The following is a 56,818-nucleotide window of genomic DNA, read 5'->3' as shown; positions in this document are numbered from 1 at the left end:
ACCTCGTCATCGGGCCGGGCCTCGCCGTGCCGGACCTCGCGACCTCGGGCATCGGCCCGAACGCCACGGCGATCAGGGCGCTGCTCCACGGCGTCGTCGAGGCGTGGCGCGACTCCCTGACCGCACCCGTGCCGCTCGGCAGGAGCGGCGCCCTGCTCGTCGTACCGCTCGTCTCGGCGATGGTGGCGGGGGTGCTCGCCGCGGTCCTGCTGTGGCGCTCGCGCTGGCCCGCTGCCGCCGGCCTGGCACTGGCGGCGCTCTTCGTCACCGCGGCCGCCTTCGGCGACGTCAACACGCACCACGCGATCGTGCGAGGGCTGGCCCTGGGCGTCGCGCTGGTGGTGTGGTTCCGCCTGCGTGCGCTGCGGCACGTCCAGGCGCGCTGGGTCCGCCGCGCGCTGATGACATCGGTCGTCGTCGCGATCGCGGGCGGGGTGGCGTTGGCCGCCGCGCCGGCGATGACCTCGCACGCCGAGCGACGGGTGCTCCGCGACTACGTCGAGCCGCCGTTCAACCCGCAGGACTACCCGAGCCCGCTGTCGAAGTACCGCAAGTACGTGAACTCGGACGCGGCCAAGGCCAAGCCGATGTTCTCCGTCGAGGGTCTCGGCAAGGGCGCGCTGGTCCGGCTCGCGACGATGGACTACTACGACGGCATCGTGTGGAACGTCGCCGGTGGTCCCGACGCCGCCTCCGACTCCGGGACGTTCCGCCGGCTGCGCGCCGACGCACGAGCCCACCGCGGGTCGCAGAAGGTGAGCGTCACCGTGCTCGACCCCGACTACCACGACCCGTGGGTGCCGACGGTGGGGCAGACCGACACCATCGAGATCGCCGGCCAGCCGAGCGCCGCCGAGGGCGGCCTGGTCTACAACCGGGAGACCGGCACGATGGCGAGCACCACGATGGTGCGGCCGGAGACGACCTTCGTCATGCACTCCCAGATCACTCCGCAACCCTCCCGCGAGGCGATCACCGGGAGCGACGCCGACCACTCCGTCGGGCTGCCCGCGCCGAAGCTGGTGCCCGACGAGCTCGTCGCCCGCGTCAAGGAGTGGCAGGGCAACGACGAGTTCACCGGAGGCGCCGAGGGCGCGTGGCTGCTGTTCCTGGCCGACGCCTTCAAGAACAAGGGCTTCTTCAGCGACGGGGACGGCAACGTCCCGGCCGGGCACGGCTTCAGCCGGCTGCAGCTCCTGACCAAGACGGGGACCCAGCCGATCGGCGACGACGAGCAGTACGCCGCCGCGATGGCCCTGGCGGCTCAGGCCATGCGCAACCTGCCGGCCCGCGTCGTGATCGGCTTCCGCACGCCCGCCGACAGCACCGCCGCGGCGGTGACCGTCGCCGGCCGCGACATGGCCGCGTGGGTGGAGGTCAAGCTGGCCGATCAGGGCTGGGTGGCCTTCGACCCGACCCCGCCGGACAAGCAGATCCTGCAGCGGCCGAAGGAGGACCCCAACGACGACCCGCAGCCGCAGGTGCTCCAGCCGCCGCAGACGCCCGGCGAACCGAAGGAGGCCGGCGCCAACCTGCAGCAGGGCGACGGCAAGAAGTCGAAGTTCGACCTGTGGGGCCTGGTCGGCAGCATCGCGGCGGTCGCGCTCACCGTCGGCAAGGTCGCGCTGCTCACCTCCCCGCTGTGGGGCATCCTCCTCATCAAGCTCATCCGGCGGCGCCGGCGTCGCCGGGCGACCGACCTGACGACGCGGTTGAGCGGCGCGTGGAAGGAGGTCGCCGACCGGGCACGCGACCTCGGGGTGAAGCTGCCCTACAGCAACACCCGGCAGGAGAACGGCGCGCTGCTCGACTCCCGGCTCGCCGGCGGAGGCTCGGTCGCGCTCGCGTCCCGGGCGGACGCGCACGTCTTCGGTCCCGACGAGCCGGATGAGGCCGAGGTGTCGGCCTACTGGGCCGACGTACGCACGGCGGTGAAGCGGATGCGGAGGTCGCAACCGCTGTGGCGGCGACCCCTGGCATGGTTCTCCCCGGCGTCCATCCCGTGGTCGCAGGTCAGGCGGCGCGCCCTGGGCCGCCTGCGCGCCGTCGCCTCGATGCCGTCCCACGTCGCCGGACGCCTGTTCCGGAGGAGGAAGAAGTCATGACGACCCCCAGCCCGCACCCCCAGCCCAGCGGCACCACCTCGCCGTACGCGTCGGTGGGCGCGCGGATCGGCGGCTACCTCCTCGACGGCGTGACCGTCGCCCTCGTCGTGCTCTTCCTCGGCGTCGCGCCCGCCATGCTGGCGCAGAACACCGCCCTCATCGGCATCGGGTCGGCCGGCTCGCTCGTGCTCGGCATCGTGCAGTGGTGGCTGATGGGCAAGCGCGGCTACACCGTCGGCAAGTACCTCACCGGCACGCGGGTGGTCGACGCGCAGACGGGTGCCCCCCTCGGGATGGGTCGCGCGCTGCTGCGCTACGTCGTCCTCACGCTGCTCGGCTCCTGCCTGGTCCCGCTCCTCGTCGCGCTCGTGGTGCTCATCCGCGATCCCCGACGACAGGGCTGGCACGACAAGGCCGCCCGGTCGGTCGAGGTCGTCGCCGGCCGCGAGGGCGAGATCGCCGCCGCGTCCGCCCCGCCCCAGATCCGTACGCCGCTCCCTCCACCGCCCGGACCGTCCCTGGCCACGACGGCCCCGCCGCCGCCGCCTCCGCCGGCGCCGGCTGCCGGCTCGCCCGTGGCCCCGCCGCCGGGCTCCGTCGCTCCGATCGCGCCGGCGGTCGCCGCGCCGCTCGGACAGGGTGACCTGGTCGCGCCTCCGCCCGGCCTGATCGTCGCTCCGGTGACCGCCCCGGTGACCGCCCCGCCGGTGGTGCAGCCCACCCCGACCCCACCGCCCGCCGCGCCGGCCGCCCGGGGCTGGGTGCTGCGCCCCGCCGTCGGCGTCGAGCAGCGCATCACAGGACCGGTCCTGGTCGGCCGCGACCCCGACGTGGCGCTGCGGCCGGAGGCGCAGGTCTGGCGCGTGGACGACCCGGCCCTCACCGTCTCGAAGACCCATGCGCTGCTCATGCTCGAGGGCGCCACGGTGACCGTCGAGGACCTCGACTCCACCCACGGCGTGCTGATCCGGCGCAAGGGCGACGAGGCCAGGATCGACAGTCGGCGGCCGACCAAGCTGCTCGCTGGTGACGTGATCGTCCTGGGTGCCTTCGAGGTCGCCGTGGAGGAGCTCGGGTGAAGCTCAAGGTCACCTACCGGCGCGCCTCGGGCGCCGATTCCGAGATCGTCGTCGTCGCCGACGCGAGCGCCTCGGTCGGCGACGTCGCGCGGCAGCTCCTCGACGCCGATCCGGTGTCGTCGGAGAAGCTGCACTTCTCCGACAAGGTCACCCTCGCGGTCGCCCTTCCGGGTGCCCAGCCGGTGCCGCTTCCGCCGGACCGGGCGATCGGCGAGGCACAGCTCGCCTCGGGGTTCGACGTACGCGTGGTGGACGCGGTCGAGAGCGCGGCCGACGGCGCCGCGGCGGCGTTGCTGCGGATCGAGTCCGGACCCGGGCAGGGTCAGGAGTTCGTGCTCCGGGCCGGCTCGACCTCGATCGGTCGCGAGCCCGGCTCCGATGTCGTCATCCACGACCAGTTCATGTCCAAGCGGCATGCGCGCATCGAGGTGACGCCCTCGGCCGGGGGAACGATCATCGAGGTCGTCGACCTCAACTCCGCCAACGGCATCGTCCTCGACGGCGCCGTCATCAGCCGAGTCCGGGCGCTGCCCGGACAGGTCTTCGAGATGGGCAGCACCAAGCTGACCGTCAGCCCGCTGCAGCAGGGCCCCGGCACGGGCCGAGCGCTCGACATCCACGTCGGGTCGATCGGCTTCACCCGGTCGCCGCGGGTCGAGGAGCGCTACCCGGCGGTGGAGCACCCGCGCCCGCGGGTTCCGAGCAAGGCCGACCGGCGACCGTTCCCGTGGATCATGCTGTTCGCGCCGATCCTGATGGGCTCGATGATGTACACCATCACGCGCAGCCCCACCTCTCTCGTCATCGTCGCGATGGCGCCGATCATGCTGATCGGCAACTTCGTCATGTCGAGGGGCTCGGAGAAGCAGAAGCTGGCCGACGAGATCGGGCGCTTCGACACCCAGCTGGACCGGCTCCAGGACGCGCTCGCGACCGAGATCCCCCGGGAGAGGGAGCTGCGGCAGCGCGAGGTCCCTCCTGTCGCCGACATCTTCCAGGCCGGCCTGCAGCACGGGCCGTTGCTGTGGACCCGCCGTCCCGAGCACTGGAACTTCCTGCACGTGCGCTTCGGGTCCGGCTCGTTGCCCTCGCGCAACACGATCGCCAAGGCCGACAGCACCGACGACGGCCTCCCCGAGTACGCCGACAAGCTCGACTTCGTCGCCGACGCCCATCGGACGGTCGAGGGGGTCCCCGTGCTGGAGGACCTGCTGGCCGCCGGGGCGGTGGGCGTCGTCGGCGACCACGAGCGTGCCTCGGACGCGGCCCGCGGTCTGCTGCTGCAGCTGACCGGCCTGCACTCACCGGCCGAGCTCGTCGTGACGGCGATGGCGAGCCCGCAGGAGGTCTCCGACCACGCCTGGCTCGCCTGGATGCCCCACACCTCCTCGCCGCAGAGCCCGATCGTGGGGCCGCACCTGGCCGACAGCGCCGCGACCACGGGCCCGCTGCTCAACCAGCTCGAAGAGCTTGTCGCGACCCGTCTCGCCGACAAGGACGCGGACTTCCGCGGTCCTCTGGCGTCCGAGCTCAAGGCATCGGGCGCGGGCGGCCGTCTGGACACGCCGGAGAACGACGGACGCGGCGACCGGGGGGCCGACGTCCTCCCCGTGGTCGTCGCACTCATCACCGAGGGCGCACCCGCGGACCGGGCCCGGCTCGTCCAGCTCTCCGAGCGGGCCGTGGACGCGGGCGTCATCCCGCTGTGGGTCTCCTCCAGCGCCGACCGGCTGCCGGCCGTCTGCCGCACCTTCATCGACGTGAGCGCCGGGCTCGAGCAGTCCAGCGTGCACTTCGTCCGGCACGGACAGGTGGTGACGCCGGTCCACGTAGAGGGCGTCAGCATCGGCAATGCGACCCGGTTCGCGCTCTCCCTCGCGGCGCTGGTCGACGAGGGCGCCGTGGCCGAGGACTCCTCCGACCTGCCCCGCTCGGTCCCGCTCGTCACCCTGCTCGGCGACAACTTCGCCGACTCGCCGGAGTCCGTGGTCGACCGTTGGCAGCAGAACCTCTCGATCCACGACCGCCGGACCAAGGGCGGGACGCCGCGGCCCCGTGCGGGCAACCTCCGTGCGCTGGTCGGCCACGGCGGTGTCGACGCCATGCACCTCGACCTGCGCCTTCAGGGTCCGCACGCCCTCGTCGGAGGGACGACGGGCTCGGGCAAGTCGGAGTTCCTGCAGGCCTGGGTGCTCGGCATGGCCGCCGAGTTCAGCCCCGACCGGGTCACCTTCCTCTTCGTCGACTACAAGGGCGGTGCGGCGTTCGCGGACTGCGTCCACCTGCCTCACTGCGTCGGCCTGGTGACCGACCTCAGCCCCCACCTGGTGCGCCGCGCACTGACGAGCCTGCGGGCCGAGCTGCACCACCGCGAGCACCTGCTCAACGCGAAGAAGGCCAAGGACCTGCTCGAGCTCGAGAAGCGCGGCGATCCGGAGTGCCCGCCCGCACTCGTCCTGGTCATCGACGAGTTCGCTGCGCTGGCCAGCGAGGTCCCCGAATTCGTCGACGGTGTGGTCGACATCGCCCAGCGCGGTCGCTCGCTGGGGATCCACCTGATCATGGCGACCCAGCGTCCGGCGGGCGTCATCAAGGACAACCTGCGCGCCAACACCAACCTCCGGGTGGCGCTCCGGATGGCCGACGAGTCCGACTCCACCGACGTCATCGGCACCAAGGAGGCGGCGGCCTTCGACCCGTCGATACCTGGTCGCGGCGTGGCGAAGACCGGGCCGGGCCGGCTGCAGCCGTTCCAGTCGGCGTACGCCGGCGGGCGCACGTCAGCGACGCCACCCCGGCCGACGATCGACGTGCACCAGCTCGGGTTCGGTGCCGAGAAGCTGTGGGAGCGGCCCGCCACCGACAAGGTCGACCACCTCGAGCCGAGCGGGCCGACCGACCAGCAGCGACTGGTCAGGTCGATCTCGCGCGCCGCGATGGTCGCCGAGATCCCGCCGGCCCGACGCCCGTGGCTCGACGAGCTGAGCAAGGCCTACGACCTGGTCCTGCTCGGGCCCCGGACCGACAGCGAGCTGCTGCTCGGCGTCGCGGACCTGCCGCACGCCCAGGCGCAGGAGGTCATCCCGTTCCGTCCCGACGTCGACGGCAACCTGGCGATCTACGGCACCGGAGGCAGCGGCAAGTCGGTCGTCCTGCGCACGCTGGCCGCAGGCGCGGGTGTGACCCCCCGCGGCGGCCCGGTGCACGTCTACGGCCTGGACTTCGCGGCCGGTGGCCTGCGGATGCTCGAGCGGCTGCCGCACGTCGGCGCGATCATCGGCGCGGACGACACCGAGCGGGTCGCGCGGCTCTTCCGCACCCTGCGGGCGGTCGCCGACGAGCGAGCCCGGGTCTTCCCCGAGGTCGGCGCCGGCTCGATCGTCGACTACCGCCGGATCGCCCAGAAGCCCGACGAACCGCGCATCCTGCTGCTCGTCGACGGCTTCCCGGCGTTCCGCGACCAGTGGGAGGTCGGAACGGGCCGGGCGCAGTGGTACAGCATCTTCCAGCAGCTGCTCTCGGAGGGCCGCGCGCTGGGCATCCACGTCGTCTTCACCGCCGACCGCCCTGGCAGCGTGCCCGGTGCGGTGGCGTCCTCGGTGCCGCGCCGCGTGGTGCTGCGGCTCTCGGACGAGGGGATGTACCACATGCTCGACGCCGACCCGGACGTGCTCTCGGCGACCTCGCCGCCGGGTCGTGCGGTCGTCGACGGGCTGGAGACCCAGATCGCCATCCTCGGCGGCAAGGGCAACGTGGCCGACCAGTCCGAGGCATTCGCCAAGCTGGCCGCCGCGATCGAGCGCCAAGGCGGGGCGCACCCGGTGCTGATCGAGTCGCTGGGCACCGAGATCCCGCAGTCCTCGATGCCCGACCGCGTCGGTGCCCTGCCCGTGCTCGGCGTCGGCGACGAGACGATGCAGCCGATCGGCTTCGAGCCGAGCGGCGCGATGCTGATCGGCGGCGGGCCGCAGAGCGGCCGCAGCAATGCGCTCAAGGTGCTGGCCCGGTCCGTTCGGCGCTGGGACCCCGACGTGTTCGCGGTCTACTTCGGCAACCGCCGTTCGGTGCTCCCGCAGGCGATCGAGTGGGACAAGGCGCTGACCGACCCGACCGAGATCGCCGACTACGCCCGCGAGCTGGCCAAGATCGTGGCGACCAGCACGAGCGACCGCTACCTGGTCGTCGTCGAGTCGCTCCCCGACTTCGCCTCCCCGCCGACCGACATGGCCCTGGTGGAGCTGATCAAGGCGATCAAGCGGTCCGACCACCTCCTCATCGCCGAGGCGGAGACCAGCTCGTGGAGCTCGGCCTTCCCGATCTTCACCGAGATCAAGAACGCGCGCCGCGGCCTCCTGCTCCAGCCCGACCCCGCCGAGGGCGACGTCATCATGCGGACGACGTTCCCGCGGGCGCTGCGCTCGGAGTTCCCGCCCGGCCGTGGCAACTGGGTCGCAGGCGGCAAGGTGCACCGCGTCCAGCTCCCGCTGGCGGACTCGTGAGCGTCCGCGTAACGCGGCAAAGGGTGGGGAGTTGTCCCCATCGACAGTAAAGGGAGCCCCCTCTAGGTTCTTCCTGCAGGCTTGACCTTCACCATCCATGAAATCCCCGTGGGGGATCCGAGAAAGGGAACCATCATGGCCAATGTCAACGTCACCTACGACGAGCTGCACAGCGTCGCCGGTCAGATCGACCAGGGCAAGGAGACCCTCGCCCAGACGCTCGCCCACCTGCAGTCGGTGGTGCAGGGTCTGGTCTCGGCGGGCTTCGTCACCGACCAGGCGTCGGGTGCCTACGACTCACAGTTCGGCACCTACGTCACCTCGACCCACCAGGCGATCGAGGCGCTGACCGGCTTCTCCGGCTTCCTGCGCACCGCCGCCCAGACCCTCTCCGACGCGGACTCCAGCCTGGCCGCGCAGATGCAGGGCTGACCGCACGCCAGACGTGTGATGGCCCGGGCCGAGCCGGCCCGGGCCGTCCCTTCCCCTGAGCCGCCCCTCCACGAGAGGAAAGGACCGCCGACATGGCTGACGCCTTCTTGACCTACAGCAGCCTCGACGCTGCCGCCGCGGACATCATGACCGTCAAGGACGACCTCCTCACGCTTCTGGGCGAGGTGCAGACCGCGGTCGACGGCCTCGGCTCCGACTTCCACACGCAGGTCGCCAGCAACACCTACGAGCACACCGTGACGGAGTTCGTCACCTCGACGACCAAGGCGCTGAACGGGCTCCACGGCGTGGCACAGATCCTCACCGCGACGGTCGACACGTTCGGCCAGGCCGACGCTGCCCTCGCCAAGGGCATCAGCGGCTGACGACCGCGTACCGAAAGGACTTCCCGCTCATGACCACCGTCTCGCTCGACTACGCGTCGATGAAGCAGGTCGCCGGCGTGCTCGACGCCAAGGAACAGGCCATGTCGGTCCTGCTCGCCCGGATCAAGACGATCGTCGACGGGCTCGTGGCCGCCGACTTCAAGACCGTGAAGGCCTCGCCCGCGTTCGACGCCCTCGTCATCGACATCGTCCTCGACATGGGCAAGTCGATCGCGGCGATCACCAACTTCGCCGACTTCCTCCGCGGTGCCGCTGACGCCTACAAGCAGGCGGACCAGAGCATGGCCGAGAAGCTCGGCGGCGGCGGAGCGACCAGCACGCTCAAGGTCGACATGGGCGAGATCCTGTCGCTGAAGAGCAACCTCAAGGCGACGCACTCGGCCTTCGACGGTGTCGGCAAGGCCGCGGACTCGCTCGACGCCGGCGTGCTCGGTCACCACCACCTGGCCGACGCGGTGCAGGACTTCGCCGACGGGTGGGACCACCGCCGCAAGCAGATCACCGAGAACGTCGACGACATCTACGACGCGATCAGCACGATCGCCAAGACGTTCACGGACGTCGACACGGACCTCAACAAGAGCCTGCAGGGCTGAGAAGGAGACAGCGACCATGTCGTGGAAGCAGCTCGAGGGCGACCCGCCGACGATCCGCAGCCGCGCGCAGAAGCTCACCGAGGCCGCTCAGGCCATGGGCGATGCGGCGAAGCAGCTCGACAACGTGAAGAACTACTCCGGCTACGTCAGCGGAGCGGTCAAGGGCGTCAGCGAGAAGGTCGACGACCTGGCCGACATGGTCCGCAAGGCCCAGACGCGGTACGACGGCGCCGGCAGCGCGCTGACGACGTACGCCGACGAGCTCGCCGACGCCCAGGCCGCGGCCGCCGCGGCGATCTCCCACCACGATGCGGCCACGGGCGCACTCTCGAGCGCCGTGCAGCACGAGAACGACACTCGGCTGAACCCTTTCGATCTCACCACCACACCGCAGGACGTCACCGACCACGACCAGGCCGTGAAGGCCGTGAAGCACCTCCAGGACCAGGCGGACGCCGCGAGCGCTGCCTACCACGCCGCCGTGGACCAGCGGGACAAGGCGGCCAACACGGCGACCAACGCGATCCACGACGCCAATGACGCCAGCGACCTCAACGACCACTGGTGGCAGCACCTGCAGTTCTGGGACCACCTGGACTGGAAGAACCTCCTGGCGACCCTGAAGACGATCGCCGACGTCGTCGCCATCATCTCGACGATCGTCGGCGTGATCCTGCTGTTCACCCCGTTCGCCCCGCTGGCCGCCGTGGCGTTCGCGATCAGCAGGGTCGCCTCGCTCGTGTCGCTCGGCATCCAGCTCGTCCAGCTCGCCCGCGGCGAGACGACCCTGTGGGCCGTGGGCCTCAGCGTCCTCTTCCTGTGCACCGGTGGTCTGTCCAAGCTCGGCAAGGGTCTCTTCGGCGGTCTGCGCGGTACGAAGCTGCTCCCGGCCGTCGCCGGGAAGCTCCGGTCGGCGCTACCGGCGGCGGGCAAGAACCTCGGCAAGATCAAGGGCGACCTGCAGGTCGGGACCAACTACAGGAACCTGAAGTCGTTGCTCGACGACGGCAAGAAGCTCCGGAACTTCGAGAACATGGGGAAGGAGTTCCAGCAGCGGCACGAGCTGCTCGGCCTCAAGCGCCAGATGATCGCCAGCGCGGCCGAGAAGCAGCTGCGGGACAAGATCAACTCGAAGGTGACCGATCTGGCCGTCAACAAGCCCCTCGACAACTGGGCCAAGAGCCTGGGCGACGGCAAGCCGGGCGCGAACGTGCAGTTCGGGCCCAAGGTGGACATCGGCGTGAGCAGCGACGGCACCTACCTCAACCTGCCCAACATCGGCGGACTCGACGACGTGCAGATCAGCCAGTTCGGACAGCGCTGATGCAGAAGCAGCTCGAGTGGTCAGCGCCGCGCGGCTTCCTGGCCTTCGACACCAGTGACGTCAGTGCGGAGTGGTGCGCACGGACAGCCGAGGAGATTGCTCCGGGGAACGAGCTGTTCGCCGCCGATCTCGCCGGTGCTGTCACGCGCTGTCTCGAGCGAGACGCCGATCCTCAGTCGTGGCTCGTCGTCATCGCCGAGCATCCCGACCAGCCGCCACGCATCGTCGCCACGGGCGATCTCGAGGTCGGGCCTGCGCTGGACGTGGCCGAGATGGTCCGTTCGTGGACCGATCAGCTCGCTGAGCTGGGCCCTCGTGCGGGGGAGGCGACCCTCGTCCCGTCCCGACGCGCGCCGGCTGCTGTGCTGCGGATGGTCGAGCTGGTCACCGACGACGACGGCGGTGAGCACTACGTCGAGACCGGCAAGATCCTCAAGACCTTTCCGCGCCTCGGCGTGACTGGGGCGATCAGCGTGAGCGCACGCAGCCTGGTGACCTTCGGCGACCTGACGGAGCTGCTCAAAGAGGCGTCGACCGACTTCGAGATCACGGAGGCTGCTCATGGCTGATCCCGACGGTCTCGCGTTCGCGCTGCCGGGTGAGTGGTGGCGGATCCCTCTGCGCGAGGGCGCCGACGTGACGACGTCCTCGATCAGGGCGTTCGTGCAGCGCTCCATGGGCAGGGACGACGCGCGCGCCCAGACACGTGCAGACCTGCGCGCACATCTCGCGCGAGCGGCATCGGAGGCCGTCGAGGGCGGCGGGGTGGAGATGTACTTCGCGCTCGAGCTCGCTCCAGGTGTCCCCATCCCGATCACACTGACGACCTACCGGCCTCAGCTACCCGCCCGGCTGTCCTTCGAGTCCGGGCTCGCCGCAGCCGCCGACTCGTTCGCCAGCACCCTCTCGAACATGTCGCCGACGTCGGTGGTGACCAACTGGCACGACGACGGTGCCGCGGTGATTCGCGACGTGCGCTTGCGCTACGTCACGTCCGAGACCGGTGAGCAGATCGAGGACCTGCGGGTCGACTACTGGCTGATGAAGGCGGGCTCGGAGGAGCAGTTCCTGATGGCCTTCTCGACCCCGCTCATCTGGGAGGAGGAGCTCCAGCCCATGAGCGAGATGTTGGACGCGATCGTCCGGACGGTGTCCTGGGAGGATGCTGCCTCCGGGACCGCCGCCCACGCAACGACCTGAAAGACTTCGGTCCGTGACTCTGCAGATCGCCATCGGGAACCCGCTCGACAAGTCCTCCGATCGGATGGTGGCCGACCTGTCGGTGCAGCGGCACCTGACTGTGCTCGGCCGGCCTGACGACGTGCGCGACGGGCTGCTCCAGGCCATCGTCTTCCAGTTCCTGATGGCCGACGGTGCGGCGTGGACGGTCGCGCCGAAGAACGGGAGCGACATGTCACTCGTGGCCCGTCACTTCCAGCGTGCTGCCAGGGGGGCGCATGCCAGTGAGCGTGCGATCGAGAAGCTCCATGGCGTCGTCGGCAAGCGTGAGAAGGCCGCCTCCGGAGGCGGCTGGTGGAAGCGCCTGTCGGGTGAGGCCAAGCCGTTGGCCGTGATCGTCCACGACGAGGGGTGGGAGGACGACGAGCTCAGTGAGAGCCGAGCCCTCCTGGCGGAGGTCGTCGCCCGCGGGCCGCAGGTCGGTGTCCACCTCGTCGTCGACGCGGCGGAGCCGTCGCTCCTGACGGACTCGATCGGCGGCGGTGCCGGGTCGATCGTCCTGCGCGGGAAGTTCCAGCAGCCCCGCGAGTGGCATCCTCTCGGGGGCGCGATGGCCGAGTTCGAGTTCTCCGGATACGAGGTGGCCGAGCTCAGCGAGGTGTTGCGCAAGCGGTTCCCCGACGAGTCCCACCTCGGAAACTGACGTCCGCCGACGATGCGCTTCACCGGATCGTTCTTCGCTGCCCTGACCGTCGCCAGCCAGGTCGGGTGGTGGGCCGCCTCGCGCGGACACGACGAGGCGATCGTCGGGCGGGCGCGCCTCGACCCGCTCTTCGGGGTCCTGTTCCTCGCGTTGCTCATGACGACGCTGATCTGGGCCGGGCTCGTCCTCTTCAGCGGCGGACCCCGGGCCTTCTACGAGTCCAGTCGCGAGTGGCGGCGGGAGCCGGCCGAGCCGCTGCCGCCGACAGTCCCTGCTGAGCCGGTGCGGACCGACCGCGTGCTGCGCGTGTACCGGCCGGACTCGACGAGATATGCGGTCTACGCCAAGGGGATGGCGCCGCTGGCCGTCACGCTGGCGGCTCCGATCCTGGCCTATGCGATCTTCTCGCTGTGGGTCGACGGGTTCCTCGCAGCCGGGGTCGGTCTGGCGCTCGCGATCGGGGCACTGCTCGCCCTGGTCATGGGCGTCTACCTGCTCTGCCTGTTCCGGCGCTCACGTGTCGAGATCCACCCCAACGGGGTGACAGTGGTCGGCGCCTTCCGCAAGGTGGTGCTCAGCAACACCGTGAACACCTTGGTGATCGCGGGCGACGCGCGCACCGGTCTGCACGACTTCGGGCCGTCGTACGTCGACCGGCTCAGCGGGAAGCGGTGCGCGGTGTGGGAGACGGTGTTCGACGCACCCAACAGCGTCGATGCGATGGTGATGGGCACGGTGCCGCACGCGGTGCGGCGCACCACCCCCCGCCGTGACCTGGCGAAGTACGTCTCCATCATGGAGCGCGAGCGCTACCTCCCCGTCGCGCTCGGCCTGTTCGGGATCGTGCTGATCGCGTCGCTGGCGGTCGGGATCTCGCAGTCCGACGGTCTCGGCGGCTTCTTCGACGACCTCACCGCCGGCAGCGCTTCGTCGTGACCTAGCGGTGCGACCTGGCGACGACGGAGCGGTGGGGGATCAGGATCGTACGCCGCGAGCGCCGGGCATTGATCCGCGCTCGCGGAGCACCGATGCGCGGCCCATCGGCGCTCGCTGCAAGAATGGCCCCATGCCTGGCGTGGTGATCATCGGTGGCGGCCCCGGCGGCTACGAGGCGGCCCTGGTGGCCAACCAGCTCGGTGCCGACGTCACCGTCGTCGACCGCGACGGCCTGGGTGGCAGTGCTGTCCTCACCGACTGCGTGCCGAGCAAGACCCTGATCGCCACCGCCGAGGTGATGACCGACATGGGGTCCGCGGCCGAGCTCGGCATCAACTTCCACGACTCCGAGGGCGACGCGGCGACGTCGATCCGGGTCGATCTCGGCAAGGTCAACGCCCGCGTGAAGGCGCTCGCCGCCGCGCAGAGCGCCGACATCGAGGACCGGCTCACCCGCCGCGGCATCCGGATCGTCAGGGGTCTCGGTCGACTGGGCGCCGGCTCGGGCCGGAGCGGCGGCGACGTCGTCGCCACGCGGCCCGACGGCACCGAGGAGAGCATCCACGCGGACGCCGTGCTCGTGGCGACCGGCGCGCGCCCACGCGTGCTGCCCACGGCCCAGCCGGACGGCGAGCGGATCCTCACCTGGGAGCAGGTCTACGACCTCACCGAGGCACCCACCCACATGATCGTCGTCGGCTCGGGCGTCACCGGCGCCGAGTTCGCCAGCGCCTACCTCGCCCTGGGCATCGCGGTCACCCTCGTCAGCTCCCGCGACAGGGTGCTGCCCGGCGAGGACGCCGACGCCGCCACGGTCCTGGAGGACGTGCTCAGCCGTCGCGGCATGAACATCCTCAACCGCTCCCGCATGCAGTCCGTGACCCGCTCCGGTGACGAGGTCACGGTGACGCTGACCGACGGCCGCACCGTCACCGGGTCGCACTGCATCCTCGCCCTCGGGTCGGTCCCGAACACCGCCGACCTCGGCCTGGAGGAGGCCGGTGCCCAGCTGGATGACGGCGGCTTCGTCCGCGTCGACAAGGTCAGCCGTACGACGGCTCCGGGGGTCTACGCCGCCGGCGACTGCACCGGCGGCTTCATGCTCGCCTCGACCGCGGCGATGGCGGGCCGGATCGCGATGCGTCACTTCCTCGGCGACGCCGTCCAGCCGATGGACCTCAAGCAGATCGCGTCCAACGTCTTCACGTCCCCGGAGATCGCCACCGTGGGGTGGTCGCAGGCCGCCGTCGAGAGCGGCGAGATCCAGGCCGACGTCGTGAAGCTCGAGCTGGGCGGGAACCCGCGCGCGAAGATGCAGGGCATCCACGACGGCTTCGTGAAGCTCATCGCCAGGCCGGGCACCGGCGTCCTCATCGGCGGGGTGGTCGTCGGTCCGCGGGCCAGCGAGCTGATCCACCCGATCTCGCTGGCCGTCGCGGCGAACCTCACGGTGGACCAGGTCGCGAACACCTTCACCGTCTACCCGTCGCTGAGCGGGTCGGTCGCCGAGGCCGCGCGCAGGCTCCACCAGGTGTGAGCCCGCGCCGGGTGCGTATTATCGACCCGAAGGGCCTGCGCGACCGGCGCGACACGCCATAGGATCCCAGAGGTCTCATCTTCCTCTGGAGTCACACATGTCACCGACGCCCCTGGCGCTGCTGGTCGCCATCGCCCTGCTCGTGCCCGTCGCAGGCTCGGCCGGCGCCGCCGAGCCCGCCGTCGGCGTACCCGCCGGCGGCTCGCTGCGCCTGACCGGGCACGGGTACGGGCACGGCCGGGGGATGTCGCAGTACGGCGCCGAGGGCGCGGCCCGCGCGGGCCTGACCGCCGCGCAGATCCTCGACTTCTACTACCCGGGAACCGCTGCGGCCGCCTCTTCCGGGCGGATCCGGGTCCGGATCGGCGCCGACACGACGCCGGACACGGTCGTCGCGGCGAGCCCGGCCCTGCGCGTGCGTGTCGTCGGCAAGCGCTCCCAGAGGTGGTCGCTCGCGGCCGTGCAGCCGGGCGCCGCCCAGTGGCGGCTCAAGCGTCGGGCGGCGAGGACGGCGCTGTCCTACCGGCTGCCGGGCCGCGGCTGGACGCGCGCGAAGGTGCTGCGCGGAACGGCGGAGTTCTCCGCAGGCGGCGCGCCCATCACGCTCGTGCTGCCGAGCGGTACCGCCGACTACCGGGGGGCGCTGCGCAACGCGCCCGTGGACGGCCGGGACCGGGACACCGTCAACGTGGTCGGCCTGGAGGGCTACCTGCGCGGCGTGGTCGCCCGCGAGATGCCGTCGAGCTGGAGCGCCGCGGCGCTGCAGGCGCAGGCGGTCGCGGCGCGCACGTACGCCGCCTATGAGCGCGCCCATGCCGCGGCGGGCCGCGCCTACCAGACCTGCGACAGCACCTCCTGCCAGGTCTACGGCGGCGTGGCGGCGGAGACGCCCGCCACCGACGCCGCAGTGGCGGCGACGCGCCGCCAGGTCCGGACCTACGCGGGCAGACCCGCGTTCACCCAGTTCAGCTCCTCCAGCGGCGGCTGGACGGTGGGTGGCTCGGTGGCCTACCAGGCCGCGAGGGTCGACCCGTACGACGCCTGGTCCGGCAACCACGTGCACGACTGGACCACCACCGTCTCGGCGGCCCGGCTCCAGGCCGCCTGGCCCGCGCTCGGCACCTCGACCGGCGTCCAGGTCGTCGGCCGGGACGGCCACGGCGACTGGGGTGGCCGGGTCCTCGCGCTGCGGCTCACCGGCACCGGTGGTGCCGTCACCGTCAGCGGCGACGACTTCCGCAGCCGCCTCGGTCTGCGGTCGACCTGGTTCGCGATCGGCTGACGTCCGGCTCCGGGCCGGGCACCGGCCTCAGCGGAGGACGACCACCAGGTCCCCGCCCTCGACCGCCTGCGGCGAGTTGAGGGCCAGCCGCTCGACGGTGCCTCCGACGGGTGCCGTGATGGCCGCCTCCATCTTCATCGCCTCGATCGTGGCCACGGTGTCGCCCGCCTTCACCTTGTCGCCGACCGCGACATTGAGGGTGACCACGCCCTGGAACGGCGCGGCGATCTGGCCGGCCACCGACGGGTCGGCCTTCTCAGCGGCCGCTGCCTCGGCCTCGACGGAGCGGTCGCGCACGGGGACGGGCCGCATCTGGCCGTTGATCGTGCACATGACGGTGCGGTAGCCGCGCTCGTCGGGCTCGCTGATCGCCTCGACCCCGAGGTAGAGCTGCTTGCCCTCCTCGAGCTCGACGACGTGCTCGTCGCCGAAGCGCAGGCCGTAGAGGTAGTCGAGCGTCGGCAGCACCGACACGTCGCCCCACTTCGACCGCGCCTCGGTGAAGTCACGCGTGGGGCCGGGGAAGAGCAGCCGGTTCAGCGTGGCCCGGCGGTCGCTCTCCAGGCCGGCGGCGTCCTCGGTCGAGAGCTCCTCGGCGGGTGCGACCCATCGGCGGCCCTCGATCGCCTTGGTGCGGAACGGCTCCGGCCAGCCGCCCGGCGGGTCGCCGAGCTCGCCGTGGAGGAAGCCGATCACCGAGCCCGGGATGTCATAGGACGTCGGGTCGGCGGCGAAGGCGTCGGGGTCCGCGCCGGCGGCGACGAGGGCCAGCGCGAGGTCGCCGATCACCTTCGAGGACGGCGTGACCTTCGGGACGCGGCCGAGGATGTCGTTCGCCGCGGCGTACATGTCCTCGATCTGCTCGAACTTCTCCCCGAGCCCAAGCGCGATCGCCTGCTGGCGCAGGTTGGACAGCTGGCCGCCGGGGATCTCGTGCCGGTAGACCCGACCGGTCGGCGCGGGCAGGCCCGACTCGAAGGGCGCGTAGACCCGGCGAGTGGCCTCCCAGTAGGGCTCGAGCGCGTTGACGTCGGCCAGCGACAGCCCGGTCTCACGCGCGGAGTGGTCGGTGGCCGCGACCAGCGATGAGAGCGGCGGCTGGGACGTCGTGCCCGCCATCGCGGCGCAGGCCGCGTCGACCGCGTCCACGCCCGCCTCGATCGCCGCGGTCAGCGTGGCCAGCTGGCCGCCCGGGGTGTCGTGGGTGTGCAGGTGCACGGGCAGGTCGAAGCGCTCGCGCAGCGCCGTGACCAGCGTCCGCGCGGCCGGGGCGCGGAGCAGGCCGGCCATGTCCTTGATCGCGAGGACGTGGGCGCCCGCGTCGACGATCTGCTCGGCCAGGCGCAGGTAGTAGTCGAGCGTGTAGAGCCGCTCGTCGGGGGAGGAGAGGTCACCGGTGTAGCAGAGCGCCACCTCGGCGACGGCCGTCCCGGTCTCGCGCACGGCCGCGATCGCGGGCCGCATCTGCTCGACGTCGTTGAGCGCGTCGAAGATGCGGAAGACGTCGATGCCGGTCGCCGCCGCCTCCTCCACGAACGCCCTGGTGACGCTGGTCGGGTAGGGGGTGTAGCCGACGGTGTTGCGGCCGCGCAGGAGCATCTGCAGGCAGATGTTGGGGACGGCCTCGCGCAGCGCCTCGAGCCGCTCCCACGGGTCCTCGGAGAGGAAGCGGAGCGCTACGTCGTACGTCGCCCCGCCCCATGCCTCGAGGGACCACAGCTGCGGCGTCAGCCGCGCGACGTGGCCGGCCACCTGGAGCAGGTCACGGGTGCGGACCCGGGTGGCCAGGAGGGACTGGTGGGCATCGCGGAAGGTGGTGTCGGTGACCGCGACCTTCTTCTGGGCGCGCAGCTCGGCGGCGAACGCCTCCGGACCGACGGCGAGGAGTCGCTGGCGGGTGCCGTCCGGGATCGGCGCGGACGCGTCGAGCGACGGCAGCTTGGCGGCCGGGTCGATCGAGACCGGGGCGGTGCCGTGGGGCTGGTTGACGGTGACGTCGGCGAGGTAGGTCAGCAGCTTGGTGCCGCGGTCGCCGCTGGCGCGGGCGGTCAGCAGCTGCGGGTGGGTCTCGATGAAGCTGGTGGTGATCCGCCCGGACTCGAAGTCGGGGTCGTCGAGCAGCGCCTGCAGGAAGGCGATGTTGGTGGCCACGCCGCGGATCCGGAACTCGGCGACAGCCCGGCGGGACCGGCGTACGGCGTCGGCGAAGGTGCGGCCGCGACAGGTGAGCTTGGCCAGCATCGAGTCGAAGTGTGCGTTGATCTCGGCGCCCGAGTAGGTGGTGCCGCCGTCGACGCGGATGCCGGCTCCGCCGGGGGAGCGGTAGGTCGTGATGACGCCGGTGTCGGGGCGGAAGTTGTTGGCCGGGTCCTCGGTGGTGATGCGGCACTGCAGCGCCGCACCGCGCAGGTGGACCGTCTCCTGGGAGAGCCCGAGGTTGGCGAGCGTCTCGCCGGAGGCGATGCGCATCTGCGACTGGACGAGGTCGACGTCGGTGACCTCCTCGGTCACCGTGTGCTCGACCTGGATGCGCGGGTTCATCTCGATGAAGACGTACGGCGGCGGGACGTCCTCGCCCCACCCGCCCTCGTGCGCGGCGACGGCCCGCGTGTCGAGCAGGAACTCGACGGTGCCCGCGCACGAGTAGCCGATCGCCCGGGCGAACTTCACCGCGTCGGCGCACATCCGCTCGCGCAGCTGCGGGTCGAGGTTGGGTGCCGGCGCGATCTCGACGACCTTCTGGTGGCGCCGCTGCACGGAGCAGTCACGCTCGAAGAGGTGCATGACGTTGCCCTCGGCGTCGGCCAGGATCTGCACCTCGATGTGGCGCGGCTCGACGACGGCCTGCTCGATGAAGACGGTCGGGTCGCCGAACGCGCCCTCGGCCTCGCGCATGCAGGTCTCCACGGCGTCGCGGAGGTTCTGGGCGTCGGGGCCCGGCTCGTCGACGCGACGCATGCCGCGACCGCCGCCGCCGGCGACCGCCTTGACGAACAGCGGGTAGGGCAGGCGCTGGGCGGCCTCGACCAGCTGGTCGACGTCGGTCGACGGGTCGATGCTCGCCAGCGTCGGCACCCCTGCGGCCTTGGCAGCGGCGATCGCGCGGGCCTTGTTGCCGGTCAGCTCGAGCACCTCGGCGCTCGGACCGACGAAGGTGATCCCGGCGTTGACGCAGGCCTCGGCGAGCGCCGGGTTCTCCGACAGGAAGCCGTAGCCCGGGTAGACCGCGTCGGCCCCGGCCTGCAGTGCCGCCTCGACGATCGCTTCCGGGTCGAGGTAGGCGCGCACCGGGTGGCCGCGCTCGCCGATCTCGTAGGCCTCGTCGGCCTTCAGCCGGTGCTCTGAACCCCGGTCCTCGTAGGGATAGACCGCGACTGTCTTCGCGCCGAGCTCGTAGGCCGCGCGGAAGGCTCGGATCGCGATCTCTCCACGGTTGGCCACCAGGACCTTGTTGAACATGGGCGCAACGCTAGCGGCGGCACAAGCTACTGGGGAGTCACGTGTCTCACGAGACGATGCGCTTGGGCGCGGAGGTCAGCGGGCGACCCGCGCCACGCACACCTCTCCGCTGCGGACGTCGACCGCCCGGAACCGGTACGAGTCCGAGCCCGGCGCGTTGGAGACGTGCCGCTCGACCTCGAAGGAGCCGCTGCGGCCGGCGGTCACGGAGTGCCCGCGGGCAGCGACCCGGCCGTCGTGCCGGAGCACCCAGCGCCAGGTCTGACCGCGGTGGTTGCTGTCGATCTCCGCCTCGACCTCGATCCGGCCGTCGTCGGCCTTGGCCTTGATCTTCCAGTCGGTCGATCCCGAGCACGTGCCGCTGCGGCGGACGCCGTCGTCGCCACCCTTGGCCTGGGCGGGGGCGCCGGTCAGCACGGGAAGGCTGACGACGATGACGGCGGCGAGCCCGGTGATGGTCCTGTGCAGCAGCATGCTGATCTCCTCTGTTTCGAGTGACGTTCTCTGCCATGGACACGCTGCCGGGCTCACCAGGGTTCACCGGGTGGTTCGCCGGGTGGTTCGCCGGGCGGTTCACCGGGTGGTTCACCGGGCGGCGGCGATCGTCTGCGCGACGCCCTTCTCGAGCGGCGTCGGGGCCAGGCCCAGGCGCTGCTCGGTGGCGGAGGAGTCGACGACGAACGGCGCGGTGAACTGATAGCTCATCTCGGCGATCTCGCGGGTGTCGCGGTGGACCAGTCCGACGGCGCGCAACGCCCAGCCCGGCGTGCCGACGACCTTCGGCGCTCGCACGCCGGCCGCCTCGGCGTACGCCGCCACCATCTCGCGCTGGGTGCGCGGAGGTGCGGTCGGCGCCATGAGGAAGGAGTTCCACTGGGTCTGGTCGTCGGCGGCGGCGATCATGGCGGCGGCCAGGTCGGGGACGAACGTCCACGAGTGCGGTGCGTCGGGGCTGCCGACGACGTGGAGCGTGCGGCCCTCGAGCACCGCCGAGATCATCCGGTCGCCAGCGTGGGCGGTGCGGGCCAGCGGGCCGTAGAAGTCGGAGGCGGCGACGCTGACCGTCGGCGTGCTCGACGCCTCGCGAGCAGCGAGCAGGCCGACGCGGACCGCCGGCTTGCCGGTGGTGGCGCGCCGCGGTGTCACCTCGGTCATCGGCGCGTCCACGTGTCCGAAGGCGTAGAGGCTCTCCGGGAAGACGGCCACGGCGCCGACCCGGCCGGCGGCCTCGAGGACCGCCCGCTCGGCGGGCGGGAGCGCCGCGCGCCAGACGTCGGCGCGGTAGGCACTGGCGTGCATGCAGTCGAAGACCGCGCTCGCGCCGACGAACTGCTCGGCAAGGGCGGCCGAGTCGCTGGCGTCCGCGCGTCGGCGCTGGATCAGCGGGTGCTCCGGGCCGCTGCCCGACCGGGTCAGCAGCCGGACCGCGCGGCCCTGCTCCGCCAGCTGCAGAGCGACGGTCGCGCCGACCGGGCCGGCGCCGATGACGATGTGGTGGGTGCTCATGGGGTTCTCCTCGTTGGTTCGGATTAAGGAGAGAGCGGTGCTCTCGGAAGCGAGGATGCTCGCGTTCGGACGGAATTGCAAGAGCGGTGCTCACAATAGTTGACGGTGCTCACTCCGCACGGGCAGCATGGGGCCATGCCCGGAACTCCTCGCGACCGCGCCCGCGCCCGGACGATGGCCGACATCGTCCGGATCGGGCGTCACCACCTCGCCATCGACGGCGCTGCCGCCCTTTCGCTGCGCGCCGTCGCCCGCGACCTCGGGGTCGTCTCCTCGGCGGTCTACCGCTACGTGAAGAGTCGCGACGAGCTGCTGACCCTCCTCGTGGTCGACGGGTACGACGAGCTCGGCGACGCCGTCGACGCGGCGCTCGCCGAGGTGCCCGGCGACGACTTCGTCGGCCGGCAGGCGGCCATCGGCCGAGCGGTCCGGGCCTGGGCGCTCGCCGAGCCGGCGACGTACGCGCTGCTCTTCGGCAGCCCGGTGCCCGGGTACGAGGCGCCGGCCGAGCGCACGTTGGGGCCGGGCACGCGGGTGCTGCGGGCGCTGGTCACCCTGTGGACCGAGGCGTACGCCGCCGGCCGGCTGTCTCCGCCGGAGGTCGAGGTCTCGTCGACCCGGCTCGCCGCGGGTTTCAACGCTGCGCGGGACGAGCTGGGCCTCGACGTCCCCGACAGTGTCGTCGCGGCCTGCGTCTTCGGGTGGGCGGCGCTGTTCGGCTGTCTGGGCTGGGAGGTCTTCGGGCAGTACGGGCGCGACGGCCTCGGCGACCCCGAGGCGCTCTTCGAGCTGCACCTGGGAATGCTGGCCGGCGCGGTCGGCCTCAGCTGAGAGCGCGGTAGCCGTACTCCTCGCCGAGACTGACCGCGTGCGTACCGCGCGCATCGACGAGGCGGGTGAGGCAGTGGGGCGTCCGCCAGGTCCAGCGGTCCGGGCCGAGTGGTGTGACGACGTAACCGAGGTGCGTCTTCGCCCGATGATGTCGACGCCGGAGCGGGAGCGCGTTGTGGTCCCCGGTCTGACCCGGCGGACCGTCCGCGTCGAAGGGCTGCGGATGGTCGAGGTCGACGTTTCGTCCCGAGCCGGCCGAATGGGGGAAGCGGTCGCCGCCGGTGCGCAGAAGGCACCGCTCTCGGACGTCCGCCGGGTGGGTGTAGCCCGTGACGGAGCGGCCTTCGTGAAGATCGATGACCGGGCGCAGCGTGATCCGGGTGTGACCGAGGAGCTCGGCCAGCCGCTCGACGAGGAGGGGGCCGAGCTGTTCCACGTCGGCGACCGGACCGTCGCCCACGTGGACATAGACCGTGGCGTCGGGGCGCGGGAGCGCTGCCAACGCTGTCGCCGCCTCATCCGCGTCCCCTGTGCTGTCGGCGATGAGCCCGGCCAGCTCTTGAGGCCGGGCCAACCAGCCGAACGCCTCGGCACGCAGCTCGTCGCGCGTCAGGTCGGCGAGGTGGGGAAGTCGATCTGTCAGGGAGGCGAGCAGGTCGGCGATCTGGTCGACGGTCGCGTCGAACCAGATCGCGTCCGCCGTCGTCACGCGTGCGATCACGGTGCGCAGGCCGGCGAGCTGCTCGTCGTCCTCCTCGCCCGGGCGGGGGCGCGAGACCCAGACGCCGCGGCTGCGACGGGCCCTGTCGAGCCGCTCGCGCTCGGCCTCGGCGTCGACCTGCATGATCGCGGTCTCGACGAGCCGGAGGAGCTTGGCCGGGGACTCCGCTGCGGCATCGGTCAGCAGGGCGTCGACAGAGGCGGCCTGCCCGTGAGGGAGCCGCCGCGTCATCCTGGCGATCCGTCGGGCGACCCACGTCTCGATGTCGAGCTTGCGGACCACGTCCCACAACAGGGGCAGGCGATGACGCAGGTCCAGCCCCGCGGCCACCGTGCTGCGGACCTTGGCCTCGGAGCACCGGAACGCGACCGCCAGCTCGAGCAGGCAGAGCTCGCGCACCGCGGGCGTTCCTTCGCCGCCGAGATGGACCAGGCGGTCGCCGCCGTACCTGACCGGGATCGCCTCCGGCTCCGCCTGCGGGTCGGAGGAGTGCAGGTCCGCCCAGCGCAGAGCGATCTCGAGCTCTTCAACCTCCGCCACGCGCCGGCGGCGCAGGTTGCCGTCGGCCGCCGCCAAGGTGGCGGTCGCATCGAGGTCGGAGAGGCTCATGCGTCAAGCGAACACCACCCCACCGACATTCTTCGTGGCACAGGTTCCGGCCTGTGGAGGGAGGGCTGTCACCCCCGACCGCCGGGCCGGTCAGGACCTCCAGCGCGACGAGACCGCCGGACGGTCCAGGGCGGGGTCGAACTCCGGCTTCCCGGCCCTCCTGACCTGCTTCACCGCTGGGTCGGTGGCGCTGAGCCCGGCCCACCCGAGGATCTGCGCGGTGACCTCGTCTCGCTCCGCGGCCGGGAGCTGCGCGATGGTCGAGCCGTGGGTGCCGCCCGCAACCACGTGCACGGAGCACTGGCGGCGCACCACCCGCGCCTTCCCGCAGTCGAAGCGCTCGGCGCCCCAGGGGTCGTTGCCGCCGTACACGTAGAGCATGTGGGTGGCGCGGGTGCGGACCCAGTGGTCGACGTCGCGCATCGCCCGCTTGTCGAATCGGATCGGTCGCAGGTCCTCGGGGACGAAGTTCGGCGCGGCGAAGGAGCCGGGGTAACGGAGCACGCCGCGCAGCGGACGCTCGTACGGCTCGTACCAGCCGAGCTGGTAGGCCGCCTGGTAGTAGTACGGCAGGTAGCTCAGCAGGTCCTGGTCCATGTAGCCGGTCAGCGGCACCACGCCCTGGGTCCAGTCCCAGACCTGCTCGTCCGTCGCGTCCGGGCCCGGCACGTTCGCGCACTCCGACTCCGGGCTGTACTGCCAGAACGTGAAGTAGGTGTCGACGACGGCGACCTCCATGGCGCGGTCCGCGCTGCCCAGGATGTCCCAGGTGATGCCGTTCGCGGCTGCGTCCTGTCGCGTGCGCTCGAGGAACCACGCGCGGTCGGGTCCGAGGATGCGGCGCTGAACGGCCGTCAGAGCGGCCCGACAGGCCGGGTCGCCGACCTTGGCCAGGAAGTCGTTGTAGGCGTCCTTGTCGTTGACCACGTCGTTCGGCGCGACGTAGGGCACGGTGCCGTCGACGTCACCGGGGAAGAAGCGACGGTGGTACGTCGCGGTCATGCCGCCCTTCGAGCCGCCGGTCGTCAACCAGTGGGCCCGGTAGAGGCGCTTGAACGACTGGATGACGCGGTGCTGGTCTGACGCGGCCTGCCAGATCGTGAGCTCCCGCGGCCAGTCCGGGTCGCTTGGCCGGGACGGGTCGAAGAAGCGGTACTCCATGCTCAGCTGGTTGCCGTCCACGATGCGGGTCGGCTCGCTGCGGCTGGGACTCTGCGAGACGTAGTAGCCGCTGGTGTACATCACCATCGGCCTCGACACGTCCTTGTGCAGCAAGGTCAGGCGCTGCTCGAACGTGCCGAGCTCGGGACGCCGATGGTCCACGGGCTGGGTGAACGTGATCCGGAAGAACCGGTAGCCCGCCGGTGCGGTCGCCTCGGTGACCGATGAGACGCCGGGCAGCCCGCCGATCTGGTCGGCCAGGTCCTGATCCTGGGTGACGGACGCCGACGCGGGCGGCGCGGAGCCCACGGCCGGAGCCGAGTACGACGGGCCGGCGATCGCTCCGACGGCGAGGGCGCCGGCCAGGACAGCGCCGGCGACAGCACGCACACGCACCATGTGATCCTCCCGAGATCGTGATGTTGGCTGGCGACACCGTAACGCACCGATGTGACAGCGATCACACGCCGTAGCCGCCCTCCGGCGGCACCATCTCCCCGCGGACCCCGAGCAGCCGGATCGGGCGGCCGTCGCCGAGTCCGTCGAGCAGCTCCAGCGCCGTCGCGGCGATCAGGTCGGCGTCGTACGTCGGCTCCGGCAGCTTGCGGCTGCGGTTGCTGGTGAAGAACGGTGCGAAGCGCACCTTGAGATGCACCCGCTGGCAGGGCCGGTCCTCGGCGCGCAGGTCATCGACGACCTGGACGGCCAGCACCCGCAGCGCCTCGACGACCTCGTCCCGCTCGACGAGGTCGTGCTGGTAGGTCGTCTCGCGGCCGTGTGCGCGCGGCACCCACGGTGTCGGGTCGACGAGGGTGTGGCCACCGCCGCGCCCCAGGCGGGCGTAGTGCGGCCCCATCGTCGGCCCGAACTCCGCGACGAGCACCTGCTCGTCGGCGTGGACGAGGTCGGCGACGGTGCCGATTCCGAGCCGCTCGAGACGCGCCGCGACGCGCGGGCCCACGCCCCACAGAGCCCGGGTCGGGCGCGGCCCCATGAACTCCATCCAGGTGTCGCGGGTGAGCGTGAACGTGCCGCGCGGCTTGCCGAAGTCGGTCGCGATCTTGGCGCGGGTGGTCGTGTCGCCGATCCCGACCGAGCAGTGCAGACCGGTCGCGGCGAGTACGTCGGCCTGGATCCGCCGCGCCAGCTGCTCGGGGTCGTCGGTGGCGACCCCGACGAACGCCTCGTCCCATCCGAGCACCTGCACGGTCGCCCCCGGCACCGCCCGCAGCGTCGCCATCACCTGCTCGGAGGCGGCTTCGTAGACCGGGCGGTCGACCGGCAGGAAGACGGCGTCGGGGCAGCGCTTGAGCGCGGTCCGCAGCGGCATCCCCGACCTGATGCCGAACGCGCGCGCCTCATAGGACGCCGTCGAGACGACGGCCCGCTCGGTCGGGTCGCCGCGACCGCCGACGACGACCGGCAGCCCCGCGAGCTCAGGGTGGCGCAGCACCTCGACGGCGGCCAGGAACTGGTCGAGGTCGACGTGCAGGATCCAGGGGCGGTCATCATCGGCCACGGCGCAGCACCTCCTCGAGCAGGGCGCGGGTGCGGTCGTAGACGCCGGGCCCCTCGCTCTCCCGTGGGCCGGTCGTCGCTCCAGGGCGACGCGCGAGGGCTAGAGCTTGGCCAGGCGCGGGAACGGGCGTGGGATGCGGACGATCTTCGGGCTGAAGTCGACCGTCACGGCAGCCGGCTCGACCGCGACGACGCGGCCCATGCCGTAGGAGTCGTGCGAGACCAGTTCGCCGGACTCGAACTGCAGGACGACCGGCTCGGGCTCAGCGCGGAAGGGACTCGTGGCGAGGTGCCGGCGCGGCCGGGAAGAAGTAGACATCACCAGCAGTATGCGCCACTGAGGCCCATCCCGACGACTATCGGGCGAGCCGGTCCGCCCCGCCCAGGGCTCAGGCGGCCTGGAACGAGCGGCGTGAAAGCCCCAGGGCGAAGCCGTCGAGCGTGCTGAGGACCGGGGCGGCCGGGTCGCTCGCCGCGCCGAGGGTGACGAACATCGGGGTGAAGTGCTCGACGGTGGGGTGCGCGTAGGGCATGCCCGGTGCGGCGGTCCGGAACCGCGAGAGCTCGGCGACGTCGCCGCGGCCGAGGGCGTCCGCTGCCCAGGCGTCGAAGTCCGACGACCAGCCGGGGACGACGTTGCCGGTGAACATCTCACGGGTCAGGAACGGCAGTCCGTGGGTCATGTGGCCCGACCCGACGACGAGCACCCCCTGCTCCCGCAGCGGGCGCAGGCGCGCGCCGAGGGCGAGCAGCCGGTCCGGGTCCTCGGTCGGGAGGGAGAGCTGCAGGACGGGTACGTCGGCGCCGGGATACATGATCTTGAGCGGCACCCAGGCGCCGTGGTCGAGCCCGCGGGAGGCGTGCTGGTGGACGTGCTCGGTGTCCGGGAGCAGGCCGCTCACCAGCCGTGCGAGGTCGCCCGGGTCGGGGGTGTCGTAGCGGAACCGGTGGTAGAGCGGGTCGAACCCGCCGAAGTCGTAGACCAGCTCGGACGGACGCTCGGCGCTGATGGACAGCGGCGCCGACTCCCAGTGGGCGCTCACGACCAGGATCGCCCGCGGCTTGGGCAGCGTGCGCGCCCACCCGTGCAGCGGCTCGAGCCAGCCGGGGTCCTGGAAGGGCATCGGCCCGCCGCCGTGGGAGAGGTAGAGCGCCGGCATCGGTCCGTCGGCGGGCGTCCACGGCCGGTGCGGACCGGCGGCCTCGAGCGCGGCGGCCCGGCGCACGTGCTGGGCGAACGGGTGCGACGCCGGGATCAGGGCGTCGGCTTCGGCGGTCGTGGTCATACGGGCTCCTCGGTCGGGACTCTAGGCCCAACTGCTTGAAGCCTCAACCTCTTCCGCCGGAGCGGGACGGGGCTCAGTCCTTGATCTCGCAGATCACGGCGCCGTTGGTGACCGTCTCGCCGACGCTGGCGGTCAGGCCGGTGACGGTGCCGGCCTTGTGGGCCTTGAGCGGCTGCTCCATCTTCATCGCCTCGATGACCACGATGGCGTCACCTTCGGCCACGGTCTGACCCTCCTCGACGACGACCTTGACGACGGTGCCCTGCATCGGCGAGGTGACCGCGTCGCCCGAGACGGCGGCGCCGGCCTTCCTGCCGCCGGCACGCTTCGGCTTCTTGGCCGCACCGGCGGTGGCGCCCGAGGAGAGCCCCGCGAGGCCGGCCGGGATCACGACCTCGATGCGCTTGCCACCCACTTCGACGACGACCTGCTGCTTCTCGCCGGCTTCGCCTGAGTCTCCAGGCCCGCCGTGCTCGCCGGCGTAGGGCTGGATCTGGTTGTCGAAGTCGGTCTCGATCCAGGTCGTGTAGACGCTGAAGGAGCCCTCGCCGGTCGGGTTCGACGAGCCGACGTAGGCCGGGTCGTCGAGGACGGCCTGGTGGAACGGGATGACGGTCGGCATGCCATCGACCTTGAACTCGGCCAGCGCCCGGCGGGAGCGCTCGATGGCCTGGGTGCGGTCGCGGCCGGTCACGATCAGCTTGGCGATGAGGGAGTCGAACGAGCCCGGGATCGTCTCGCCCTTCTCGTAGCCGCCGTCCACGCGGACGCCCGGGCCCTGCGGCGGCGCCCACTCGGTGAGCGTGCCGGGGGCGGGCATGAAGTTGCGGCCCCCGTCCTCGGCGTTGATGCGGAACTCGATCGAGTGGCCGCGGATCTCGGGGTCGTCGTAGCCGAGCTCCTCCCCGGCGGCGATGCGGAACATCTCGCGGACCAGGTCGATGCCGGTGACCTCCTCGGAGACACAGTGCTCGACCTGGAGGCGGGTGTTGACCTCGAGGAAGGAGATGGTGCCGTCCTTGGCGACGAGGAACTCACACGTGCCGGCGCCGACGTAGCCGGCCTCGCGCAGGATCGCCTTGGACGACGCGTAGAGGCTGTTGAGCTGGTCGTCGCTGAGGAACGGCGCGGGCGCCTCCTCGACCAGCTTCTGGTGACGGCGCTGCAGCGAGCAGTCGCGGGTCGAGACGACCACGACGTTGCCGTGGGAGTCGGCCAGGCACTGGGTCTCGACGTGGCGCGGCTGGTCGAGGAACTTCTCCACGAGGCACTCGCCGCGGCCGAACGCGCCGACGGCCTCGCGGACCGCGGACTCGAACTGCTCGGGGATCTCCTCGAGCGTGCGGGCGACCTTGAGGCCGCGGCCGCCGCCGCCGAAGACGGCCTTGATCGCGACGGGGAGGCCGAACTCGCGAGCGAAGGCGACGATCTCGTCGGCGTCCTTGACCGGCTCCTTGAGGCCGGGCGCCAGCGGCGCGCCAGCGGCCTGGGCGATGGCCTTGGCCTTCGCCTTGTCGCCCAGAGCCTCGATCGCCGCGGGCGGCGGGCCGATCCAGGTCAGCCCGGCGTCGAGCACGGCCTGGGCGAAGTCGGCGTTCTCGGCGAGGAACCCGTAGCCCGGGTGCACCGAGTCGGCGCCCGAGCGACGAGCGACGTCGATGATCTTCTCGATGGAGAGGTAGGAGTCGGCAGGCGTCGCCCCGCCCAAGGAGTAGGCCTCGTCGGCGAGCCGGACGTGCAGCGCGTCGGCGTCGGGCTCGGCGTAGACGGCCACGCTCCCGATCCCGGCATCCTTGGCGGCGCGGATGACGCGGACCGCGATCTCGCCCCGGTTCGCGATCAGGACCTTGGACAGCGGCTTGCTCAACTCAACACTCCTCGGATCGACGGCCACCTGACTCTAGCCGTCATCGTCGGGCCGACGGATGTGGCGCCGGTCACCGCGGCTCGGCCGGAGGAGCTGGCTCCGGCTCGGCGGCGATCGATGTGGTGAGCGTCCGGAAGACCTGCTCGTCGACGGTGGCCCCGGCGTGACGCAGTGCCAGCACGGCGGTCCCCACCGTCCCGTCACGGACGACCACCGCCTCGGGCGCAGGACCCTGGCCGGCGTACGCCGCCAGCGCAGCCTCGCGCAGGGCGACGCTGTTCGACAGCACGCCACCGCCGACGACGACGGGGCCGGCCACGTCGGAGGAGGTGACCGCTCGCAGCGTGGTCGCCAGGTCCTGCGCGGCGTCGGCGACGATGCCGTCGGCCACGGGGTCCCCGGCGGCGTCGAAGGCGAGGGCGGCCAGGTCGGCCAGCCGGACGGGCAGTGCGGCGTAGAGACTGCGGGTGATCGCCTCCGCAGCCTCCCGGGCGGCCAGCTCGGCCGGCACGGAGAGTCGGGCCCGCAGTGCGCCGGTCAGGGTCGTGGCGGGGCCGCGGCCGTCGAGGTCGGCGAGCGCGGCGCGCGCCACCCTGTGGCCGATCGAGAAGCCGGATCCCTCGTCGCCCAGCAGCCAGCCGAGGCCGTCCGCGACGGCCGACTGCCGGCCACGCTCGACCCGGATCGCCGCCGCACCCGTGCCGCCGATGAGCGCGTACCCGTCAGGCCGGTGGGTGCCCGAGCAGAACGTCGCCAGCAGGTCGCTGGCGAAGACGGGCCGATCGGTCAGACCGGCGAGCCGCTGGGTCAGCGCACCTCGGTGGGTGGGGGAGCCCGCACCCGCGACGGCCAGCAGCACCACCTCGACGGCAGCGGGGGAGATGCCGGCCGCGGACAGCGCTGCGCCGGCGCTGCCGGCGAGGGCCGCCGCCGCCTGGTCCGGGCCGGAGGAGATCGGGTTGCCACCGCCACTGCGGGCGAGGCCGAGGCACCGGCCGGTGTGGTCGACCACCACCGCCCGGGTGCTCGTGCCTCCTGCGTCAACAGCCAGAACGACAGTCATCGTTACCTATTCGTGATCGTTGAGCGGTTGTGAGATGGGCCACAACTGTAAGAAGTTTTCTTCTACATCTTCTCGAACTGACATGGATTTTCATTGGCCATCAGCAGCGCACCTCGTGCAGCGGACACGCTAGACGGATTCGGCACCAGCGGCCGGATCCGGGCGGGCATGCCCGCGATGTCGGCCGCCTTCTCGAAGATCGCCTCGCTGCTGCTCGAGGACCCGTCGCTGCCGCTCCAGCTCTCGATCACCGAGCTCGCGCAGCGGGCCGGGACCTCGCCGGCCACCGTCAGCCGCTTCTGCCGGGCCCTCGGGTACGCCGGTTATCCCACGCTCCGGGTCCGGGCCGCGGCCGAGCAGGGCCGCACGAGCGCCCGGGAGAGCTGGGAGGCCGACATCGGTCGTGCCTTCCGGCCCGACGACCCGCCCGAGCAGGTGGTGCGGACGCTGCTCAACGCCCACTCCGCCGCGCTCTCGACCACCGCGGAGGGCGTCGACACGGCGCTGGTAGCCCGTGTTGCGGCCGCGATCGCAGGCAGCCCGCACGTCGACATCTACGGCATCGAGGGCAGCGCGACGATCGCCCGCGAGCTCCAGGCCCGGCTCTACCGGATCGGCGTCAACGCGCACGCCTGGGGCGAGGCGCACGCCGGTCTCACCAGCGCCGCCCTGCTCGAGGAGGGGACGGTCGCCATCGCCTTCTCGAACACCGGCCGCACCGACGAGGTGATCGAGATGCTGAGCCTGGCGAAGTCGTCAGGCGCCTATGCCGTGGCCGTGACGAGCGTGCCGACCTCGCCGCTCGCGTCCCTCGCCGACGACCACCTCGTCGCGAGCGCGCCGGGGGAGTACCTCCAGCCCGACGACCTCTCCGCCAAGCACGCCCAGATGTTCCTGATCGACCTGCTCTACCTGCTGGTCGCCCAGCTCGACTTCCCCCGCACGTCGAGCCTGCTGGCCGCCTCGGCGGCCGCCGTCGCCCCCCACCGTCGACCGCCGCGTTTCGGGCGGGCGGTCGCACCCGAGAAAGGACCCCGATGACAGCCACCCCCGGCGCCACCGTGTTCGCCGACTTCTCCGAGCAGGTCAGCAGTCGCCTCGCGGCGCTCGACGACGACGTCCGCTCCGGGCGCCTCGACGCCGCGATCGACCTGATCGTGGACTCCTTGCGCAAGGGCGGCGTCGTGCAGGCGTTCGGCACGGGGCACTCCCAGGCCTTCGCGATGGAGGTCGCCGGCCGTGCGGGTGGGCTCATCCCGACCCACGCGCTGTCCCTGCGCGACATCGTGATCCGCGGCAGCCGCGACGCGTCGGTGCTCGGCGGCAGCGGCCTCGAGCGCGACGACACCGTCGTCGACGAGCTCTTCGACCTCTACGAGCTCGACCCGGCGGACGTGTTCATCATCGCGTCCAACTCGGGCGTCAACGGTTCGATCGTCGGCGTGGCGCTGCGCGCCAAGGAGCTCGGCCACCCGCTCATCGCGGTCACCAGCCTGGAGCACACCAACGCCGTCACGCCCAAGCACCCCAGCGGCAAGCGGCTCTCCGAGGTCGCCGATGTGGTCATCGACAACCGGGCGCCGTACGGCGACGCCACGATCACCCTCGGCGAGGGGCTCTCCGCGGGCGCGGTCTCCTCGATCACCGCGGCGTACATCGCCCAGCTGCTGACCCTGGGAGCCGCCGACCGGCTCCGGGCGGCCGGCGAGGTCCCGCCCCTCTACGTCTCCGCCAACGTGCCCGGCGGCGACGAGCACAACGACGCCCTCAAGGAGCGCTACGGGAGCCGCATCGGGAGCCTCGCGTAGCCGTGCGACACCGCATGGAACCGCATGGAACCGCATGGAACACAGCCCACTCAGCAGAACCCCCAGAGGAACCAGGAACCCCGACACCTCGAGCGAAAGGCAAGACACGATGACTGACCAGCACGGTCGTTTCGACCGCCGTACCCTGCTGCGCGGAGCGATCGCCACCGCTGCGATCGCGCCGCTCAGCAGCGTGCTCGCCGCCTGTGCCGGCGGCGGCAGCGACGACAACAGCAGCCAGCCCACCGGCAAGAAGAGCGACACCAACCCCTTCGGGCTCGCTGACACCAGCAAGATCGAGGCGGTCATCTTCAACGGCGGCTACGGCTACGACTACGTCACGTTCGCCGCGGACCAGGTGAAGAAGGAGTTCAGCGGCGCCTCCATCAAGGTGTCGCCCTCGACCAAGATCGCGACCGAGCTGCAGCCGCGGTTCGTCGGCGGCACCCCGCCCGACCTCATCGACAACTCCGGCGCCGACCTGATCGGCTTCAACACCATCGCCGACCAGCTGGAGACGCTCGACGACGTCTTCGACGCCAACAACTACGAGGGCACGAAGATCGCCGACACCCTCTACCCCAACGTCAAGGTGCCCGGCACCTACGACGGCAACTTCGTCGCGCTGAACTACGTGATGACCGTCTACGCGGTCTGGTACTCGGCCTCGCTGTTCCAGGAGAACGGGTGGACCGCGCCGAAGACCTTCGACGAGGCGCTCGACCTGGGCGCCAAGGCGAAGGCGAAGGGCAAGTACCTCTGGGTCTGGGGCAAGGAGGCGGCGACCTACTACCGCACCCTGGCGATCGACTCGGCGGCCAAGGAGGGCGGCGACGAGGTCCGCCTGGCGCTGGAGAACCTCGACAAGAACGCCTGGTCGCACCCCGCGGTCCAAGGCGTGATCGACAAGCTGGGCGAGATGGTCAAGCAGGGCATGTTCGTGCCCGGCGGCGCCGGCACCCAGTTCACCGCCGCGCAGGCGAAGTGGAGCCAGGACCAGCAGGCCCTCCTCTACCCGTCGGGCGGCTGGATCGAGAACGAGATGAAGGACGCCACGAAGGCAGACTTCCAGATGACCGGCATCCCCGAGATGACGCTGACCGCCCAGTCCTCGATGCCCTACGAGGCCATCCGGGCCGCGGCGGGTGAGGGCTTCATCGTGCCCAAGAAGGCCAAGAACGTGGCCGGCGGCAAGGAGATGCTGCGGGCGATGCTGTCCAAGGACGCGGCGACCAACTTCTCCAAGACGAAGCTCGCTCCGACCATCGTCAAGGGCATCGTGCCGGCCGACGGGTTCGGGTCCGCGGCGCTGAAGTCGCAGAGTGCGATGCTTGACGCAGCCGGCGACAACGTCTTCAACTTCCAGTTCTACGACTACTACGGCACCAACTCCGACGAGCTGGTCATCTGGAACTCGTTCCTCGCCGGCGACATGGACGCGAAGACCCTGACCAAGAAGTCGCAGGAGATCTTCGACAAGGTCGCCAACGACTCCTCGGTGAAGAAGCTCAAGATCACGTGACCACCAGCACCACCGCGAGCCCGACGACGGGCGGCCGCCCAGCGGCCGCCCGGCGTCGGCGCTCGCGTCCCTCACTCGACCGGATCACGTTCATGGCGGTCTTCCTCGGCCTGCCGCTGGTGATCTTCCTGCTCTTCGTGGTCTGGCCCGTGCTCCAGGCGCTCTACTACTCGATGACGGACTGGTCCGGCTTCTCGGCCTCGATGAACTTCACCGGGCTGGACAACTACCGCAAGCTGGCGCAGGACGACATCTTCCTGCACGCCGTCCGCAACAACATCGAGCTGGCGATCGTGGTGCCGCTCGTGACGATCGTCGCCGCGCTCGCCATCGCGATCGTCGTGACGGTGGGTGGCCCGAGCAACGGCACGATCCGCGGCATCCGCGGCGCGGGCGCCTACCGGGTCGTCTCGTTCTTCCCGTACGCCGTCCCGGCGATCGTCATCGGGCTCATCTGGGCCCAGGTGTACGACCCGGCGGCGGGCCTGCTCAACGGCGTCCTGACGAAGTCCGGCCTGAGCGGCTTCAAGGACTTCGCCTGGCTCGGCGAGGTCAAGACCGCGATGCCGGCCTCCATGTTCGTCATGATCTGGGCGTCGATCGGCTTCTACACGGTGCTCTTCGTCGCGGCGATCAAGGGCATCCCGGCGGAGATCTACGAGTCGGCGCGCCTCGACGGCGCGGGACGCTTCCGGACCAGCTGGTCGATCACGGTCCCGCTGATCCGTGACAACGTCCAGACGGCGTACATCTACATCGGCATCCTGGCGCTGGACGCGTTCGTCTACATGCAGGCGATGAACTCGGGTGGCGGCCCCAACAACACCACGCTGACGATGAGCCAGTACCTGCTGACCACCGCCTTCAAGAAGGGGCAGTTCGGCTACGCCACCGCCATGGGCGTCACCCTCGCGGTGATCACGCTGGCGTTCGCCGTCCTGGTCTTCCTCATCAACTACCTGACCGGCGGCCGAGACGAGAGGAGGGTGCGTCGATGAGCACCGCAGTCACCGAGCGGGCCCTGCCCGCGGAGACACGCCAGCGCAGGTCCTCGAACGCAGGCGACACCGCCGTCGAGGTCACCTCGCACGTCCTGCTGATCCTGTGGTCGGTCATCGTGATCGTGCCGTTCCTGTGGGTGCTGCTCTCGTCGTTCAAGACGACGAGGGAGATCCTGGGTTCGCCGTTCTCGCTGCCCGCGCACTGGAAGTTCGACAACTACGTCAACGCCTGGACCGACGCCGGCATCGGTCGGTTCTTCTTCAACACCGTCATCGTGGTCGGGGCGTCGCTGTTCCTCGTCATGCTGCTCGGGGCGATGTGCGCCTATGTGCTGGCGCGGTTCGAGTTCCCGGGCCGGCGGCTGATCTACAACTCGATGCTCGCCGGTCTGACCTTCCCGATCTTCCTGGTGATCGTTCCGCTCTTCTTCGTGCTGAAGAACATCGGCCTGATCAACACGCTGCCCGGCCTGATCCTGACCTACGTCGCCTTCGCGCTGCCGTTCACGGTCTTCTTCCTGCACGCGTTCTTCAGGTCGCTGCCGCAGGACGTCTACGAGGCGGCGACGATCGACGGCGCGAGCGAGTGGCGGGCGTTCTTCTCGATCATGCTGCCGATGGCCGGCCCAGGGATGGCGAGCGTCGCGATCTTCAACTTCCTCGGTCTGTGGAACCAGTTCCTGCTACCGGTCGCGCTCAACACCAACCAGGACAACTACGTGCTCACGCAGGGGATGGCTTCGTTCGCCTCGCAGGCCGGCTACTCGGTCGACTTCGGGGCGCTGTTCGCGGCCGTGGTGATGACGGTGCTCCCCGTGCTGGTCGTCTACCTGATCTTCCAGCGGAGGCTCTCCGGCTCGGTCGCCCGCGGCACCTTCCGCTGAGGGTTCCCGCTCGAAGGTTAATGAACGCTAACCTGTTCCCCATGTTCGAGCTGTCACGTGAGCACGAGGAGTTCCGCCGGGTCGTCCGCGACTTCGCCGAGGCCGAGATCGCGCCGTACGCCGCCCAGTGGGACCGCGACCACCACTTCCCGGTCGACGTGGTCCAGAAGATGGGCGACCTCGGTCTCTTCGGCCTCACTGCGCCCGAGGAGTACGGCGGCGCCGGCGGCGACTTCACCTCGCTGTGCGTGGCGATCGAGGAGCTGGGCCGCGTCGACCAGTCGATGGGCATCACGTTGGAGGCGGGTGTCGGCCTCGGCATCAACCCGATCCTGACCTACGGTAGCGACGAGCAGCGTCAGCAGTGGCTGCCCGACCTCGTCGCGGGCCACGCGCTGGCCGGCTTCGGCCTGACCGAGCCGGGCGCGGGGTCGGACGCCGGGGCGACCCGCACCCGCGCCGAGCTCGTGAACGACGAGTGGGTGGTGAACGGCTCCAAGCAGTTCATCACCAACTCCGGCTCCACGATCACGTCGCTGGTGACGGTGACCGCGCGCACCGGGGAGCGCGCCGACGGCAAGCCGGAGATCAGCGCGATCATCGTCCCGTCCGGAACGCCCGGCTTCACGGCCGAGAAGCCCTACGACAAGCTCGGCTGGCACGCCTCCGACACCCACCCGCTCAGCTTCGACGGCGTACACGTGCCGGCGCAGAACCTGCTCGGGGAGCGCGGCCGCGGCTACGCCCAGTTCCTGGCCACCCTCGACGACGGCCGCGTCGCCATCGCCGCGCTCGCCGTCGGTCTCATCCAGGGCTGCCTCGACCTCTGCCTCACCTACGCGGGCGAGCGACAGACCTTCGGCGGGCCGATCGGCCGCAAGCAGGGCGTCGCCTTCCAGATCGCCGACCTCGAGGTCATGCTGCACGCGTCGCGCCTGCTGACCTACCGCGCGGCGGCGCTCAAGGACGCCGGCGCTCCGGTGAAGCAGTTCAAGCAGGCGGCGGCGATCGCCAAGCTCTACACGTCGGAGTCCGCGGTGACGGCCACGCGCATCGCCACGCAGGTCTTCGGCGGCTACGGCTTCATGGAGGAGTACCCCGTCGCGCGCTTCTACCGCGACGCCAAGATCCTCGAGATCGGCGAGGGCACGTCGGAGGTCCAGCGCATGCTCATCGCGCGGGGGCTCGGCCTGCCGGTCGAGTAGCAACCTAGAGTGGTCCGCATGCAGCGCCGCCGGTTCCTGGACGAGGCGGCCCGGTTCATGGCCGTCGGCCTCGTGGCCACGGGCGTCGCGATCGCTCTCTACAACTGGCTGGCCTACGAGCCCTACCACCTGTGGTCGCCGCTGCACCGCCACCTGACGTGGTCCTACATCGTCGCGCACTTCGTCGGGATGCTCGTGTCCTACGAGCTCTCCCGCCGCTGGACCTTCCGGAACCGGTCGGCAAACAAGGCGGGCGAGGGCTTCGTGTCCTACGCGGTCATCAACATCATCACGATGACGACGATCCCGCTCGGCTGCCTGTGGTTCAGCCGGCACGTCCTCGACCTGACCTCGCAGCTCTCCGACAACCTCTCCGGCAACGTGGTCGGCCTGCTGCTCTCGCAGGCGGCCCGGTTCTACCTGTTCAGGCGGTTCGTCTTCCACCGCCCGATCCGCTACTACGAGGTGTACGACGACCCGGCCGACGAGGCCGACGAGCAGGTCGACCCGGCGACGATCAGCGGCTAGCCCACAGGGCGGTCCACTCGTGGCCGAGCTCACGGACCAGCACGCGCAGCAGCGGCAGGCTGACGCCGACGACGTTGTGGTGGTCGCCGTCGGTGCGGGTCACGAAGCCGCCGCCCAGCCCGTCCACCGTGAACGCGCCGGCCACGTGCAACGGCTCGCCGGTCGCGACGTAGGCGCTGATCTCCTCGTCGGTGACGTCGGCGAACTCGACCGTCGTGCTCGCCGTCCGCGACGTCGTCGTGCCGGTGGCCGTGTCGATCAGGCTGTGGCCGGTGTGCAGGACGCCGGTCCGCCCGCGCATCGCCTGCCAGCGGCGCGTCGCCTCGTCCGGCGTACCCGGCTTGCCCAGCGGTTCGCCGTCCAGCTCGAGAACCGAGTCGCAGCCGAGGACGAGCGCACCTGACGGGACCTCGTCGCGACCCGCCACCGCGGCCGCCTTGAGCCGGGCCAGCTCGAGCGCCAGGTCGGCGGGGGCGAGACCGGACAGCTGGTCCTCGTCGACCCCGCTCACGATGACCACCGGCTCGATCCCCGCGTTGCGGAGCGTCTGCAGGCGGGCGGGGGACTGGGAGGCGAGCACCAACGTCGTCACGTGCGCCCGGTGAGATTCGAACTCACACTTGACGGCACCTAAAGCCGCTCTCTCTACCGTTGGAGTACGGGCGCGCGGCGGTCAGTCTAGGGACCGCCGGCACGGGAGGTCAGATCCCGAGGTCCTTGCGGAGCTTCGCGACGTGGCCCGTCGCCTTGACGTTGTAGGCGGCGTGCTCGATCTTGCCGGCCTCGTCGACGACGAACGTCGAGCGGATGACGCCCTCGACGACCTTGCCGTAGAGCTTCTTCTCGCCGAAGGCGCCCCACGCGGTCAGCACCGACCGGTCGGGGTCGGAGAGCAGGGTGATGGTGAGCGAGTCGCGCGCCCGGAACTTCGCGAGCTTCTCCGGCTTGTCCGGCGAGATGCCGACGACCTCGTAGCCCTGCGCCTTGAGCGAGTCCAGGGAGTCGGTGAAGTCGCAGGCCTGCTTGGTGCAGCCCGGCGTCATCGCCGCGGGGTAGAAGTAGACGATGACCTTCCGGCCGGCGAGGTCGTCGAGCGAGACGGTCTCCCCGGTGTCGGAGGTCAGGCTGAAGGACGGGGCGACGTCTCCGGGCTGCAGGCGACTCATGCTGCGAAACCTACTTGGTAACCTCAGCCCATGACCAAGGCCGACCGCCAGCCCGACCTGGAGCGTGAGATCGAGGAGACGCGGATGCGTCTCGCCGGGACCATCGACCAGCTGCTCTACCGTTCGAGCCCCAAGACGATCGCCCAGCGTCAGATGGCAGCCATCAAGGCGACGTACGTCGACCCGCGCACCGGCGAGCCCAACACCGCCAACATCCTGAAGACGGCCGGCGTCATCGTCGGCGTGGTCGGCTTGATGGTGGCGCTGCGCAAGCTGAGCAAGTGAGCGACGCCAAGACCCCCATCAAGATGCTCCACGACCGGATCCTCGTGGAGCTCGACCGTGAGGCGGGGGAGCGGCGCTCCTCCGGCGGCATCGTGATCCCCGCGACCGCCGCCATGGGCGCCCGCCGGCTCTCGTGGTCGCGCGTGGTCGCCGTCGGTCCGCACGCGCGGACGGTCCAGGTCGGCGACCGGGTGCTCTTCGACGCCGACGACAAGGCCGAGGTCGAGGTCGCCGGTGACGTCTACATCGTCATGCGGGAGCGCGACGTGCACGCCGTCGCGGCCGAGCGGGTCGGCGAAGAGGCCACCGGGCTCTATCTCTGAGCGGCGGTCCTACGACCGGTCGGCGGGAGCGCCGAGCGGCTTGGCGAGGACGACGACGTTGCTCTCGTACTCCACGCCGTCCCAGTCGGTGCACGTGATCAGGACGAGCCGCCCGCGGCCGTGGTCCTGGCCGAAGAGCTCCTGCGCGTGCTCGGCGAGCTGGGCCTTGCTGTAGACCTTCGTCCGCCCGACGATGTAGCGCATCGTCCCGCGTTTGGAGATCACGTCGACCAGGTCGCCGGCGTGCAGCCTGCCCAAGTGGTTCATGCTGGCGCCGCCGGTGTGGACGGTGTGGCCGGTGATGACGGTCTGCCCGCCGAGGTCCCCGGGCCTGGCGCTGGAGACCCACCAGCCGACCTCGTGGTAGTCGCGAGGAGGGTCGAGGGCCTTGTCGGCCATCGTGATCGGTACGACGGGGGCGGTCACCTTCAGCTTCGGCATCGAGAGGCGGATCGGTGCCCCGGGACCGATCGCGGTGTACTGCGGAGGACCGGCGGCGTCGTCGCCGCCCGGGACGACGAAGGACCCGACCACCGAGCCACCGGCCAGGACCCCGACGAGGAGCTGCAGCGCGGTGACGGTGGCGGTGGTGTAGCGCCCGAGGGAATCCCCGAACCGGGCGAGGGGACGGGCCGCCCGGTCCGGGGTCGTCATGGTGGTCGTCCCGGTCACGCGCCGAGGCTGCGGCGGAAGCCCCAGACGGCGAGGCCGGTCCCGGCCAGGACCAGGCCGCCGAGGGCCCCGAAGGCGAGCGGTGTCGGGCCGTGCTCGAGGGAGCCGGCGCCCGACTTCACAGCCGTCGGGACCGCGGTGTCGGGCTCAGGGGTGGACGGCGTGTCGACGGCAGGTGTCACGACCGCGCGGTCAGGAGCCACGGTGCCGTTCGGCCCGCAGGCGACGTGCCCGATGGTGAGGTGGGCCAGGTCGGCGCCGACGAACTGCCGGGCGGCCGGGAGGACGCTCGCGTCGAGGGCGGTCACCTCGATCGCGTCGGCCGACGGCCTGGACTGCTTGTTGAGCACGATGTCGAGGACGTTGTCCTGGAGCGGCGCCAGCTGCGGGCCGAGCGAGTCGGTGACGTTGGTCCGGATCTGGTCAAGGACGGTGTCGACGGTGGCGCCGAGCGGGCCGAGCACCGCGGCGAGCCGGCCGTTCGACCCGCCGAGCGAGTTGGCGAGGTCGGTGTCCACGCCCGTCCGGATCGCCTCCGCGACCGTGCTCAGGTCGGCGACGACGTGGGTGTTCGGTGCGGGGTCGACCGGGAGGTCGGCGAGCACGATCCGGCCGATCGGCTGCGGGCCCTCGACGTAGGCCTGCGCCTTGGCGATGCTCGCCGAGCCCTGCGCGCCTGGCGCCGAGGCGGTGCAGGTCGCCTGCACCGCGCCGAGGTCGAGTCCGATGGCAGGGTCGTCGAGGGCCGCGAGGAGTGGTTGCAGGGCCTGGCTCACGACGGGCGCCACGGCCTGCGCGGTGGCGGTGTCGAGCCCCTGGGTGTACTCGGCCGGCAGCACCTGCAGGCTGCTGAAGTCGGCGTTCGCGACGTCGAGCGAGATCGTCTGTCCTCCGCTGAGGCAGCTCGTCCCGTCGCCGACCTGCACGAGGGTGGCGCCCTCGCCGGCGACGCCCGCACACGCGGCCGAGGTGCCTCTCCCGTCCCGCGCACCGGTCGTGGCGTCCTGGGCGAGCGTCCCGAGGTTCGTCGCCTGCTGACCGGCCAGAGCGGGGAGGGCCGGAGCGTGGGTGCCCGAGGTCGTCTGCGTGGTGCCGTCGTTGGTGGCGGAGAAGGTGCCGGTGTCGGCGCCCTGGCCGGCGACGCCGAGCCGGAGGGCGGTGGCGGAGGCCTGGGCGACGGGGTCCGCGGCGAGCGCCGGTCCCGTGGCCAGGAGGGCGAGCGAGGCCGCGGCGGCCGCCGATCCGGAGCGGACGATCAGACGGTTTCTCACGCACTGGACAACGCCGCGGCGAGCCCCAAGTTACGCGCCAGTATCGAACGTTGCGGCACAACGGGAAGGGCCGCGCCGTGGGTCTCCCCACGACGCGGCCCCGTGCCGTGTCGACCGGTCAGTCGGCGCCGGTGACCGCGACGACCGTCTGAGCCAGCTCGTCGCTGCCGCTCGTGTGGTCGACGGCCCCGTAGTAGGTCCCCGCCGGCGTGGCGCCGGACCAGGCCAGGCTGACCGTCTCCGTCGCCCCGACCGTCGCCTGGGTGGGAGCCGAGGTGACCGTCAGGCTGCCGGTGCCGGTCGGCACCACCCAGTTGTCGATGGAGAACTCGTGGGTGGTGGCCACCTGCCAGCCGTGGACCGCGAGCGTGTAGCTGCCCGCGGCCGGGTGGCTGAGCTCGATGAGCTCGTCGGTGCCGCCCGCCGTGCTCTGCGCCACGACGTTCCCGCTCGAGTCGAGCAGGTACAGGTCGATGTCGTCATTGCTGTCCGGCCGGGCGTACTCGATGCGCCAGTACGACGTGTCGCCGATCGTGACCGGGACGTTGGTGACTCCACCCTGGCTGTCGTCAGGCGTGCCGAAGGTCTGGTCGGGATCCTGGAGCACGGTACCGGTCAGCGGCTGGGACGCCACGAGACCGGACGGTACGGCGGAGTAGGCGCCGTCGTACCCGAACTTGACCGGGACGTCGACGGTGCCCGAGGCGCCGCTTCCGGTCACCGTGGCCGGGGCCCCGATGCTGGAACCGCGGACGGCGAGCGTGCTGTTGACGCTGTAGCCCGAGCCCCTCCAGGTCAGGTTGCCGAACCGCCAGGCGCCGACCGGGGCGCCGGTGTTGGTGATCGTGACCTCGAAGGAGGCCTTGCCGTTCGCCGGGACGGTCAGCGTCCTGGGGCTGACCGAGACGGAGTAGCCCCTCGGCGCGTCCCGGGTGTCGGCGGTGACCGTGAGGGACCTGCCGCTGACGTTGGTCACGGTGCGCTTGACCGTCTCGCTGCCCACCAGCGCCTGGATGCCGATCGTCGGGAGGTTGAGCCCCTCCGCGGCGGTCGAGAAGCCCAGGTCGGAGAGCGCGCTGCAGTCGTCGTCGCTCACCGAGCCCGGCGCGGCGTTGCACAGGAAGGCCAGGTAGTCGTTGAAGCCCGCGTCGAAGACGAGACCCGGGTTGAACATGCCCGGTGCGCTCACGCGGCCCGGGTCAACCTGGCCCGCGCCCCGCTCGAACGGGTTCGCGGGCGTCCTGCGGTCGTTGGACGTGATCGCCTGCGAGGCGGTCGTCTGGAGCGCCGACTTGGCCTCCGCCTGCGACCAGTCCGGGTGCGCCTGCTTGACCAGCGCGTAGATGCCCGCGATCTGCGGCGAGGACATCGACGTGCCGGCGATCGCCTGGAAGAGCGTGCCCTGGACGAAGCCCTCGTCGGTGAACGGCGAGGCGCCGGCGAGCACCTGGATGCCGGGGGCGGTGATGTCCGGCTTGATGATCGACGCGGACGTCGGGGACGGGCCGCGCGAGGAGAAGACCGTCACCGACGGCGCCTTCCACGGCTGCTTCACGATCTTGCCCGTGTCGACGATCGACGCCCGGGCGTAGCGGCCGGCGCGAGCGACGTAGGCACGAGCCCGGTCGGCGACCCGCTGGTCCATGTGGACGGTCGGCACGAAGAAGTTGTCGGTGAACAGGTTGTCCTGGTTCGGCACGTCGACGTTGGCGAGGATCTCGCCGACGCCGCCCGCGTTCTTCACGGTCAGGCTGGTCGCGACGCGGCCGGCCTCGAGACCACGGGTGCAGATGACGATCGCACCGCTGACCGAGGAGGAGAACTGCTTCTCCGGGTCACAGAGCGGGTTGCCGAGCCGTGCGGCGTCGACGATCCGGGCGTGGCGCACGGTGCCGGAGATCGAGGCACCGGTCAGGCGCCGGCCGTTCCCGAGCTTGACCGTGCCCTGGTAGAAGCGCGGCTCGGTGCCCGCGGCGACGCTGGTCACCCACGGGACGTCGGACGGTCCGCCGAGGGTGCCCGGCGCCGGGCCGTCGTTGCCGGCCGAGACGGCCGAGAAGACGCCCGCATCGGAGGCGAACAGGAACGAGATCGCGTCGACGCCGGTCAGGTTGGCGCCGCCGCCGATCGAGTAGTTGATGACGTCGACGCCGTCGGCGACGGCCTGGTCGATCGCCGCAGACAGGTCGGAGCTGAAGCCGCCCTGGTTGCCGAGCGCCTTGTAGGCGATGATCTGCGCCCGCGGCGCGATGCCGGACGTCGTGTCGACGTACTTGCCGTTGATGAAGGCCTTCACGTTCGCGTCGCCCGCCGCCGTGGAGGCGGTGTGGGTGCCGTGGCCCTCGTCGTCACGAGCGGAGACGAACTCGTCGGGCTCGGCGCCCTCGACGGCGCGGTAGGTGATCGTCATGTCACGCGCACCGACGAGCTTGTTGTTGCAGGTGAAGTCCTTGTCGTTCGGGTTGGCCGTGGTGTTGCCGAACTGGCAGGAGTCGCCGGCGAGGACGGGTGCCTCGGGGAGGCTGCCGTCGTCGGCGAAGCTCGGGTGCTCGGGCCAGATGCCCGTGTCGATGACGCCCACCAGGACGCCGTCGCCGTCGATGCCGTTGTCGTAGGCCTCACCGCGGCCGGTCAGGTCGAGGAAGTCCTCCTCGGTCGGCACGGAGGACGAGTGGTGGCCGGGGGTGTAGGGCGGGTGGTGCCCACGGTGCCCGCCGCGGTGGCTCGACTGGGAGGGCAGGAGGGCGTGATGACGGTCGTGCGTGCGGTGGCCGGCCTTCGCCGGAGCCGCGGCGGTGAGGCCCTGGGCCTGGCGCAGGTCGTCGGGGATGACGGCGGCGACCTTCGGGTTCGCCGCGAGCCGTACGGCGGCCGCGTGGTCGACGTTCACGGCGAACGCGTTCGCGGCGACCGTGAGGTCCTGCGTGACGGCGCTCGTCGAGACGTCGGCCGCCTTGACGATCGCATCGTGGGAGTCGACCAAGGCCTCCTGTGCCGTCCGGGCGGCCGAGGTGTCGAGCTGGCTACGACCGAACTTCGCGAGCAGCGGGTCGGACTTGAGCAGCACGACGTAGCTGTCGTACTTGCTCTTCTTCACGTCCTTGCCCAGACCCATCGCCTTCACGAGCGAGGCCTGCTTCTGGGTGGCCGGCGATGCCGACGCGCTGGGTGTTCCCGGCGCCGCGGCGAGTGCCCCGCCGATCAGTGCGGCTGTGGCCACACCTCCGAGCAATCCACGAATTCTCATTCCCAAGACAATCTCCACCTTCGTGCCAGAGGCGGCGCAGCCCGCGCCGCCTCTGGATAGTTGCACAAAGGGTTTTCCGGCGATAGGGCCGAAATTGATGAAGCCCCGCAGGCGTCTCGGGTCGCCTGCGGGGCTTCGTCGACAAGCATGCCCTACCGGGCCGGCCTCCGTCCCGAGAATCCGGAAGCCCGTCGGTCAGTGTCGGCGGGTCACCGCCGCGAGTGCGTCGACGATGCCGTGACCGTAGAAACCGTTGAACTCCTTCGTGCCGTCACAGTTGGCGGTGTAGGACGCCGGGATCGGGGCCGGGTAGACGTAGACGGGCGCCGGGCAGGCGGTCTCGTCGGCGCTCCGGGTCAGCACCCGCTCGGTGATGTCGGGGTCGAGGCCGAAGCTGTGGTGCCGACCCGGTCGTCCGTACTCGCTGACGATGAGCGCGGCGACACCCGCCGCGAACGGCGACGCCATCGAGGTGCCCTGGAGGTACTGGTAGTAGCCGCATCGACCCCGGGAGTCGCAGTCCTTCAGGTAGGAGCCGCTGTCGTCGATGATGTCGCCCGTGGTCGGGTCGATGGTGCCCTCGGCGATCCCGACGTTCTTCGGGTAGGCCGACAGGATGAGGTTCCCCGGCTGCTGGATCGCGCCCGTGGCGGCGGGGTCGTAGTAGTCACCGCCGGGTGCGGCGACCGAGATCTGCTCCGTGCCCCAGTTGGAGTAGTAGGCCTTGCGGCCCGACGAGCCGAGCGCGGAGACGCCGATGACGTGGGAGCCCTCGGTCGGCATGCTGAGGCAGCTCGCGTTGTCGATCGGCCGCGGGTGCGGGTCCTCGCCGTAGTCCGGGCTGGTGGTGTCGGTCGGCGGGTTGCCCAGGTCGCTGTGCTCGTTGCCGAGGGCGGAGACCATGGTGACGCCCTTGCGGTGCGCGTAGTTCAGGGCCCGCTGCACCGCCGCGATGATGGTGCGCTGCTCCGCCTGCTGCTCCGGGGTGTCGGCCGGGTTCGCGGTGCAGTTGTAGAGCCACGGGTCGACGTAGAACGACATGTTCACCACGTCCAGACCGGCGTCGCCGGCGTACGTCAGGGCGTCGACGGTGGGCTGCAGGAAGAAGTAGCCGGAGTCCTGGCCGGCGCGGTCCTCGACCAGGGTCACGCCGGGCGCGACGCCCGAGGTGCCGATCCCGTTGGCGGCGGCCCCGATGATGCCGGCGACGTGGGTGCCGTGGGCGCCGTCGTCCCAGCCGACCGGGTCCTTGCAACTGCTGAATTCGCAGGTGGCGCCGTCGATGTCGGGCATGTCGGTGACGAAGTTGCGCGAGAGGCGCCAGTCGAAGTTCGGTGCGATGTCGGGGTGGCTCGCGTCGACGCCGGTGTCGATGATGCCGACGGTCACGCGGTGGTCGCCGTCCTGGAAGCGGCGGGCCTTGTCGGCCTTCACCATCGACAGGCCCCAGTTGTCGCCGTCGAGCGGGTCGAGGCTCCTGCCCGGCCTGCCGTGGTGGCGCCGCGAGCTGTGTGCGCTCGGCGCGCCCGCTCCGCGTGCGACGTGCTCGACGTCGGCTCGGGGAGTCTGCGGCGCCCGGCCGACGATCCGCTGGTGGGCGGCACCCTGGATCCCCGCTCGGCTCGACACCGCTTCGGCGAACCCGTGCTCCGGAGCGCTCACCTGGTAGAGGCCGACCGCGTCGTTGGCGGCGACGACGGTGCCGCCGGCCGCCTCGATCGCGGCCCGGACCTGGGCGTTGGACGCGCCTGCGTCGGCGAGCACTGAGTACTGCACGCGCTTGCCCGAGACGGAGGGCGTGGCGTCGGCCGTGTTGATGGGCACGGCGAGGGACAGCGTGGTGGCCGAGACTGCTGCGGCCGCTAGCAAGGAGCGCAAGTTCACCCGAAAACCTCCTGAGAAAGGACTCCCCCCGTGCCGGGGACGCTACGGCGCAGCACGTTCCACGGGAAGAGTGCGCGTTGAACTCGGGCGCACATCCCCAAGCGAGGGGAGGGGAGAGGGAGAAGCCCCCGACCCGTTCCCAGGTCAGGGGCTTCGATCTGTACGCCATCAGGGACTCGAACCCCGAACCCGCTGATTAAGAGTCAGCTGCTCTGCCAATTGAGCTAATGGCGCTCGTCGGATCGCTCCGACGACGAGAACACTACAGGCGCGCGACGTGCGCCCCAAATCGGCGTTCGGCCTCAGCTCAGCTCGAGGATCGCCTGCGCCACGTTGTGCCCGCCGAGGCCGGAGACGGCGCCTCCGCGGCGGGCGCCGGAGCCGCAGAGGAGGACCGAGGAGTGGTCGGTCTGGACACCCCAGCGGGCCGCGGGGGAGGAGAGGTCGGAGCGCGACGGCGCCCATGGCCAGTCGAGGTCGCCGTGGAAGATGTGGCCGCCCGGCATGGCCAGATCGGCCTCCACGTCCTGCGGGATCTTCACCTCGATGCACGGCTCGCCGGACTCGTCACGGGCCACGACCGACGAGATCGGGTCGAGGAGGTGCTCGTCGAGCGAGGCGATGGCGCGGCGTAGCGCCTCCTCCTTCACCGACGGATCGGAGAAGAGCGTGGCGGGCGTGTGCAGGCCGAAGTAGGTCAAGGTGTGCGTGCCCTCGGGCACGTCGCCCAGGATCGACCGGTCGGTGAGGGAGTGGCAGTAGACCTCGCCGGGGAGGCGGTCCGGCAGCGCGCCACCGGCCGCCTCGGCGTACGCCGCCTCGAGCCGGCTGTAGTCCTCGCCGAGGTGCAGCGTGCCCGCGAAGGCGACTGCAGGGTCGGCGCCGGACTTCAACCGGGGGAGGCGGTCGAGCAGGAGGTTGACCTTCAGCTGCGCGCCGACCGGCTTGCTCGCCGCGTCCTCGCCGTCGCCCAGCAGGATGCGGAGCACCCAGGGCGCGACGTTCGAGAGCACGTGCCGCGCCTCGATCGTGTGGGTGCTCGTGCCGTCGTGATAGTCCACCTCGGCACCGTCGGCGCTCGCGCGGATCGCGCTCACCCCGGCGCCGGTGACGAGCTCCGCCCCGGCGTCGACGGCGGCGGCCGCGAGGGCGTCGGTGACCGCGCCCATGCCACCGACGGGCACCCGCCACTCGCCGGTCCCGTTGCCGATGAGGTGGTAGAGGAAGCAGCGGTTCTGGATGAGCGACTCGTCGTTGAGGGAGGCGAACGTCCCGATCAGGGCGTCGGTGGCGACCACGCCGCGCACGGTGTCGTCGGCGAAGCGCTCCTCGATCACCCGGCCGATCGGCTCCTCGACGAGGGCGCGCCACATGTCGGACGGGACCAGCTCGCGGATCGACCGGTCGGTCGGCAGTGGCTCGGTCAGCGTCGGGGCGACGGCCTCGGCGAAGGCGCCGACCTCGGCGTAGAACGCCCGCCAGGCGGCGTACTCGCGGTCGGAGCCGGTCAGCGCCCGGAAGCTCGCTGCGGTGGCGGGTCCCTCGGGCCGCTCGACCAGCAGGCCGCCCGCCGTCCCGTCGCGCAGCACCGGCGTGTACGACGACGTCGACCGTGACACCAGGTGGATGTCGAGGCCGAGGTCGCTGACGATCGTGTCGGGGAGCAGCGAGACGAGGTAGGCGTAGCGCGAGAGCCGGGTCGGCCGGCCGGGGAAGGCCGGCGCCGAGACGGCCGCGCCGCCGGTGTGGTCCAGCCGCTCGAGCACCGCGACCGACAGGCCGGCCCGGGCCAGGTAGGCGGCGGCGGTCAGGCCGTTGTGCCCGCCCCCCACCACCACGACGTCGTACCGGGTCCGGCTCGTTCCTCCCATGCTCTAGGACCCTAGTGCTTGGTTCCTCCGAGCGGCTTCTGGAAGAAGTGCGTGGCGTAGGGGTTGTCGTTGTAGCGGTCGATGCGCGTGTAGCCGGCGCGCTCGTACATCGCGATGGCGTCACGGAGCGTCTCGTTGGTGTCCAGGCGGACCGTGTCGTGCCCGAGATCGCGGGCGACTTCCTCGAGGTGGCGGAGCAGGCGCGACCCGAGCCCGGCGCCGCGCCAGTCGCCGTCGACCCACATCCGCTTGATCTCGGCGGCACCGTCATAGGCGCGTACGCCGCCTCCGGCGACCGGGTGCCCGTCGCTGACGGCGACGACGAACGCGCCGACCGGCGCGCGGAGGGTCTCGTCGTCCTCGTGGGTGTGCGGCCCGGGGTCGAAGCCCTGCGGGAAGCGCTCGTCGAGCTCGGCGAAGTAGCGCGCCATCGCCTCGCGGGCGTGGTCCGCGGCCGGGTCGACCGTCTCGAACGGGAGCTGGGGGCGGCGGGGGTCGGCAGCCATGCCGTCGACCCTAGATGCCGGTGGAAATAGCAAGACGACGGCACCCGAGCGTATCGGGGCCGCCGTCGTACTTACCTCCCTGCGCCGAGGTGTGACCTCAGCCGCAGGTGCTCATGGAGAGCCTCAGAGGCCGCGGACGTTCTCCGCCTGCGGGCCCTTGGGGCCCTGGGTGATGTCGAACTCGACGCGCTGCTCGTCCTTGAGGGACTTGAAGCCGGTGCCGGCGATGGCGGTGTGGTGGACGAACACGTCAGCGCCGCCACCGTCCTGCGCGATGAAGCCGAAGCCCTTGTCGTCGTTGAACCACTTCACGGTGCCCTGTGCCATTTTTTCAAACCTTCGGTGAATCGGGTGCGGGGCGACCTGCCCTGCGCCACGCTGAAAACATCTGCGCTGCGCCTGATGTCCAGCAAAACCGAAGACCAAGAACTGTGGGGATGTGCCGCGGCCGACGGCCGCGGGGAAGCACCGGAGCACTTCCTTCAACTCCACCACCGTAACAGGCGCAGGGCTGGAGAGGACATTCGCCGAGGCCACGGCGAAATGCGGAACCGCCTCCTGGCAGACCAGGAGGCGGCTCGATGGGGTGAGTGACGGGACTTGAACCCGCGACCACCTGGACCACAACCAGGTGCTCTACCAGCTGAGCTACACCCACCATGACCGGTTCGCGGCTGGACCACGACCGGGCGCTGAGAAGTGTAGGGGAATCACTCCGACTGCGCGGAATCGGGACTCGGTTGCCCGGCGGCGAGGCCGGTCAGAGCGCCGCCGTGACGCGCGGCGATGACCTTGGCGCTCCCGCTGTCGGGGCCGGGGGCGGGCACGAACACGGCCTCGCGGTAGTAGCGGAGCTCCTCGATCGACTCCTGGATGTCGGCCAGGGCGCGGTGGTTGCCCCGCTTGGGCGGGGACTGGAAGTAGGCCCGCGGGTACCAGCGGCGGGAGAGCTCCTTGATGGAGGAGACGTCGACGATGCGGTAGTGCAGGAACGACTCCAGGTCCTGCATGTCGCGAGCGATGAAGGCCCGGTCTGTGCCGACGGTGTTGCCGGCCAGCGGCGGGCGGATGTCGGCGGGGCACTGCGACCTGACGTAGTCGAGGACGAGCTGCTCGGCCTCGGCGAGCGTGACGCCCTGCTCCAGCTCCTCGAGCAGCCCGGACTTCGTGTGCATCGTCCGGACGAACTCGTCCATCTGCTCCAGCGCCTCGGCGGGCGGCTTGATGATGACGTCGACGCCCTCGCCCAGCACGTTGAGGTCGAAGTCGGTCACCAAGGCCGCCACCTCGACCAGAGCGTCGTGCTCCAGGGAGAGTCCCGTCATCTCACAGTCGATCCAGACGAGGCGGTCGTTCGCTGCAGTCACCAGAGGAACACTAGAGGATCGCCACCAGCGCTTCTCAGCGCGCGCTCAGAAGGGCCGCCTACCGTGGAGACGTGCCCCGATCCGCCCTGGCTGTGCTCGCCGTCCTCGGTCGACTGCTCACCGGTGGCGTCTGGATCTGGGCCGGCGCCGCGAAGCTCTCCGACCCGTACGCCGCCGCGCTGGCCGTCCGGGCCTACCAGCTGCTCCCCACGGGACTCGCCGACGTGGTCGGCCACCTGCTCCCCACGCTGGAGATCGTGGTCGGCGCCGCGCTGGTCCTCGGCCTGCTGACGCGCGGAGCGGCGGTCATCTCCGGGCTGTTGTTCATCGCCTTCATCATCGGGATCGCCTCGGCGTGGGCGCGCGGCCTGCAGATCGACTGCGGCTGCTTCGGCGGCGGTGGCTTCGACCCGGACGCGGCGTCGAAGTACCCGTGGGAGATCGCCCGCGACGCCGGGCTCCTGCTGGTGTCGGTGTTCCTGGTGGTCGTGCGCGACACCGGCCCCGGGCTGGACCGGCTGCTGTTCCGTCGTACGACCGATGCATCGTTGAGCGAGGAGTCCTGATGTCGAAGAGGTCCAGCGCCGAGGCCCGCGCCGAGCGGGCGGCAGCAGCGCTCGCCGAGCAGCGCCGCCAGGAGCGCCGCCGGACGATGCTGAGCATCATCGGCGTGGTCGTCGCCATGGCCGTGATCGTCGTCGGCGGGTTCCTGATCAGCCAGCGCAACGGCGGCGGGCCGAGCAAGGAGGCGGGCTCGACACCGGCCGCCGGGACCACGTCGGTGACGATCGGGTCGGCGGACGCTCCCCACAAGGTCGTCATCTGGGAGGACTTCCTCTGCCCGTTCTGCGGTGAGCTGGAGAAGCGGACCAGCGACCGGCTCGCCGCCGCGGCGGCGAGCGGGAAGGTCCAGGTCACCTATCGGCCGTTCAACCTGCTCGACACCGACTACTCCCAGCAGTCGCTGGAGGTCTTCGCCGCCACCCAGCGGATTGCCGGCGACGACGTCGCCAAGAAGCTGCACGACGTGCTCTACGCCCAGCAGCCCGACGAGAGCGCGCCCGACGACTGGCCCAGCCAGGACGACCTGGTCGACGTCGCCGTGAAGGCCGGTGCCGACCGGACCAAGGTGCAGGACGCGATCGACAACGGTGACGCCACGACGTGGGCCGACGCGTCGACCCAGGCGGCCGCGGACGCGGGGGTCCGCAGCACCCCGACCGTCCTGCTCGACGGCAGCGAGGTCACCGGCCGCACGGTCGACGACATCGCTGCCTCGCTGCTGCAGTCGGTCGGCGCGTAGGTCCTAGGCGGTCACGGCGTAGCCGCCGACGACCACCCTCCCGCGGGTGAGCGTGCGGAGGGCGATCCTGCCGGAGTGGGTGGCGGGCAGCGTGATCCACTTCGTGCCGTTGCCGCGCACCTGGCCGACGAGGTGGCCGCCGATGTAGATGCCGACGGTGCTCCGGCCGTGCAGGATGACGCCGACGTGGCGGCCGGACACGCGCCTGCCGCGCAGGACCACGCCCTTGCGCACGGTCTTCGTGCCGGTTCCGAGGTAGCTGCCGTGGACCCGCTTCCAGCCCTTCCCGGCGCGCAGCGAGCGGTCGTCGGTGAAGCGGGTGGTGCAGCGGGCCGGCGACCAGGCGGAGGTGTTGCCGACCCGGTCGGTGGCGCGGGACTGGACGCACCAGCGGTCACCGGGCTTGAAGGAGAACACCTGGTTGTTGCGCCGCGTGCTGCGCAGCTTCTTCGACGACTTCCAGTGGCCGCGGTTGTGGCGGAAGCGCACGTGATAGCTCCGCACGCCCGACGGGTCGACGGCGTGCCAGCCGATGCGGACCCGCTTGGACCTCGTCGCGCGGGGCGGCTGCTTGGCGGCCAGCCGCGGGCCGGTGTGGTCCCACACCGAGGACTGCACCGCGTCCTGGTCGACGTTCATCGTGACGCCGCCGTAGGAGAGCGTGGTCCCGCCGGTGAACTGGCTGACCCGGCTTCCGGCCCACATGCTCGCCGGCACCACCGTGGCGTCGAAGGCCGTGGTGGCCTGACCGTTGTAGTCGGCCACCCAGATCACGTCGGGCCTGACGTCGGACGAGTGCACCATGTCGGTGATGGTCGACGCCTTCGAGCCGTAGACGGCGGAGCGCAGCCCGACCTGGTGCAGGCGGGTGGTCCAGCCGCCGACGTACGCCCGGACCGCCTTCGAGCACGAGCCGCCCTGGGGGTAGGCCTCGATGTCGGCGACGACGGGCGAGCTGGCCGGGATGCCGAGCGCGCGGACCCGAGTCGCGGCGTCGCTCGCCGCGGCGGCGCCCTGGGCGCGGGCGGTCGATGCCGAACCGCTCATCCGCTTGCTGAACGAGCTGCAGGGCGCCTGCAGGCCGACCTGGATCGGCATGATGTTCCAGCCGCCGGCGAGGACCTGGTTCACCCAGCTGGGGTTCAGGTTGTCCACCGAGGCGTGGTTCCGGCAATACCACATGTCGTAGTCGCTACGGGCCGGGATGTAGGCCGCGATGGCCCGGAACGGGGAGGACTGCTGCCACGCGCGGATCGCACCGATCGACGGCGTGTCACAGGTGTCGAACATCAGCTGGTGGCCGGCCGCCGGGGCCGGGACCGACGCCCGGGACGCCGGCGCGGGCGGCGTGTCGGCGGGGCCGTTGATCGCGAGGGGCGACGCGTCGGCCGGCGCGGCAGCGAGGATCGACGTGGCGAGAGCGGCGGCGGTGACGGTGGCGGCGAGGACTGATCCGAGACGGGGCACCCGCGGGACTTTACGTTGGTGACCCCGGCGATGTCCCGTCGACGCGTCATTGGTAGACGTCGCGGAGCGGGTCCAGCCGATCGGTCCGCAGGCGGACGCGGTGGCCCCACTCGATCTCGGCCACGTCGGCCCGGGCGGCGTACCCGCTGTGGCGGTGGAGCCAGCTCACCGCGGCGGCGACGAGTCGTGGCCCCTGTTCGCGGTTGCGGTCGTAGCCCAGCAGGGAGCCCGGTCCGCCGCGCCCCACGACGAGGCCGTGGACCTCGCCGTGCTCGGTCAGGCGTACGTCGATCACCCGGCCGAGGCTGCGGCCGGAGGCCGCCACGACGGGCAGGTCGAGCAGTTGCCCGAGCCGGTGTCCGGGCGGTTCGTGGACGTCGAGCAGGCGCAGCCTGGCCCGGCCGAGGGTGACCGCGCTGCCCACGTCGACGACCGCGCGGATCGGGATGAACCGGGGCGTCCCGCGGTCGGCCTCGGCGGGTGCCAGCCTCTCCCACAGGTCGAGCAGCCTCGGGCCGAGGCGGCCGCCGAGCCGGGGGAGGAGGGCGGCGGTGCCGACGAGGAGGCCGGCCACCTCGAGGTCCGGGGTCAGCGCGACGTCGTCGACCTTGGCCACCAGCAGCCCCTCGGAGTCGACGATCTGCCGGTCGAGCAGGTGCAGCGCTGCGTCATAGGGTCCCTCGAGCCGGTTCATGTCTACGCTCCCATCCGGGTCCAGATCATCAGGGGCAGCGCAGCGACGCCCGCGACGCAGATGATGACGAGGAAGACGACCCCCAGCCCGTTGGCCAGCCTGCCGTTGGCGTGGCGGCCCATGTAGTCGCGGTCGTTGGCGACGACCAGGATCGGGAAGTAGGTCAGCGGCAGGGCGACCGCCGAGAAGACCACCGAGACCTCCGTGACCAGCACGGGGTCGACGGTCGTGAGCAGGATCGCCACGGCCAGCAGCGTCGAGCCGAGCAGCACCAGGTGGAAGCGGGCAGCGACGTCCGGGCGGACGTACTTGCCCCACTGCCAGCCGAAGTACTGCGCCAGCGAGTAGCCGACCGACAGGCCGGTCTCGCATGCGGCGCCGAGGGTGGCGGCGATGAAGCCGAGCAGCGCGAGGCCGAGGCCGACCTTGCCCAGCCCGACCGCCGCCGGCAGACCGACCTGGCCGAGCGTGTCGACGGCGATGTTCTGCGGCGCCAGGACGACCGCGGACCCGGCCGCGATCGCAAGCGAGAGGATCCCGCCGAGCGGGAAGCCGATGAGCACGTTTGCGCGCATGGTCCCGAGGCTCTTCTCGGTCCACTTCTCCTCCACCCCACCGGACGAGAAGAAGAAGACCTCGTAGGGCGTCATCGCGGCGCCGAAGAGCGCGACGGCGTAGTACGACCACGTCTACCAGGCCTCGTCGCCCGGCTTGTCGAACGTCGTCCACTGGTGCGCCAGCCCTCGCCAGTCCGGGCCGAGGGCGACCAGTGCGACGGCGAAGACGATCAGCGCGAGGCCGAGCAGGCCCAGCACGTTCTCCATCACCGAGAAGCGCGCCCGCCACAGGATCAGCCAGACGACGAACCCGACAGCGGGGACGATGAGAACCTCGTTGACCGAGGTGATCAACTGCAGGGAGAGGGCGACGCCGCCGATCTCGGCGACGAAGGTCAGCATCGTCACCGCCATGCTGCCGGTCAGGTTGAGCAGTCCGAGTCGGGGGCCGAGTCGTTCCCTGATGAGGTCGAAGGTCGGGCGACCGCTGATCGCGGCCACCCGGCCCGACATCTCGGCGAAGACGCAGATTCCGACGACACCGCCGATCGTGATCCACGCGAGCGACATGCCGAACCGCGCGCCGACCTGCGCGTTCGTCACCAGGTCGCCGATGTCGACGAAGCCGCCGATCGCGGTCAGGATCCCGAGGGCGACGCTGAGGTACTTCTTCATGGCGTCCCCGGCGGCTGGTGCAGCGACTGCTCGAGGTGGTCGAGCCGGTCGGCGGCCGAGGAGAGCTCGTTGATGAAGTGCTGCAGCGGAGCCCGGCGTACGACCGCGATGCGGACGTCGGTCAACAGCGACGTCGCGTCGTCGATCGCGCTGGTCACGTCGCTGTTGCGGTCGAGCTCGGGATCCGGGGGCTGGACGCCCTCGAGCCGGGTGGCGGCCGTGCCGGCGGCCTCCTCGGCGTCGACGGCGACGGTCTGGAGGTAGGTCCGGAAGAGCCGGTCACGATGACGGAGCGCGAGCTCGACCGTGGACACCGCGCTGCCCACGTCGCCCGTGACACGGACCGCGTCGTCGCGCCAGGAGTCGTCGTCGGGCGTGCCCGGCGCACAACCGGCCGACGTGGCGACGGCGAGGAGCGTCAGCACCACTGCCAACGCTCTTCTCATAAGCCTCCTGTCTCCGCGCGCGGCACTCGTCATGCTCAGTCGAGACTGCCGGCCGGGGTGCTCGCACGGCTCGGCTGACTTCACAGGTCCGCCACAGCGAACCGCGCCGGTCCTCTCAAGCAGGGGCCGCATCGTTGGCCGCATGACGACGACCGCCGCCCCTGTCGCCCTCGGCTCGACGACGCGTCTCCGCGCGCAGCGCGACGCCGTCGTACGCCTCCTCGCCGGTGCCGTGCTCTGGCTGGCCCTGCTGCTGGTGACCTACTGGTGGGTGGCCGACGGCGGCATCCAGGACCTCGGCGGCTGGGCCGACGGCCTCACCTCGGCCGGCCGCGTCTCCGGCCTGTGGTCGGCGGTGCTCCTGCTCGCCCAGGTCGTGCTCATGGCGCGCGTCCCGGTCATCGAGGGCGCCTTCGGGCAGGACCGGCTGGCGCGGACGCACCGGCTCGTCGGCCTCGTCTCGTCCGACCTGATGGTGATCCACGTCGTCCTGGTCACGTGGGGGTACGCCGCCGGCCGACTCGTCGCGGTGCCGGGGACGTTCTGGGACCTGACCGTCGACTATCCGGGCATGCTGCTCGCCGTCGCGGGCACGGCCTGCCTGGTGCTGGTCGTGGTGACCAGCGTCAAGGCGGCCCGACGGCGGCTGCGCTACGAGTCCTGGCACCTGATGCACCTCTACGCCTACCTCGGCGTCGGGCTCGCGCTGCCGCACCAGCTCTGGACCGGCGCGCAGTTCCTGAGCCGCCCGGCGGCGACGGTGTTCTGGTGGACGGCGTGGGCGGCCGCGGCCGGCTCGGTCCTGGTCTGGCGGATCGGCGTGCCCGTCATCCGCAACCTGCGGCACGGGCTCCGGGTCGACGCCGTCGTGCCCGAGGCGCCGGGCGTGCTGAGCGTGTGGGTGAGCGGCCGGCGGCTCGACCTGCTGCGCGCGGAGGCGGGGCAGTTCCTGATGTGGCGCTTCCTCGGCCGCCGCGGCTGGACGCGCGCCAACCCCTACTCGCTGTCCGCAGCCCCGGACGGCCGTCGGCTGCGGATCACCGTCGAGGTCGTCGGCGACGGCAGCGCCGCGCTCGCCGCACTGCGTCCGGGGACGCGGGTGCTGGTCGAGGGCCCGTTCGGGCGCCTGTCGGAGCGGGCCAGGACGCGGCGCAAGGTCGCGCTCGTCGGCGCCGGCGTGGGCGTGGTACCGCTGCGAGCGCTCGCCGAGGGTCTGGCGTACGGTCCGGGCGAGGCGGTGTTGCTGCACCGCTACCGCGACGAGCCGCTGTTCCGCGGCGAGATGGAGGCTCTGGCCGGCACGCGTGGACTGCGCATCGTCGGACTGCCGGGCTCCCGGCGCAGCGAGTCGTCGTGGCTGCCGGTCGGCAGCCCGCCGATCGACGACGCCCGCACCCTGCTCGGGCTCGTCCCCGACCTGCCCGATCGGGACGTCTTCGTCTGCGGCCCACCCGGCTGGACCGACAGCGTCACCCGCGCGGCGACCGCCGCCGGAGTGCCCACCGACCACCTGCACGTCGAGACCTTCGGATGGTGACCCTGTGAAACGGAACATGACCTGGCTGCTGTCGACGGTGACGGTCGTCGTGCTGCTCTTCGGCTACAAGACGTCCACCGGCGACGGCGTCGGCACCGGCTCCGCGGTGATCCCCTCGGCCGCGGCGCCGGCCACGGACGGATCCGACAGCGCGTCGAGCAGCGGCTCGACCAGCACCTCGGACACCGTCAGCGGCGACGCCGCGGACACCCAGTGGGGCCCGGTCCAGGTCGCGGTGTCGGTGGCGGACGGCAAGGTGACCGACGTGCAGGTCGTCGAGTACCCCTCCAGCAACCCCCGGGACGAGGAGATCAACTCCTACGCGCTGCCCATCCTCATCAAGGAGACGCTGTCCGCGCAGAGCGCCGACATCGACATGGTCAGCGGCGCGACCGTCACCAGCGACGGCTACATCCGGTCGCTGCAGAGCGCTCTCGACCAGGCGGGGGTGTGAGCGCCGTGGGCACGCTGACCGCCACCCGCGTCGTACGCCGGGTCG

51 protein-coding genes, 3 tRNA genes and 1 pseudogene (2 of these 55 running past the window's edge) are annotated in these 56,818 nt (G+C 71.3%); 28 read left to right on the top strand and 27 right to left on the bottom strand.

Going from position 1 to position 56,818, the window contains the following annotated elements; translation table 11 throughout:
• The 13 genes from BM236_RS15635 to BM236_RS15575 form a co-directional block, all read left to right on the top strand.
• Window positions 1-2,105: the 3' portion of a transglutaminase TgpA family protein gene (locus BM236_RS15635; protein ID WP_091125657.1), read on the top strand. 283 nt of this gene lie to the left of the window's left edge; 2,105 of the gene's 2,388 nt are visible here — the last part of the coding sequence; its start codon lies off the left edge, out of view; the stop codon is at window positions 2,103-2,105.
• A complete protein-coding gene (locus tag BM236_RS19525; RefSeq protein ID WP_175507706.1) occupies window positions 2,102-3,184 on the top strand; it encodes an RDD family protein in 1,083 nt (360 codons plus the stop codon). Before BM236_RS15635 ends, BM236_RS19525 begins: the two co-directional genes overlap by 4 nt.
• Window positions 3,181-7,683, top strand: coding sequence for a type VII secretion EssC family protein (locus BM236_RS15625; RefSeq protein WP_091125653.1), 4,503 nt, complete (start codon window positions 3,181-3,183; stop codon window positions 7,681-7,683). Before BM236_RS19525 ends, BM236_RS15625 begins: the two co-directional genes overlap by 4 nt.
• A gap of 135 nt (window positions 7,684-7,818) precedes the next feature.
• Window positions 7,819-8,115: a WXG100 family type VII secretion target gene (locus BM236_RS15620; protein ID WP_091125650.1), complete on the top strand. Its 297-nt coding sequence runs from the start codon at window positions 7,819-7,821 to the stop codon at window positions 8,113-8,115.
• Window positions 8,116-8,207: 92 nt separating this feature from the next.
• Window positions 8,208-8,501, top strand: a complete 294-nt coding sequence (locus tag BM236_RS15615) for a hypothetical protein (RefSeq protein ID WP_091125649.1) — start codon at window positions 8,208-8,210, stop codon at window positions 8,499-8,501.
• A gap of 29 nt (window positions 8,502-8,530) precedes the next feature.
• A complete protein-coding gene (locus BM236_RS15610; RefSeq protein WP_091125646.1) occupies window positions 8,531-9,118 on the top strand; it encodes a WXG100 family type VII secretion target in 588 nt (195 codons plus the stop codon).
• Window positions 9,119-9,134: 16 nt separating this feature from the next.
• Entirely contained in the window at window positions 9,135-10,442 is a 1,308-nt protein-coding gene (locus tag BM236_RS15605) for a putative T7SS-secreted protein (protein WP_091125644.1), read from the top strand.
• Window positions 10,442-11,011: a hypothetical protein gene (locus BM236_RS15600; protein ID WP_091125642.1), complete on the top strand. Its 570-nt coding sequence runs from the start codon at window positions 10,442-10,444 to the stop codon at window positions 11,009-11,011. Before BM236_RS15605 ends, BM236_RS15600 begins: the two co-directional genes overlap by 1 nt.
• On the top strand, window positions 11,004-11,642 hold the full coding sequence (locus BM236_RS15595) for a hypothetical protein (protein ID WP_091125639.1): 639 nt from the start codon (window positions 11,004-11,006) through the stop codon (window positions 11,640-11,642). The genes BM236_RS15600 and BM236_RS15595 overlap by 8 nt, the downstream gene beginning before the upstream one ends.
• Before the next feature lie 13 nt (window positions 11,643-11,655).
• Window positions 11,656-12,324, top strand: coding sequence for a hypothetical protein (locus BM236_RS15590; protein WP_091125637.1), 669 nt, complete (start codon window positions 11,656-11,658; stop codon window positions 12,322-12,324).
• A gap of 12 nt (window positions 12,325-12,336) precedes the next feature.
• Window positions 12,337-13,260, top strand: coding sequence for a hypothetical protein (locus BM236_RS15585; protein WP_091125634.1), 924 nt, complete (start codon window positions 12,337-12,339; stop codon window positions 13,258-13,260).
• Between the two features lie 130 nt (window positions 13,261-13,390).
• Window positions 13,391-14,797 carry an NAD(P)H-quinone dehydrogenase gene (locus BM236_RS15580; protein ID WP_091125632.1) on the top strand — a complete coding sequence of 469 codons (1,407 nt, stop codon included), beginning with the start codon at window positions 13,391-13,393 and terminating at the stop codon, window positions 14,795-14,797.
• 97 nt (window positions 14,798-14,894) lie between these two features.
• Window positions 14,895-16,079 (top strand): SpoIID/LytB domain-containing protein, encoded by a 1,185-nt coding sequence (locus BM236_RS15575; protein WP_091125630.1) that lies wholly within the window; start codon window positions 14,895-14,897, stop codon window positions 16,077-16,079.
• Window positions 16,080-16,106: 27 nt separating this feature from the next.
• Here BM236_RS15575 and BM236_RS15570 read toward each other — a convergent pair whose 3' ends face one another.
• The 3 genes from BM236_RS15570 to BM236_RS15560 form a co-directional block, all read right to left on the bottom strand.
• A complete protein-coding gene (locus tag BM236_RS15570; RefSeq protein ID WP_091125628.1) occupies window positions 16,107-19,538 on the bottom strand; it encodes a pyruvate carboxylase in 3,432 nt (1,143 codons plus the stop codon).
• 75 nt (window positions 19,539-19,613) lie between these two features.
• On the bottom strand, window positions 19,614-20,012 hold the full coding sequence (locus BM236_RS15565) for a hypothetical protein (protein WP_091125625.1): 399 nt from the start codon (window positions 20,010-20,012) through the stop codon (window positions 19,614-19,616).
• A 111-nt stretch (window positions 20,013-20,123) separates the two neighbouring features.
• Window positions 20,124-21,044 carry an NAD-dependent epimerase/dehydratase family protein gene (locus BM236_RS15560; protein ID WP_091125624.1) on the bottom strand — a complete coding sequence of 307 codons (921 nt, stop codon included), beginning with the start codon at window positions 21,042-21,044 and terminating at the stop codon, window positions 20,124-20,126.
• Between the two features lie 135 nt (window positions 21,045-21,179).
• Between BM236_RS15560 and BM236_RS15555 the strand changes: the two genes are divergently transcribed.
• Window positions 21,180-21,875 carry a TetR/AcrR family transcriptional regulator gene (locus tag BM236_RS15555; RefSeq protein ID WP_091125621.1) on the top strand — a complete coding sequence of 232 codons (696 nt, stop codon included), beginning with the start codon at window positions 21,180-21,182 and terminating at the stop codon, window positions 21,873-21,875.
• On the opposite strand, the gene BM236_RS15550 is transcribed toward BM236_RS15555, so the two are convergent.
• The 7 genes from BM236_RS15550 to BM236_RS15520 form a co-directional block, all read right to left on the bottom strand.
• Window positions 21,868-23,205 (bottom strand): DUF222 domain-containing protein, encoded by a 1,338-nt coding sequence (locus BM236_RS15550; RefSeq protein ID WP_091125618.1) that lies wholly within the window; start codon window positions 23,203-23,205, stop codon window positions 21,868-21,870. The two genes, BM236_RS15555 and BM236_RS15550, sit on opposite strands and share 8 nt — an antisense overlap.
• 90 nt (window positions 23,206-23,295) lie before the next feature.
• Window positions 23,296-24,762, bottom strand: a complete 1,467-nt coding sequence (locus BM236_RS15545) for a S28 family serine protease (RefSeq protein ID WP_217645369.1) — start codon at window positions 24,760-24,762, stop codon at window positions 23,296-23,298.
• 64 nt (window positions 24,763-24,826) lie between these two features.
• A complete protein-coding gene (locus BM236_RS15540) occupies window positions 24,827-25,885 on the bottom strand; it encodes a DNA polymerase IV (RefSeq protein ID WP_217645368.1) in 1,059 nt (352 codons plus the stop codon).
• 99 nt (window positions 25,886-25,984) lie between these two features.
• Window positions 25,985-26,203, bottom strand: a complete 219-nt coding sequence (locus BM236_RS15535) for a hypothetical protein (RefSeq protein WP_091125614.1) — start codon at window positions 26,201-26,203, stop codon at window positions 25,985-25,987.
• A gap of 70 nt (window positions 26,204-26,273) precedes the next feature.
• Window positions 26,274-27,170 (bottom strand): dioxygenase family protein, encoded by an 897-nt coding sequence (locus tag BM236_RS15530; protein WP_091125611.1) that lies wholly within the window; start codon window positions 27,168-27,170, stop codon window positions 26,274-26,276.
• Between the two features lie 73 nt (window positions 27,171-27,243).
• Complete coding sequence (locus tag BM236_RS15525; RefSeq protein ID WP_217645367.1) at window positions 27,244-29,037, bottom strand: acetyl/propionyl/methylcrotonyl-CoA carboxylase subunit alpha; 1,794 nt, start codon at window positions 29,035-29,037, stop codon at window positions 27,244-27,246.
• A 70-nt stretch (window positions 29,038-29,107) separates the two neighbouring features.
• Complete coding sequence (locus tag BM236_RS15520; protein WP_091125610.1) at window positions 29,108-30,100, bottom strand: N-acetylglucosamine kinase; 993 nt, start codon at window positions 30,098-30,100, stop codon at window positions 29,108-29,110.
• 168 nt (window positions 30,101-30,268) lie between these two features.
• On the opposite strand from BM236_RS15520, the gene BM236_RS15515 reads away from it, so the two are divergent.
• The 7 genes from BM236_RS15515 (at window position 30,269) to BM236_RS15485 (ending at window position 37,048) form a co-directional block, all read left to right on the top strand.
• Window positions 30,269-31,141 (top strand): MurR/RpiR family transcriptional regulator, encoded by an 873-nt coding sequence (locus BM236_RS15515; RefSeq protein ID WP_091125607.1) that lies wholly within the window; start codon window positions 30,269-30,271, stop codon window positions 31,139-31,141.
• On the top strand, window positions 31,138-31,908 hold the full coding sequence (locus BM236_RS15510) for a sugar isomerase domain-containing protein (protein ID WP_091125605.1): 771 nt from the start codon (window positions 31,138-31,140) through the stop codon (window positions 31,906-31,908). Before BM236_RS15515 ends, BM236_RS15510 begins: the two co-directional genes overlap by 4 nt.
• A 109-nt stretch (window positions 31,909-32,017) precedes the next feature.
• A complete protein-coding gene (gene ngcE, locus BM236_RS15505; protein WP_091125602.1) occupies window positions 32,018-33,430 on the top strand; it encodes an N-acetylglucosamine/diacetylchitobiose ABC transporter substrate-binding protein in 1,413 nt (470 codons plus the stop codon).
• A complete protein-coding gene (locus tag BM236_RS15500; protein WP_245750366.1) occupies window positions 33,427-34,428 on the top strand; it encodes a carbohydrate ABC transporter permease in 1,002 nt (333 codons plus the stop codon). The genes ngcE and BM236_RS15500 overlap by 4 nt, the downstream gene beginning before the upstream one ends.
• Window positions 34,425-35,315 carry a carbohydrate ABC transporter permease gene (locus BM236_RS15495; RefSeq protein ID WP_091125600.1) on the top strand — a complete coding sequence of 297 codons (891 nt, stop codon included), beginning with the start codon at window positions 34,425-34,427 and terminating at the stop codon, window positions 35,313-35,315. The genes BM236_RS15500 and BM236_RS15495 overlap by 4 nt, the downstream gene beginning before the upstream one ends.
• Before the next feature lie 41 nt (window positions 35,316-35,356).
• The gene (locus BM236_RS15490) at window positions 35,357-36,520 is read left to right on the top strand and encodes an acyl-CoA dehydrogenase family protein (RefSeq protein ID WP_091125598.1); all 1,164 of its coding nucleotides are present in this window, start codon (window positions 35,357-35,359) and stop codon (window positions 36,518-36,520) included.
• 18 nt (window positions 36,521-36,538) lie between these two features.
• Window positions 36,539-37,048, top strand: coding sequence for a GtrA family protein (locus BM236_RS15485; protein WP_091125720.1), 510 nt, complete (start codon window positions 36,539-36,541; stop codon window positions 37,046-37,048).
• Here the strand turns inward: BM236_RS15485 and BM236_RS15480 are convergent.
• The 3 genes from BM236_RS15480 to bcp form a co-directional block, all read right to left on the bottom strand.
• A complete protein-coding gene (locus tag BM236_RS15480; protein WP_091125596.1) occupies window positions 37,038-37,640 on the bottom strand; it encodes a Maf family protein in 603 nt (200 codons plus the stop codon). The two genes, BM236_RS15485 and BM236_RS15480, sit on opposite strands and share 11 nt — an antisense overlap.
• A 1-nt stretch (window position 37,641) precedes the next feature.
• A tRNA-Leu gene (locus BM236_RS15475) sits at window positions 37,642-37,714 on the bottom strand.
• A 35-nt stretch (window positions 37,715-37,749) separates the two neighbouring features.
• Window positions 37,750-38,214: a thioredoxin-dependent thiol peroxidase gene (gene bcp, locus BM236_RS15470; protein ID WP_091125593.1), complete on the bottom strand. Its 465-nt coding sequence runs from the start codon at window positions 38,212-38,214 to the stop codon at window positions 37,750-37,752.
• 30 nt (window positions 38,215-38,244) lie between these two features.
• Here bcp and BM236_RS15465 point away from each other — a divergent pair, with 30 nt between their 5' ends.
• Together BM236_RS15465 and BM236_RS15460 are read left to right on the top strand one after the other, a co-directional pair.
• Window positions 38,245-38,499, top strand: coding sequence for a DUF3618 domain-containing protein (locus BM236_RS15465; protein ID WP_091125590.1), 255 nt, complete (start codon window positions 38,245-38,247; stop codon window positions 38,497-38,499).
• Complete coding sequence (locus tag BM236_RS15460) at window positions 38,496-38,822, top strand: GroES family chaperonin (RefSeq protein WP_245750365.1); 327 nt, start codon at window positions 38,496-38,498, stop codon at window positions 38,820-38,822. The genes BM236_RS15465 and BM236_RS15460 overlap by 4 nt, the downstream gene beginning before the upstream one ends.
• Window positions 38,823-38,831: 9 nt before the next feature.
• Here the strand turns inward: BM236_RS15460 and BM236_RS15455 are convergent, their stop codons facing one another.
• The 10 genes from BM236_RS15455 to orn form a co-directional block, all read right to left on the bottom strand.
• A complete protein-coding gene (locus tag BM236_RS15455) occupies window positions 38,832-39,494 on the bottom strand; it encodes a class F sortase (RefSeq protein ID WP_245750364.1) in 663 nt (220 codons plus the stop codon).
• Window positions 39,491-40,765: a hypothetical protein gene (locus BM236_RS15450; RefSeq protein ID WP_091125588.1), complete on the bottom strand. Its 1,275-nt coding sequence runs from the start codon at window positions 40,763-40,765 to the stop codon at window positions 39,491-39,493. Before BM236_RS15450 ends, BM236_RS15455 begins: the two co-directional genes overlap by 4 nt.
• Window positions 40,766-40,883: 118 nt before the next feature.
• Window positions 40,884-43,985 carry a S8 family serine peptidase gene (locus tag BM236_RS15445; protein WP_175507705.1) on the bottom strand — a complete coding sequence of 1,034 codons (3,102 nt, stop codon included), beginning with the start codon at window positions 43,983-43,985 and terminating at the stop codon, window positions 40,884-40,886.
• 222 nt (window positions 43,986-44,207) lie between these two features.
• Window positions 44,208-45,896 (bottom strand): S8 family peptidase, encoded by a 1,689-nt coding sequence (locus BM236_RS15440; protein WP_091125583.1) that lies wholly within the window; start codon window positions 45,894-45,896, stop codon window positions 44,208-44,210.
• 161 nt (window positions 45,897-46,057) lie between these two features.
• Window positions 46,058-46,130, bottom strand: a tRNA-Lys gene (locus BM236_RS15435).
• 68 nt (window positions 46,131-46,198) lie between these two features.
• The gene (locus tag BM236_RS15430) at window positions 46,199-47,767 is read right to left on the bottom strand and encodes a phytoene desaturase family protein (protein WP_091125581.1); all 1,569 of its coding nucleotides are present in this window, start codon (window positions 47,765-47,767) and stop codon (window positions 46,199-46,201) included.
• An 11-nt stretch (window positions 47,768-47,778) separates the two neighbouring features.
• Window positions 47,779-48,273, bottom strand: a complete 495-nt coding sequence (locus tag BM236_RS15425) for a GNAT family N-acetyltransferase (RefSeq protein ID WP_091125578.1) — start codon at window positions 48,271-48,273, stop codon at window positions 47,779-47,781.
• Window positions 48,274-48,396: 123 nt separating this feature from the next.
• Entirely contained in the window at window positions 48,397-48,600 is a 204-nt protein-coding gene (locus BM236_RS15420) for a cold-shock protein (RefSeq protein ID WP_091125576.1), read from the bottom strand.
• Window positions 48,601-48,855: 255 nt separating this feature from the next.
• Window positions 48,856-48,931 (bottom strand) — tRNA-His (locus BM236_RS15415).
• Between the two features lie 52 nt (window positions 48,932-48,983).
• Window positions 48,984-49,640 carry an oligoribonuclease gene (gene orn / locus BM236_RS15410; RefSeq protein ID WP_281247669.1) on the bottom strand — a complete coding sequence of 219 codons (657 nt, stop codon included), beginning with the start codon at window positions 49,638-49,640 and terminating at the stop codon, window positions 48,984-48,986.
• Between the two features lie 71 nt (window positions 49,641-49,711).
• Here orn and BM236_RS15405 point away from each other — a divergent pair, with 71 nt between their 5' ends.
• Window positions 49,712-50,206 carry a DoxX family protein gene (locus BM236_RS15405; protein WP_091125573.1) on the top strand — a complete coding sequence of 165 codons (495 nt, stop codon included), beginning with the start codon at window positions 49,712-49,714 and terminating at the stop codon, window positions 50,204-50,206.
• The gene (locus BM236_RS15400) at window positions 50,206-50,943 is read left to right on the top strand and encodes a DsbA family protein (RefSeq protein ID WP_091125572.1); all 738 of its coding nucleotides are present in this window, start codon (window positions 50,206-50,208) and stop codon (window positions 50,941-50,943) included. The genes BM236_RS15405 and BM236_RS15400 overlap by 1 nt, the downstream gene beginning before the upstream one ends.
• 3 nt (window positions 50,944-50,946) lie before the next feature.
• Here BM236_RS15400 and BM236_RS15395 read toward each other — a convergent pair whose 3' ends face one another.
• The 4 genes and pseudogenes from BM236_RS15395 to BM236_RS15380 all read right to left on the bottom strand — a co-directional run bounded on the left by BM236_RS15395 (window position 50,947) and on the right by BM236_RS15380 (window position 54,770).
• On the bottom strand, window positions 50,947-52,410 hold the full coding sequence (locus BM236_RS15395; protein WP_091125570.1) for a glycoside hydrolase domain-containing protein: 1,464 nt from the start codon (window positions 52,408-52,410) through the stop codon (window positions 50,947-50,949).
• A gap of 46 nt (window positions 52,411-52,456) precedes the next feature.
• Window positions 52,457-53,104 carry a PRC-barrel domain-containing protein gene (locus BM236_RS15390; RefSeq protein WP_091125568.1) on the bottom strand — a complete coding sequence of 216 codons (648 nt, stop codon included), beginning with the start codon at window positions 53,102-53,104 and terminating at the stop codon, window positions 52,457-52,459.
• A gap of 2 nt (window positions 53,105-53,106) precedes the next feature.
• A pseudogene (locus tag BM236_RS19415) lies at window positions 53,107-54,336 on the bottom strand (NRAMP family divalent metal transporter).
• On the bottom strand, window positions 54,333-54,770 hold the full coding sequence (locus tag BM236_RS15380; RefSeq protein ID WP_139230126.1) for a hypothetical protein: 438 nt from the start codon (window positions 54,768-54,770) through the stop codon (window positions 54,333-54,335). Before BM236_RS15380 ends, BM236_RS19415 begins: the two are co-directional and overlap by 4 nt.
• Window positions 54,771-54,924: 154 nt before the next feature.
• On the opposite strand from BM236_RS15380, the gene BM236_RS15375 reads away from it, so the two are divergent.
• The 3 genes in view from BM236_RS15375 to BM236_RS15365 are tightly spaced (at most 16 nt apart) and all read left to right on the top strand, a layout consistent with a single transcriptional unit that may run on beyond the window.
• Complete coding sequence (locus tag BM236_RS15375) at window positions 54,925-56,319, top strand: ferredoxin reductase family protein (protein WP_091125563.1); 1,395 nt, start codon at window positions 54,925-54,927, stop codon at window positions 56,317-56,319.
• 16 nt (window positions 56,320-56,335) lie between these two features.
• The gene (locus BM236_RS15370; RefSeq protein WP_217645364.1) at window positions 56,336-56,773 is read left to right on the top strand and encodes an FMN-binding protein; all 438 of its coding nucleotides are present in this window, start codon (window positions 56,336-56,338) and stop codon (window positions 56,771-56,773) included.
• Window positions 56,770-56,818, top strand: the 5' end (the start) of a protein-coding gene (locus BM236_RS15365; protein WP_245750363.1) for an FAD:protein FMN transferase. The gene runs 719 nt beyond the window's last position; only the first 49 of its 768 coding nucleotides appear in the window; its start codon is at window positions 56,770-56,772; its stop codon lies off the right edge, out of view. Before BM236_RS15370 ends, BM236_RS15365 begins: the two co-directional genes overlap by 4 nt.

This window comes from Nocardioides terrae (assembly GCF_900112345.1).
Taxonomy (GTDB): Bacteria; Actinomycetota; Actinomycetes; order Propionibacteriales; family Nocardioidaceae; genus Nocardioides; species Nocardioides terrae.
Note: the sequence above shows the minus strand (reverse complement) of the source record. Positions and strands in the feature narration are given on the sequence as shown.

Coding starts and splice junctions, on each gene's coding strand:
- BM236_RS15620 (WP_091125650.1), top strand. CDS start 7,819: ATGGCCAATGTCAACGTCACCTACGACGAGCTGCACAGCGTCGCCGGT.
- BM236_RS15465 (WP_091125590.1), top strand. CDS start 38,245: ATGACCAAGGCCGACCGCCAGCCCGACCTGGAGCGTGAGATCGAGGAG.
- BM236_RS15615 (WP_091125649.1), top strand. CDS start 8,208: ATGGCTGACGCCTTCTTGACCTACAGCAGCCTCGACGCTGCCGCCGCG.
- BM236_RS15400 (WP_091125572.1), top strand. CDS start 50,206: ATGTCGAAGAGGTCCAGCGCCGAGGCCCGCGCCGAGCGGGCGGCAGCA.
- BM236_RS15565 (WP_091125625.1), bottom strand. CDS start 20,012: ATGCTGCTGCACAGGACCATCACCGGGCTCGCCGCCGTCATCGTCGTC.
- BM236_RS15370 (WP_217645364.1), top strand. CDS start 56,336: ATGACCTGGCTGCTGTCGACGGTGACGGTCGTCGTGCTGCTCTTCGGC.
- BM236_RS15485 (WP_091125720.1), top strand. CDS start 36,539: ATGCAGCGCCGCCGGTTCCTGGACGAGGCGGCCCGGTTCATGGCCGTC.
- BM236_RS15535 (WP_091125614.1), bottom strand. CDS start 26,203: ATGTCTACTTCTTCCCGGCCGCGCCGGCACCTCGCCACGAGTCCCTTC.
- BM236_RS15575 (WP_091125630.1), top strand. CDS start 14,895: ATGTCACCGACGCCCCTGGCGCTGCTGGTCGCCATCGCCCTGCTCGTG.
- BM236_RS15555 (WP_091125621.1), top strand. CDS start 21,180: ATGCCCGGAACTCCTCGCGACCGCGCCCGCGCCCGGACGATGGCCGAC.
- BM236_RS15570 (WP_091125628.1), bottom strand. CDS start 19,538: ATGTTCAACAAGGTCCTGGTGGCCAACCGTGGAGAGATCGCGATCCGA.
- BM236_RS15530 (WP_091125611.1), bottom strand. CDS start 27,170: ATGACCACGACCGCCGAAGCCGACGCCCTGATCCCGGCGTCGCACCCG.
- BM236_RS15495 (WP_091125600.1), top strand. CDS start 34,425: ATGAGCACCGCAGTCACCGAGCGGGCCCTGCCCGCGGAGACACGCCAG.
- BM236_RS15610 (WP_091125646.1), top strand. CDS start 8,531: ATGACCACCGTCTCGCTCGACTACGCGTCGATGAAGCAGGTCGCCGGC.
- BM236_RS15600 (WP_091125642.1), top strand. CDS start 10,442: ATGCAGAAGCAGCTCGAGTGGTCAGCGCCGCGCGGCTTCCTGGCCTTC.
- BM236_RS15490 (WP_091125598.1), top strand. CDS start 35,357: ATGTTCGAGCTGTCACGTGAGCACGAGGAGTTCCGCCGGGTCGTCCGC.
- bcp (WP_091125593.1), bottom strand. CDS start 38,214: ATGAGTCGCCTGCAGCCCGGAGACGTCGCCCCGTCCTTCAGCCTGACC.
- BM236_RS15425 (WP_091125578.1), bottom strand. CDS start 48,273: ATGGCTGCCGACCCCCGCCGCCCCCAGCTCCCGTTCGAGACGGTCGAC.
- BM236_RS15605 (WP_091125644.1), top strand. CDS start 9,135: ATGTCGTGGAAGCAGCTCGAGGGCGACCCGCCGACGATCCGCAGCCGC.
- ngcE (WP_091125602.1), top strand. CDS start 32,018: ATGACTGACCAGCACGGTCGTTTCGACCGCCGTACCCTGCTGCGCGGA.
- BM236_RS15550 (WP_091125618.1), bottom strand. CDS start 23,205: ATGAGCCTCTCCGACCTCGATGCGACCGCCACCTTGGCGGCGGCCGAC.
- BM236_RS15580 (WP_091125632.1), top strand. CDS start 13,391: ATGCCTGGCGTGGTGATCATCGGTGGCGGCCCCGGCGGCTACGAGGCG.
- BM236_RS15375 (WP_091125563.1), top strand. CDS start 54,925: ATGACGACGACCGCCGCCCCTGTCGCCCTCGGCTCGACGACGCGTCTC.
- BM236_RS15520 (WP_091125610.1), bottom strand. CDS start 30,100: ATGACTGTCGTTCTGGCTGTTGACGCAGGAGGCACGAGCACCCGGGCG.
- BM236_RS19525 (WP_175507706.1), top strand. CDS start 2,102: ATGACGACCCCCAGCCCGCACCCCCAGCCCAGCGGCACCACCTCGCCG.
- BM236_RS15420 (WP_091125576.1), bottom strand. CDS start 48,600: ATGGCACAGGGCACCGTGAAGTGGTTCAACGACGACAAGGGCTTCGGC.
- BM236_RS15515 (WP_091125607.1), top strand. CDS start 30,269: ATGCCCGCGATGTCGGCCGCCTTCTCGAAGATCGCCTCGCTGCTGCTC.
- BM236_RS15560 (WP_091125624.1), bottom strand. CDS start 21,044: ATGAGCACCCACCACATCGTCATCGGCGCCGGCCCGGTCGGCGCGACC.
- BM236_RS15585 (WP_091125634.1), top strand. CDS start 12,337: ATGCGCTTCACCGGATCGTTCTTCGCTGCCCTGACCGTCGCCAGCCAG.
- BM236_RS15510 (WP_091125605.1), top strand. CDS start 31,138: ATGACAGCCACCCCCGGCGCCACCGTGTTCGCCGACTTCTCCGAGCAG.
- BM236_RS15390 (WP_091125568.1), bottom strand. CDS start 53,104: ATGAACCGGCTCGAGGGACCCTATGACGCAGCGCTGCACCTGCTCGAC.
- BM236_RS15430 (WP_091125581.1), bottom strand. CDS start 47,767: ATGGGAGGAACGAGCCGGACCCGGTACGACGTCGTGGTGGTGGGGGGC.
- BM236_RS15595 (WP_091125639.1), top strand. CDS start 11,004: ATGGCTGATCCCGACGGTCTCGCGTTCGCGCTGCCGGGTGAGTGGTGG.